The 55,182-nt window shown below is 40.3% G+C and carries 74 protein-coding genes and 1 tRNA gene (1 of these 75 only partly in view); 67 read left to right on the top strand and 8 right to left on the bottom strand.

All coding sequences use genetic code 11. The features are described from left to right. A protein-coding gene (gene comGA, locus EAF07_RS06115) for a competence type IV pilus ATPase ComGA (protein WP_121835694.1) crosses the window boundary here: on the top strand, window positions 1-680 show its 3' portion. 262 nt of this gene lie to the left of the window's left edge; the window shows 680 of its 942 coding nt (coding positions 263-942); its start codon lies beyond the left edge, outside the window; its stop codon occupies window positions 678-680. Continuing rightward, window positions 562-1,647: a competence type IV pilus assembly protein ComGB gene (gene comGB, locus EAF07_RS06110; RefSeq protein WP_281272442.1), complete on the top strand. Its 1,086-nt coding sequence runs from the start codon at window positions 562-564 to the stop codon at window positions 1,645-1,647. Before comGA ends, comGB begins: the two co-directional genes overlap by 119 nt. Window positions 1,648-1,726: 79 nt before the next feature. On the opposite strand, the gene EAF07_RS06105 is transcribed toward comGB, so the two are convergent. The 3 genes from EAF07_RS06105 to EAF07_RS06095 form a co-directional block, all read right to left on the bottom strand. Then, complete coding sequence (locus EAF07_RS06105; protein ID WP_121835690.1) at window positions 1,727-3,172, bottom strand: recombinase family protein; 1,446 nt, start codon at window positions 3,170-3,172, stop codon at window positions 1,727-1,729. A gap of 129 nt (window positions 3,173-3,301) precedes the next feature. Beyond that, window positions 3,302-4,114, bottom strand: a complete 813-nt coding sequence (locus EAF07_RS06100; RefSeq protein ID WP_121835688.1) for a hypothetical protein — start codon at window positions 4,112-4,114, stop codon at window positions 3,302-3,304. Window positions 4,115-4,126: 12 nt separating this feature from the next. After that, window positions 4,127-4,882 carry an XRE family transcriptional regulator gene (locus EAF07_RS06095; RefSeq protein ID WP_121835686.1) on the bottom strand — a complete coding sequence of 252 codons (756 nt, stop codon included), beginning with the start codon at window positions 4,880-4,882 and terminating at the stop codon, window positions 4,127-4,129. 173 nt (window positions 4,883-5,055) lie between these two features. Here EAF07_RS06095 and EAF07_RS06090 point away from each other — a divergent pair, with 173 nt between their 5' ends. The 62 genes from EAF07_RS06090 (at window position 5,056) to EAF07_RS05810 (ending at window position 45,849) form a co-directional block, all read left to right on the top strand. Beyond that, window positions 5,056-5,262, top strand: coding sequence for a helix-turn-helix transcriptional regulator (locus tag EAF07_RS06090; protein ID WP_121835684.1), 207 nt, complete (start codon window positions 5,056-5,058; stop codon window positions 5,260-5,262). Between the two features lie 25 nt (window positions 5,263-5,287). Next, window positions 5,288-6,013, top strand: coding sequence for a phage antirepressor KilAC domain-containing protein (locus EAF07_RS06085; protein WP_121835681.1), 726 nt, complete (start codon window positions 5,288-5,290; stop codon window positions 6,011-6,013). 74 nt (window positions 6,014-6,087) lie between these two features. Beyond that, window positions 6,088-6,264, top strand: coding sequence for a BOW99_gp33 family protein (locus tag EAF07_RS10630; protein WP_183121667.1), 177 nt, complete (start codon window positions 6,088-6,090; stop codon window positions 6,262-6,264). A gap of 61 nt (window positions 6,265-6,325) precedes the next feature. Then, window positions 6,326-6,652, top strand: coding sequence for an HTH domain-containing protein (locus EAF07_RS06080; RefSeq protein ID WP_245962702.1), 327 nt, complete (start codon window positions 6,326-6,328; stop codon window positions 6,650-6,652). Window positions 6,653-6,863: 211 nt separating this feature from the next. Then, window positions 6,864-7,127: a hypothetical protein gene (locus tag EAF07_RS06075; protein ID WP_121835677.1), complete on the top strand. Its 264-nt coding sequence runs from the start codon at window positions 6,864-6,866 to the stop codon at window positions 7,125-7,127. Further along, window positions 7,127-7,387, top strand: a complete 261-nt coding sequence (locus tag EAF07_RS06070; protein ID WP_121835675.1) for a hypothetical protein — start codon at window positions 7,127-7,129, stop codon at window positions 7,385-7,387. The genes EAF07_RS06075 and EAF07_RS06070 overlap by 1 nt, the downstream gene beginning before the upstream one ends. A 10-nt stretch (window positions 7,388-7,397) precedes the next feature. After that, a complete protein-coding gene (locus EAF07_RS10865; RefSeq protein ID WP_281272441.1) occupies window positions 7,398-7,520 on the top strand; it encodes a hypothetical protein in 123 nt (40 codons plus the stop codon). A 3-nt stretch (window positions 7,521-7,523) separates the two neighbouring features. Further along, entirely contained in the window at window positions 7,524-7,703 is a 180-nt protein-coding gene (locus EAF07_RS10775) for a hypothetical protein (RefSeq protein ID WP_000373551.1), read from the top strand. Continuing rightward, window positions 7,700-8,548, top strand: a complete 849-nt coding sequence (gene bet / locus EAF07_RS06060; protein WP_121835674.1) for a phage recombination protein Bet — start codon at window positions 7,700-7,702, stop codon at window positions 8,546-8,548. Before EAF07_RS10775 ends, bet begins: the two co-directional genes overlap by 4 nt. Window positions 8,549-8,557: 9 nt before the next feature. Beyond that, window positions 8,558-9,586 (top strand): DUF1351 domain-containing protein, encoded by a 1,029-nt coding sequence (locus EAF07_RS06055; protein WP_121835672.1) that lies wholly within the window; start codon window positions 8,558-8,560, stop codon window positions 9,584-9,586. Window positions 9,587-9,588: 2 nt separating this feature from the next. Then, a complete protein-coding gene (locus EAF07_RS06050; RefSeq protein ID WP_121835670.1) occupies window positions 9,589-9,906 on the top strand; it encodes a hypothetical protein in 318 nt (105 codons plus the stop codon). Next, entirely contained in the window at window positions 9,906-10,553 is a 648-nt protein-coding gene (locus EAF07_RS06045) for a Gabija anti-defense Gad2 family protein (RefSeq protein WP_121835668.1), read from the top strand. Before EAF07_RS06050 ends, EAF07_RS06045 begins: the two co-directional genes overlap by 1 nt. A 244-nt stretch (window positions 10,554-10,797) precedes the next feature. Continuing rightward, a complete protein-coding gene (locus EAF07_RS06040; RefSeq protein ID WP_121835666.1) occupies window positions 10,798-11,268 on the top strand; it encodes a Cas9 inhibitor AcrIIA9 family protein in 471 nt (156 codons plus the stop codon). Next, the gene (locus EAF07_RS06035; RefSeq protein ID WP_121835664.1) at window positions 11,258-12,646 is read left to right on the top strand and encodes a PcfJ domain-containing protein; all 1,389 of its coding nucleotides are present in this window, start codon (window positions 11,258-11,260) and stop codon (window positions 12,644-12,646) included. The genes EAF07_RS06040 and EAF07_RS06035 overlap by 11 nt, the downstream gene beginning before the upstream one ends. A gap of 12 nt (window positions 12,647-12,658) precedes the next feature. Further along, window positions 12,659-12,988 (top strand): hypothetical protein, encoded by a 330-nt coding sequence (locus EAF07_RS06030; RefSeq protein WP_121835662.1) that lies wholly within the window; start codon window positions 12,659-12,661, stop codon window positions 12,986-12,988. Then, window positions 12,985-13,413 carry a RusA family crossover junction endodeoxyribonuclease gene (locus tag EAF07_RS06025; protein WP_121835661.1) on the top strand — a complete coding sequence of 143 codons (429 nt, stop codon included), beginning with the start codon at window positions 12,985-12,987 and terminating at the stop codon, window positions 13,411-13,413. Before EAF07_RS06030 ends, EAF07_RS06025 begins: the two co-directional genes overlap by 4 nt. Beyond that, a complete protein-coding gene (locus EAF07_RS06020; RefSeq protein WP_121835659.1) occupies window positions 13,401-13,703 on the top strand; it encodes a DUF1372 family protein in 303 nt (100 codons plus the stop codon). The genes EAF07_RS06025 and EAF07_RS06020 overlap by 13 nt, the downstream gene beginning before the upstream one ends. A gap of 1 nt (window position 13,704) precedes the next feature. Then, complete coding sequence (locus EAF07_RS06015) at window positions 13,705-13,959, top strand: hypothetical protein (RefSeq protein WP_121835657.1); 255 nt, start codon at window positions 13,705-13,707, stop codon at window positions 13,957-13,959. A gap of 3 nt (window positions 13,960-13,962) precedes the next feature. Beyond that, entirely contained in the window at window positions 13,963-14,202 is a 240-nt protein-coding gene (locus tag EAF07_RS06010) for a hypothetical protein (RefSeq protein WP_121835655.1), read from the top strand. A gap of 33 nt (window positions 14,203-14,235) precedes the next feature. Further along, window positions 14,236-14,409: a hypothetical protein gene (locus tag EAF07_RS10625; protein WP_183121666.1), complete on the top strand. Its 174-nt coding sequence runs from the start codon at window positions 14,236-14,238 to the stop codon at window positions 14,407-14,409. Between the two features lies 1 nt (window position 14,410). Further along, window positions 14,411-14,890 carry a DUF1642 domain-containing protein gene (locus tag EAF07_RS06005; protein ID WP_121835653.1) on the top strand — a complete coding sequence of 160 codons (480 nt, stop codon included), beginning with the start codon at window positions 14,411-14,413 and terminating at the stop codon, window positions 14,888-14,890. Continuing rightward, window positions 14,890-15,144, top strand: coding sequence for a DUF551 domain-containing protein (locus EAF07_RS06000; protein WP_121835652.1), 255 nt, complete (start codon window positions 14,890-14,892; stop codon window positions 15,142-15,144). The genes EAF07_RS06005 and EAF07_RS06000 overlap by 1 nt, the downstream gene beginning before the upstream one ends. Next, window positions 15,128-15,541 (top strand): YopX family protein, encoded by a 414-nt coding sequence (locus EAF07_RS05995; protein WP_121835650.1) that lies wholly within the window; start codon window positions 15,128-15,130, stop codon window positions 15,539-15,541. The genes EAF07_RS06000 and EAF07_RS05995 overlap by 17 nt, the downstream gene beginning before the upstream one ends. Window positions 15,542-15,543: 2 nt before the next feature. Then, window positions 15,544-15,768, top strand: a complete 225-nt coding sequence (locus EAF07_RS05990; RefSeq protein WP_121835648.1) for a hypothetical protein — start codon at window positions 15,544-15,546, stop codon at window positions 15,766-15,768. A 307-nt stretch (window positions 15,769-16,075) separates the two neighbouring features. Beyond that, window positions 16,076-16,504, top strand: coding sequence for a DUF1492 domain-containing protein (locus tag EAF07_RS05985; protein ID WP_121835646.1), 429 nt, complete (start codon window positions 16,076-16,078; stop codon window positions 16,502-16,504). Between the two features lie 286 nt (window positions 16,505-16,790). After that, entirely contained in the window at window positions 16,791-17,279 is a 489-nt protein-coding gene (locus EAF07_RS05980) for a terminase small subunit (RefSeq protein WP_121835644.1), read from the top strand. Beyond that, window positions 17,276-18,667: a terminase large subunit domain-containing protein gene (locus tag EAF07_RS05975; protein WP_121835642.1), complete on the top strand. Its 1,392-nt coding sequence runs from the start codon at window positions 17,276-17,278 to the stop codon at window positions 18,665-18,667. Before EAF07_RS05980 ends, EAF07_RS05975 begins: the two co-directional genes overlap by 4 nt. Before the next feature lie 10 nt (window positions 18,668-18,677). Then, the gene (locus EAF07_RS05970) at window positions 18,678-20,213 is read left to right on the top strand and encodes a phage portal protein (protein ID WP_121835640.1); all 1,536 of its coding nucleotides are present in this window, start codon (window positions 18,678-18,680) and stop codon (window positions 20,211-20,213) included. Then, a complete protein-coding gene (locus EAF07_RS05965) occupies window positions 20,194-21,630 on the top strand; it encodes a minor capsid protein (protein ID WP_121835638.1) in 1,437 nt (478 codons plus the stop codon). Before EAF07_RS05970 ends, EAF07_RS05965 begins: the two co-directional genes overlap by 20 nt. Before the next feature lie 382 nt (window positions 21,631-22,012). Next, on the top strand, window positions 22,013-22,288 hold the full coding sequence (locus EAF07_RS05960; RefSeq protein WP_183121665.1) for a hypothetical protein: 276 nt from the start codon (window positions 22,013-22,015) through the stop codon (window positions 22,286-22,288). 11 nt (window positions 22,289-22,299) lie between these two features. Then, window positions 22,300-22,542, top strand: coding sequence for a hypothetical protein (locus tag EAF07_RS05955; RefSeq protein ID WP_121835636.1), 243 nt, complete (start codon window positions 22,300-22,302; stop codon window positions 22,540-22,542). Further along, a complete protein-coding gene (locus tag EAF07_RS10620) occupies window positions 22,539-22,709 on the top strand; it encodes a hypothetical protein (RefSeq protein WP_183121664.1) in 171 nt (56 codons plus the stop codon). Before EAF07_RS05955 ends, EAF07_RS10620 begins: the two co-directional genes overlap by 4 nt. 31 nt (window positions 22,710-22,740) lie before the next feature. Then, a complete protein-coding gene (locus EAF07_RS05950; RefSeq protein ID WP_121835635.1) occupies window positions 22,741-22,947 on the top strand; it encodes a hypothetical protein in 207 nt (68 codons plus the stop codon). 228 nt (window positions 22,948-23,175) lie between these two features. Then, on the top strand, window positions 23,176-23,790 hold the full coding sequence (locus EAF07_RS05945; RefSeq protein WP_121835633.1) for a DUF4355 domain-containing protein: 615 nt from the start codon (window positions 23,176-23,178) through the stop codon (window positions 23,788-23,790). Between the two features lie 17 nt (window positions 23,791-23,807). Next, window positions 23,808-24,173 (top strand): hypothetical protein, encoded by a 366-nt coding sequence (locus EAF07_RS05940; protein WP_121835631.1) that lies wholly within the window; start codon window positions 23,808-23,810, stop codon window positions 24,171-24,173. A 3-nt stretch (window positions 24,174-24,176) separates the two neighbouring features. After that, on the top strand, window positions 24,177-25,223 hold the full coding sequence (locus EAF07_RS05935; RefSeq protein ID WP_121835629.1) for a major capsid protein: 1,047 nt from the start codon (window positions 24,177-24,179) through the stop codon (window positions 25,221-25,223). 10 nt (window positions 25,224-25,233) lie between these two features. Next, complete coding sequence (locus EAF07_RS05930) at window positions 25,234-25,500, top strand: hypothetical protein (RefSeq protein ID WP_121835627.1); 267 nt, start codon at window positions 25,234-25,236, stop codon at window positions 25,498-25,500. A gap of 14 nt (window positions 25,501-25,514) precedes the next feature. After that, a complete protein-coding gene (locus EAF07_RS05925; RefSeq protein WP_121835625.1) occupies window positions 25,515-25,865 on the top strand; it encodes a phage head-tail connector protein in 351 nt (116 codons plus the stop codon). After that, window positions 25,862-26,167, top strand: a complete 306-nt coding sequence (locus EAF07_RS05920) for a hypothetical protein (RefSeq protein WP_121835623.1) — start codon at window positions 25,862-25,864, stop codon at window positions 26,165-26,167. The genes EAF07_RS05925 and EAF07_RS05920 overlap by 4 nt, the downstream gene beginning before the upstream one ends. Beyond that, a complete protein-coding gene (locus EAF07_RS05915; protein ID WP_220702229.1) occupies window positions 26,160-26,555 on the top strand; it encodes an HK97-gp10 family putative phage morphogenesis protein in 396 nt (131 codons plus the stop codon). The genes EAF07_RS05920 and EAF07_RS05915 overlap by 8 nt, the downstream gene beginning before the upstream one ends. Next, complete coding sequence (locus EAF07_RS05910) at window positions 26,552-26,938, top strand: phage capsid protein (RefSeq protein WP_121835619.1); 387 nt, start codon at window positions 26,552-26,554, stop codon at window positions 26,936-26,938. Before EAF07_RS05915 ends, EAF07_RS05910 begins: the two co-directional genes overlap by 4 nt. Window positions 26,939-26,952: 14 nt before the next feature. Beyond that, on the top strand, window positions 26,953-27,483 hold the full coding sequence (locus tag EAF07_RS05905; RefSeq protein ID WP_121835617.1) for a phage major tail protein, TP901-1 family: 531 nt from the start codon (window positions 26,953-26,955) through the stop codon (window positions 27,481-27,483). Between the two features lie 52 nt (window positions 27,484-27,535). Next, entirely contained in the window at window positions 27,536-27,880 is a 345-nt protein-coding gene (locus EAF07_RS05900; protein WP_121835615.1) for a tail assembly chaperone, read from the top strand. Window positions 27,881-27,945: 65 nt separating this feature from the next. Further along, window positions 27,946-28,209 carry a hypothetical protein gene (locus EAF07_RS05895; RefSeq protein ID WP_121835613.1) on the top strand — a complete coding sequence of 88 codons (264 nt, stop codon included), beginning with the start codon at window positions 27,946-27,948 and terminating at the stop codon, window positions 28,207-28,209. A gap of 18 nt (window positions 28,210-28,227) precedes the next feature. Then, window positions 28,228-31,605, top strand: a complete 3,378-nt coding sequence (locus EAF07_RS05890; RefSeq protein WP_121835611.1) for a phage tail tape measure protein — start codon at window positions 28,228-28,230, stop codon at window positions 31,603-31,605. A gap of 77 nt (window positions 31,606-31,682) precedes the next feature. Then, window positions 31,683-32,408, top strand: a complete 726-nt coding sequence (locus tag EAF07_RS05885; RefSeq protein WP_245962701.1) for a distal tail protein Dit — start codon at window positions 31,683-31,685, stop codon at window positions 32,406-32,408. After that, window positions 32,405-37,642 (top strand): phage tail spike protein, encoded by a 5,238-nt coding sequence (locus EAF07_RS05880; protein ID WP_121835607.1) that lies wholly within the window; start codon window positions 32,405-32,407, stop codon window positions 37,640-37,642. The genes EAF07_RS05885 and EAF07_RS05880 overlap by 4 nt, the downstream gene beginning before the upstream one ends. 9 nt (window positions 37,643-37,651) lie before the next feature. Then, window positions 37,652-37,837, top strand: coding sequence for a hypothetical protein (locus tag EAF07_RS05875; RefSeq protein ID WP_121835605.1), 186 nt, complete (start codon window positions 37,652-37,654; stop codon window positions 37,835-37,837). Beyond that, window positions 37,834-38,289, top strand: a complete 456-nt coding sequence (locus tag EAF07_RS05870; RefSeq protein WP_121835603.1) for a DUF1366 domain-containing protein — start codon at window positions 37,834-37,836, stop codon at window positions 38,287-38,289. The genes EAF07_RS05875 and EAF07_RS05870 overlap by 4 nt, the downstream gene beginning before the upstream one ends. Window positions 38,290-38,320: 31 nt before the next feature. Further along, entirely contained in the window at window positions 38,321-38,461 is a 141-nt protein-coding gene (locus EAF07_RS10615; RefSeq protein WP_183121663.1) for a hypothetical protein, read from the top strand. Window positions 38,462-38,464: 3 nt separating this feature from the next. Continuing rightward, window positions 38,465-38,770, top strand: a complete 306-nt coding sequence (locus EAF07_RS05860; RefSeq protein ID WP_121835599.1) for a hypothetical protein — start codon at window positions 38,465-38,467, stop codon at window positions 38,768-38,770. Further along, complete coding sequence (locus EAF07_RS05855; RefSeq protein WP_121835597.1) at window positions 38,767-38,994, top strand: phage holin; 228 nt, start codon at window positions 38,767-38,769, stop codon at window positions 38,992-38,994. Before EAF07_RS05860 ends, EAF07_RS05855 begins: the two co-directional genes overlap by 4 nt. A gap of 128 nt (window positions 38,995-39,122) precedes the next feature. Continuing rightward, a complete protein-coding gene (locus EAF07_RS05850) occupies window positions 39,123-40,538 on the top strand; it encodes a peptidoglycan amidohydrolase family protein (protein WP_121835595.1) in 1,416 nt (471 codons plus the stop codon). Between the two features lie 94 nt (window positions 40,539-40,632). Further along, window positions 40,633-40,872, top strand: coding sequence for a hypothetical protein (locus tag EAF07_RS05845; protein WP_121835593.1), 240 nt, complete (start codon window positions 40,633-40,635; stop codon window positions 40,870-40,872). Beyond that, the gene (comGD, locus tag EAF07_RS05840) at window positions 40,835-41,242 is read left to right on the top strand and encodes a competence type IV pilus minor pilin ComGD (protein ID WP_121835591.1); all 408 of its coding nucleotides are present in this window, start codon (window positions 40,835-40,837) and stop codon (window positions 41,240-41,242) included. The genes EAF07_RS05845 and comGD overlap by 38 nt, the downstream gene beginning before the upstream one ends. Beyond that, the gene (comGE, locus tag EAF07_RS05835) at window positions 41,214-41,420 is read left to right on the top strand and encodes a competence system putative prepilin ComGE (RefSeq protein WP_425452095.1); all 207 of its coding nucleotides are present in this window, start codon (window positions 41,214-41,216) and stop codon (window positions 41,418-41,420) included. Before comGD ends, comGE (EAF07_RS05835) begins: the two co-directional genes overlap by 29 nt. Further along, the gene (gene comGE / locus EAF07_RS10935) at window positions 41,353-41,508 is read left to right on the top strand and encodes a competence system putative prepilin ComGE (RefSeq protein ID WP_425452094.1); all 156 of its coding nucleotides are present in this window, start codon (window positions 41,353-41,355) and stop codon (window positions 41,506-41,508) included. Before comGE (EAF07_RS05835) ends, comGE (EAF07_RS10935) begins: the two co-directional genes overlap by 68 nt. Further along, window positions 41,474-41,929 carry a competence type IV pilus minor pilin ComGF gene (gene comGF, locus EAF07_RS05830; protein WP_121835590.1) on the top strand — a complete coding sequence of 152 codons (456 nt, stop codon included), beginning with the start codon at window positions 41,474-41,476 and terminating at the stop codon, window positions 41,927-41,929. The genes comGE (EAF07_RS10935) and comGF overlap by 35 nt, the downstream gene beginning before the upstream one ends. Then, entirely contained in the window at window positions 41,907-42,302 is a 396-nt protein-coding gene (gene comGG / locus EAF07_RS05825; protein ID WP_121835588.1) for a competence type IV pilus minor pilin ComGG, read from the top strand. Before comGF ends, comGG begins: the two co-directional genes overlap by 23 nt. Before the next feature lie 79 nt (window positions 42,303-42,381). Beyond that, window positions 42,382-43,323, top strand: a complete 942-nt coding sequence (locus EAF07_RS05820) for a class I SAM-dependent methyltransferase (protein ID WP_121835586.1) — start codon at window positions 42,382-42,384, stop codon at window positions 43,321-43,323. A 61-nt stretch (window positions 43,324-43,384) separates the two neighbouring features. Next, complete coding sequence (locus EAF07_RS05815) at window positions 43,385-44,578, top strand: acetate kinase (protein WP_121835584.1); 1,194 nt, start codon at window positions 43,385-43,387, stop codon at window positions 44,576-44,578. 80 nt (window positions 44,579-44,658) lie between these two features. After that, window positions 44,659-45,849, top strand: coding sequence for an acetate kinase (locus EAF07_RS05810; RefSeq protein WP_121835582.1), 1,191 nt, complete (start codon window positions 44,659-44,661; stop codon window positions 45,847-45,849). A 57-nt stretch (window positions 45,850-45,906) separates the two neighbouring features. Here EAF07_RS05810 and EAF07_RS05805 read toward each other — a convergent pair whose 3' ends face one another. The 3 genes from EAF07_RS05805 to EAF07_RS05795 form a co-directional block, all read right to left on the bottom strand. Then, window positions 45,907-46,863, bottom strand: a complete 957-nt coding sequence (locus EAF07_RS05805; protein ID WP_121835580.1) for a S66 family peptidase — start codon at window positions 46,861-46,863, stop codon at window positions 45,907-45,909. Window positions 46,864-47,198: 335 nt separating this feature from the next. Next, window positions 47,199-47,269: transfer RNA gene (locus EAF07_RS05800), tRNA-Cys, on the bottom strand. Window positions 47,270-47,323: 54 nt separating this feature from the next. Next, a complete protein-coding gene (locus EAF07_RS05795) occupies window positions 47,324-47,710 on the bottom strand; it encodes a ribosomal maturation YjgA family protein (protein WP_121835578.1) in 387 nt (128 codons plus the stop codon). Window positions 47,711-47,957: 247 nt separating this feature from the next. Here EAF07_RS05795 and rpsB point away from each other — a divergent pair, with 247 nt between their 5' ends. From rpsB to EAF07_RS05780, 3 genes are all read left to right on the top strand, one after another. Further along, window positions 47,958-48,722, top strand: coding sequence for a 30S ribosomal protein S2 (gene rpsB / locus EAF07_RS05790; RefSeq protein WP_121835576.1), 765 nt, complete (start codon window positions 47,958-47,960; stop codon window positions 48,720-48,722). A gap of 333 nt (window positions 48,723-49,055) precedes the next feature. Further along, window positions 49,056-50,096 (top strand): translation elongation factor Ts, encoded by a 1,041-nt coding sequence (tsf, locus tag EAF07_RS05785; RefSeq protein WP_121835574.1) that lies wholly within the window; start codon window positions 49,056-49,058, stop codon window positions 50,094-50,096. 135 nt (window positions 50,097-50,231) lie between these two features. Beyond that, window positions 50,232-51,383 (top strand): MFS transporter, encoded by a 1,152-nt coding sequence (locus EAF07_RS05780; RefSeq protein WP_121835572.1) that lies wholly within the window; start codon window positions 50,232-50,234, stop codon window positions 51,381-51,383. A gap of 264 nt (window positions 51,384-51,647) precedes the next feature. Here EAF07_RS05780 and EAF07_RS05775 read toward each other — a convergent pair whose 3' ends face one another. Both EAF07_RS05775 and mutY read right to left on the bottom strand, forming a co-directional pair. After that, window positions 51,648-52,118 carry a COG2426 family protein gene (locus EAF07_RS05775; RefSeq protein WP_121835570.1) on the bottom strand — a complete coding sequence of 157 codons (471 nt, stop codon included), beginning with the start codon at window positions 52,116-52,118 and terminating at the stop codon, window positions 51,648-51,650. 355 nt (window positions 52,119-52,473) lie between these two features. Continuing rightward, window positions 52,474-53,625: an A/G-specific adenine glycosylase gene (gene mutY, locus EAF07_RS05770; protein WP_121835568.1), complete on the bottom strand. Its 1,152-nt coding sequence runs from the start codon at window positions 53,623-53,625 to the stop codon at window positions 52,474-52,476. Between the last annotated feature and the right edge of the window lie 1,557 nt (window positions 53,626-55,182).

Genomic DNA, 55,182 nt, shown 5'->3' with positions numbered 1-55,182 from the left:
GCTTGCGCTTATCTAGCGTTAGGGATTATCGTGGCCAGGAAAGTCTAGTGATTCGGATTCTTTTCAGCGGGCGGATTGAGCTCAAATACTGGTTTGATGGGCTTAATAAGCTTAAGGAAAAATTATCTGGTCGAGGGCTCTATCTTTTTTCGGGGCCAGTTGGGAGTGGCAAAACAACCTTGATGCATCAATTGGTCGCTGAGCGCTTTGCAGGTCAGCAAGTCATTTCCATCGAAGATCCTGTAGAGATAAAAGACCCGTCCATGCTTCAGTTACAACTCAATGACAGTATTGGCATGACTTATGATGCTTTGATAAAGCTGTCGCTCCGCCATAGACCAGATGTTCTGATTATTGGTGAAATTCGTGACAGTGAGACGGCGCGTGCGGTGATTAGAGCCAGTCTAACAGGAACTGTTGTCTTTTCAACCATTCACGCTAAAAGTATCCCAGGAGTCTATGCTAGATTATTAGAATTAGGGGTATCTCCAGAAGAACTTCACAATAGTTTACGAGGGATTGCTTATCAGCGTCTTATCGGGAAAGGAGGAATTATTGATTATGCCCAAGACCATTTCCAAAACCACCAGCCGGACCAGTGGAATGCACAGATTGATCAGCTTGTTGCAGATGGACATCTCACTTTTGAAGAAGGAAAAATCGAAAAAATTACGTCTTAAAGATCAGCGTAAGGTCATTCAGCTCTTTGCCAATCTGATGAGTGCAGGCTTTAATCTGACAGAAATGGTTAGTTTTTTGGACCGAAGTCAGTTACTACCGACCAAACAAACTCAGCAGATGAGGCAAAGTTTACTAAATGGCTGCGGTATGGCGGATATGTTGGCAGAACTGGGTTTCTCAGATGAGGTAGTGACCCAACTTTCCTTGGCAGACATCCACGGTAACACCCTAGCCAGTTTGCAAAAAATTGACAGCTACCTCGCTAATCTCACTCAGGTTAAGAAAAAATTGATAGAAGTGGCTACCTATCCAGTGATTTTACTTAGTTTTCTCGTTTTGATTATGTTAGGTTTGAAAAACTACCTTCTACCTCAACTGGAAAATGGCAACTGGGCAACGACTCTTATTAGTAATTTCCCTGTCATTTTTCTAGGAACATTTTTGGCGGTGTTGATTATTGTTTTCGTGACTCTTTTCATAGCCAAAAGACAAAGTCACCTCAAGGTTTGGACACAGTTATCACGGCTTCCTTTTTTGGGAAAAGCGGTGCAGCTCTACTTGACTGCCTACTATGCCAGGGAATGGGGAAATCTTATAGGACAAGGTGTGGAGTTGGCACAGATTACCCAACTCATGCAAGAACAGAAGTCTCTGCTATTTCAAGAAATTGGAAAGGATATGGAAGATGCCCTCTTATCAGGACGGGACTTTCACAGTAAAGTTTTGGATTATCCCTTCTTCTTGAGAGAGCTGTCTCTCATCATCGAATACGGCGAGGTCAAGTCAAAACTAGGAAGTGAATTGGACATCTTTGCCGAGGAAACTTGGGCGAGATTTTTCAGCAAACTAAATAAAAGCACACAAATCATTCAACCGCTTATCTTTATTTTTGTGGCGCTGATGATCGTCATGATTTATGCAGCTATGCTATTACCAATGTATCAAAATATGGGAGGATATTTTTAATGAAAAACGTATTTCAAAAATTGAAACGCACGACTGTACAAGCTTTCACTCTGGCAGAAATGTAGGATAGTAAAATTCTTTATATCTTCCACTTGATAGAAATATTCTCAGCCGTGACCTGAACCTTGTTAATAAGGGCTCTAACCATTACCTTTTGGCGCTCATAGTCCATTGAAAAAATATCCTCAGCACTAAGTATGCTCCTCATGTCTTCTTTTCTTTCTTGTTGTTTGAGTGTTGGGTCGTTTTCTAGCTCAGCCTCAAGAAACGCTCTAATAGTGATGAACTCAGCAGACTTCTTTTGCAGATCCTCCAGTGTGATACGGTCATCTATGTAGAGGTCATTTAGTCTACTAAGTTTCTTAGTAATCTCCTCTATCTGTTTCTGATAGTTGTCACGGTCAATAGCATCAGTTTCTGGGTTAGAAAATAGCTCATCTAGGCAGTCATTGTCATTTTGTAGGTTACTAATTTCTTTTAGGACATAGGCTTCAATATCTTCTTTGTAATAATAACCAGAGTGACATTTTTCATTGTTATTATATACGGTCACGCCTTTAGTCTTTCGTGGTATTCTTTGGTAACACTCATATTTCATAAACCTGGTACCGTCTTTTCTTATCACGCCCAGTATCAATTTTAGAGGGGCGTGGCAGTAACCACATTGGGCAATGCCTGAAAGCATGTACTTAGCCTGAAACGGTCTAGGGTTACCTATTTCAGCTGCTTTATGCTGTCTTATTTTTAGTTCTTTTTGAGTCTTGTTAAAGACTTCATCAGAGATAATAGGTTCATGGTTTCCTGGGAATACCTGCCCCTTGTATTGGTTGTAACCACAGTAGACAGGATTAGCTAGAATACCTCTGATAATTCTGTAATGCCAGGCTGGAGTTTTAGGGTATTTTTCATTTATTTTATCTCTGAGTTTAGTAATAGACATCCCCTCAAGGTAGGACTGGAAAATGTCTTTGACTACAATAGCCTCAAGTTCATTTATGGTCATTTCTCCAGTTCCTTTGTGGTAATCATATCCGTAGGAAGTTTTTGCCCACATCATAGATTTTCCAGACTTTGCACGGCCTAGTTTGCCTAGTTGCATACGCTCTTTGATTTGCTCACGTTCTAACTGGGCGAATACGGACAAAATCCCCACCATGGCCTTACCAAAAGGAGTAGAGGTGTCAAAGTTTTCAAGCAGGCTTACAAAATCTATGTTATTTTCTAAAAAAATATCCTCAATCAAGTAGAGGGTATCCTTTTGGCTACGGCTCAGGCGGTCCAGTTTATAGACAAGAACGGTATCAAACTTTTTCTTTTTGGCGTCCTTGATGAGTTTTTCAAGAGCAGGTCTCTCAGTATTTGACCCTGAAAATCCACCATCCGTGTAGATGTTGTAAATGCTCCAGTCTTTAATATTGCAATAGCTGGAGAGCTTGTCTTTTTGCTCCTCAATAGAGTAACCCTCCTCTGCTTGCGAAGTAGTGGAGACCCTGATGTAAATTGCCACTTTGTTTGTTGTCATCATAGTAGTACCTCTTTCAAAATTTCCTAAAAAATGATAAAATGGGTACAAGAAAAAGGGCTTTTTAATGCCTGATTTCTTGTCACTTAGCCTTATGCTCCCCAGACGGCAATCTTGGAGCGTAAGGTTTTTTTATTTTATATGATTTGTTGCAAAGTTGATACGCTTAGTAAAATCTTCAATCCACATATCACCACCGTATAGAGGCTGAATATCATTCAAAAATTTTTGACATATATCAATTTCATTTTGATATTCTTTGAGTCCACGGTAATTTTTTGCAATCCGTTCATAAAGTGAAACGTAGAAGTCTACAGAGTCATTTTCTAATAGTGGTAGTAGGATTAAGTTAGACTCTATGTAATTTTTACTTTTACCTAACGTTTCTCCTTTTTGAAAGACTTGAAAAGACTCATCTCTTTTATTAGCATTCTCAAGATTTGCAAGTACTTTGTTTCCATTTTCTGACAAACCAATTTCTAGCAACCATTCAGCGTATTTTTTAGTGAACTGTTTATCACTTTCTTTGTTGTATTTTTTCTCCTCAGGCGTAGTCCAGCCGTTTTTATGGAGGTCAATATATTTACGGTTTTTACTGATAGCTTTAAGACCAAGTTCAGTGACTATAAAATTACGGTCAACTAAACCTAAGTTTATAAGTTTTTGAACTTGTTCCAGAGGTTTTGTAACGCCGTAGTTTCTGGAAAGATGAGTAGGATATGAGTGAAAGTCTTGACCAAATCTACTAATTACCCATAGAAATATTAAGTCAGATATACTAAGCTCTGTATTTGGTATTGTATCATTAGCCCAAGGTAACACATTATCAAATAAAAAACCATCCCAGTCGTCTAGTTGCCTACCAAAAATCAAAAAGGGTCTTTTCTGAGGTGGAGATTGTGGGGTCTTTTTGAAAAAGTTATAAATAGACTGTGTAAAGCTCATTGTACCTCCTATCTAATTTTCAAATGGCTGAAAATTGCCAACTATTTTACCAATAATTCTGGGTTCTTCGTCATAAGGAGCAAACTTATCCTTATACTTAGGGTTTAGCGACACTAAGCGGAGGCCGTCTTCTTCTCGGTACACCTTTTTGATATAGGTTTGACCGTCCCAGTCAACAGCATAGACAGCACCGTCATAGTCAAAACCAGTTTCTCTGATTAGCACGACTTCACCGTTTTTATATTTAGGCTCCATGGAATCTCCAAAAACCCAAGAAGCAAAATCATGTTCTAAATCTTTATCATAGAAAACAGTATCAAAATTACCGTCATTAAAATATGAAAAACCAGAACCAGCTGATAGCTTTTCATACACCTTATACTCGAATAGGTGTTCTTCTAAAGTAATAACTTTATTTGATTGTTCATTGAGTTGTTCATCAGCATATCGCAGCACTTTTTGTTTTCTTGGCGTTGTCAACTTAACAACTTTTTCAGTAATTTTTTGAACTAGTGGAGAAGTAGGTATTTTAAGCTCTTTAATATCTTGATGTTTATCCTCAATAAGGTCAGATTTATTGATACCAAAATAATCTGCTAGAAGCTCAATCTTACCAATTCTAGGATAAGTTATACCTTTTAACCAGTCTCTTACAGTAGTATATTTCAAATCTAGGTCAGAACACAGTTTATTTCTATCAACGCCTTTGCGTGTCATTTGAATTTCAAGATTTCTGGCAAAGATTTCTTTACTTTTGTCATTATTCATTTTATCGCTCCTTATATAGTATATATTACGGCAAAAACGCAAATAAGTAAAGAAAAAAATAAAAAAAAGCGTAAAAAACGCAAAAAATCCTTGACATTGCGGTTTAACCGCATTATACTATAAACATAGCTGAGCTAATCAACTATCAAAAATCTACAGAAAGGTAATAAACTATGTCAAAGATGACCTTGAAAACGTTGCGTACGTTAAAAAATTGGCGACAAGCAGATGCTGCCAGAGCTCTAGAAGTTTCTACAGATACTTGGGGAAATTGGGAACGAGGTAAAACAGAACCTACTGTTACTCAAGCCTATCAAATCGCTACTACTTTTAATGTGTCGATTGACGATATTATTTTTTTGCACAACGTTGCGGTTTAACCGCAAAAATGTAAAAGGAGACAATATGAATGAACTCATCAACGTAACGCTGAATGACAATCATGAGCCTGTAGTGTCAGGAAGACAACTACATGAGGCTTTAGGAGTCAAGACTCCATACTCAATGTGGTTTGACAGAATGATTGAGTACGGCTTTACCGAAAATCAAGATTTTTTGCTTAACAATTTTGTGAAGCAAACAGGACGAGGTGGACATAATAAAGTTGACCATATCATCAAGCTAGATATGGCTAAAGAAATTGCTATGATACAGCGTACCGACAAAGGCAAGCAAGTCAGAGCTTACTTTATCCAAATTGAGAAAGACTATAACAGCCCTGAGAAAATCATGGCAAGAGCCTTACTCATGGCAGATAAGAAAGTCCACAAGTTAGAGGCACAGATCAAAGCTGACCGTCCTAAGGTACTGTTTGCTGACGCTGTGAGTGCTAGCAAGTCATCTTGTCTGATTGGTGAGCTAGCTAAAATCCTGAAACAGAACGGTATTGACATTGGTCAAAATAAACTCTTTCAGTGGTTACGAGCTAATGGTTATCTGATCAGTCGTCGTGGCGAGTCTTGGAACCAACCGACACAAAAGAGCATGCAACTTGGTCTGTTTGAACTCAAGAAGACCAATATCAACCATGCTGACGGTCACACCACAGTCAATACAACCACTAAGGTTACTGGCAAAGGTCAGCAGTATTTTATCAACAAATTTCTCAATCAGGAGTACCTACCAGGCTGAGAACACAAAAAAGCCCCTCAGGAACGGCCATTCCATTGAGGGACAAATCAAAAAGATTATAAGGAAATTTTACCATGAAAACAGAAAAAAAGAAATGGACACCCAAAATTACTAACCTACGCAAGGTAATTGTGGACGGTGTGGAGCAATGGGTGGAATTTGAAACAGAGGGCTATGTCATTCCAGCTGGACATGCTTATTATGACATTATCCTAGGAATGAACAAGCAGGAACAACGGAAGGGAGCGTAATCAGTGGACTATATCTTTCAGAAATCCTCACGAAAATTATACAGCAATTAACAACGCCTTTTTGCAGGATAGAGAACTAGAGCCAGCCACGATAGGTATTCTAGCGGTTTTACTTAGTAATAAAAGCGATTGGGAAATATATCCTGAGGAAATTGCAAGGCGTATGAACATTAGTAGAACTACTGTAGATAGGCACTTTAAGCAGTTAGAGAAATTGGGATACATGAAAACATTTAAGTTTAGTCGTGGAAGAGGTAAGGGGTTCAAAATTTTGAGGTTTGTATCAGATGTAAGATTTACAGATTTTCAGTTATCCATCATTAGGCAGAGGATTGCTGAAAATGAGGAATTTTGGGATATACCTTTTGATAAGATTGCAAATCAATAGTTATCCACAGTTTCCACAAACTTTGTGTTTTACAGTTCCTAGAAAATGTGATGTGTAAAAATGTGATGTGTAAAAATGTGATGTGTAAATCTGTGCACTAACAAATATTAACCTACAACAAGTATTAACTACTAAACAAATATTAACTTAAAACAAGTCATACTTATTAAATAAAGAAAGGGATAACTAAAGTTATCCACAGGTAAAAATCATGATTAAAAAATTTTCAAAACAATATACTAACGATAACAGCAGTGTCATTGATGAACTTAAAAAATTTCAAGAAAAAATCCACATGTCAAGTGTCGCAGCAATAGCATTGATGGAAATTGGTATTGTTCCTAAAGATGATATGGTTAAGGAAAAAGCCTTACTGACACATGAAATTAGCCATGCTATCAAAAATATTCTAAGCGGTATGCCTGCACAAGAGGCTATTAACAAAATGACCGAAGACAATGAGGAGGAAGAATAATGCTAGACAAATTGAAATCATTTTTTGGGCTAGATGAATTTGAAACTACTCAACCACCCGTACAAGTAAATAACTTGATTGAAGTCAAGGCTTTAAAGGATGAAAACCGTGAGCTTAGGGAAATCATCAAGAAACAGCGTGCGCTACTGCAAGAACTCTCTGAGGAAAATATGGAACTTGGCCGTGACCGTAGACGCTATGCTGATACTGTAGCGACTCAAAAGCGTCTAATTGATGTCTATGAAAGTCAGGCAGGATAGGAGGTGCAACATGGACGGTACTTACCCATGGTTTGACTATGATATTTGGCTTAGCACGCCCCCTGAACCCTACTCAGAGCCTGAGGTTGATGAAGATGAGGCTTATGACAGGTGGAAAGATGAGCAGGTTTAGCCTATGGACAGAGAACGCTATGAAGATAATGCCTATTGGCGCAAACGATACCTAGAGCTTTGCTATGAACTAGGAGAGATTATCAACGAACAGCAAGACAAGATTATCTCACTCACAAATGAAAATAGACGCTTAAAGCGTGAAAATTGGAATATGAAACAAACCAAAAGGAGAAGAAGATGACTAATAATCAACTTGTAGAAACAAAAGGGGATTTTCTGACTAACCCTCAGCTACTTAATAGCGGTATCATCAGAAAATATCTTGACCCACAAGGAAAAGCTAGTGATGAGGAGCTTGCCTATTTTATAGCCCAAGCTAAAGCACAAAATCTAAACCCATTCACCAAGGAAATCTATTTTATCAAGTACGGAAACCAGCCAGCTCAGGTAGTTACTGCTAAATCAGCTTTTGAGAAAAAGGCTGATAGTCACCCTCAATTTGACGGAAAAGAGGCGAGTGTAATCTATCTGATGGACGGAGAGATTAAATACTCTAAGGGGGCATTCATTCCTAAAGGCGCTGAAATCCTTGGCGGTTGGGCTAAGGTGTACCGCAAAGACCGTACTTATCCGACAGAAACAGAAGTATCTTTTGAAGAGTACGACAATTCCAAAATCCGTGCAAGAGTTAAGGAACTGACACAGCAAGGGAAAGATGTTACTTATCCAGTGATGAACTCATACGGCAAGCCAATAGGTGAGAATAACTGGGATACTATGCCTTGTGTCATGATACGGAAAGTAGCTCTAGTGTCAGCTTACCGTGAGGCATTTCCTGCTGAGCTTGGAGCGAGTTATGAGGCTGATGAAATTCAGTTAGATAACACACCTAAAGATGTCACGCCACAAGAAACCCGTGAGGATGTTATGGCACGCAAAATGGCTCAGATTGAGCAGATGAAACAAGAACAACTGAATAAACCAGCTGAAAAAATCAACGCAGAGGAAGTGCCATTATACGGAACAAACAATGACGATAGCGAGGCTGTACAAGGTGAGCTACTTGATGAAGAACTAGAATACTAGGAGGACAACATGCAAGAATTACAAGTAAAGGTAACACAGGCACAAGTTGAAATCGTTGACCGTGAAAAATTTGAGCAGAATATCAATGATGTTGTAGCGAAATACAAAAATTATACAGTAACAGCTGCAACCATCAAAGAAGATAAGCAAGTTCTAGCTGACCTACGCAAACTCAAGAAACAGTTATCTGATGAGCGTATCAAAGTCAAAAAAGAACTCTCAAAGCCAGCTGATGAGATTGACGGATATATCAAACAAGCAAGCAAACCACTTGACGATACGATTGACAAGATTGCAGCTGATGTTAAGGAATTTGAAGACCATCAGAAAGCTGTCCGCTTGGACACTGTCAAGAGCTATCTAGCTAACAAAGCTGCTGAGTATATGCTAGACCCTCGTATTTTTGACGCTAAAGCCACAGAATATATCAAAGCCTCTGACTTTATGGCCGACGGTGTGACACTTAAAAAAGTTACTATGAAATCTCTTGAGGACATAGTCACATTTGAGTATCAAAAACAGGAGGAGTACAAAAAGGCCAAAGCTACAATCTCTGGACAATGTGCTGAGTATGGTATGACAGACCAGCCTTATATCCGCATGCTAGAAGTTATGACACTTGTAGAGGTTTTAGAGCAGATTAAGTCTGACTACCTCTTTGAAAAGCAAAAGCAGGAAATGAGGAAAGCCGAAGCTGAAAGAGAGCAACTTTTAGCAGCTCAGCGAGCTAAAGAACAAGAATTGGCTCAAAAATCAGTGGAAATGCCCCAAATTGACAAAGAAACAGGAGAGATTTTAGACGGAGGGCAATTATCCCACCCTGACCAAGAAACGCTCACAGGGGCTGAAAATGAACCTAAGAGATACACCCAAAAAATGACTTTGGAAGTTTATTTTACAGATACGGCTGAAAAAGACCGTTTCAAGAGTGGTCTGAGTCAACTTGGATTTGATTTCAAAAAGAATTATCAAGTTAGCGGCTATCAACGTATAGAGCCTCTGACACAGGCTGAACTAAATGAACAGAATGGGTGGTAATCATGGAAATTAGACAAGTATCAGAAAGTATTAGTATCTATTCAGACGGTCAACGCTTGCAGGTTATCCATAATTTGGGTGATGAGTTCATTTTAGACCTGAAAGTAGTAGCAGAGGACGCTTTTAACATTGATGGTCAGGTGCTAGAAGTAATAAATACCATTGAACCTGTATTCAAGATTAGTGGTTTTTGCTCAAGAAGTGGAGAGGATATGCACCGCCTACGGTGGGCTATCCTCCAATTTCAGGAGTTTGAGCAATACGTAAACGACTATCAGGCTGACTTGCTTGATTGGTGGCAAAATCCAGGAGGGGAGTAATGACATTCAAAATATGCGACTTGCTAAATTATAGGCAGTTATGGTGGCTTGATAAGTTTCTTATAGGCCACAAGGGTTTTATCGCCGGAGGGTGTTTTAAAAATATCTTTAACAATGAGCGTGTTAAAGACTTAGATATTTTCTTTGAAAGTGAAAATGATTTTTTAGAGGCAAAGAGCTACTACAAGCAACAAATGAAAGAAAATCCTGCTGAATGGAAATTTTCGTATGAGAACAAGAATTGTTGGTCAATCTATTCAATTAAAGAAAAAGTCCGCCTTGAACTGATTAGAAATACTTACGGCAAACCAAAACAGATTATTCAAAATTTTGATTTTACAATAACAAAGTTTGCTTATTACAAAAACTATGACAATGTAGACGAAGATAATTACATGGCGGTTTTTGAAATCATTTATCACGAAGATTTTTTTGAGCATTTACACACCAAAAGGTTAGTCGTAGACGCTGGCTTACCTTATCCAGTCAGCACTTTTAACAGGCTTATGAGATATGCAAAATATGGATACCAGCCTTGTAGAGAAACAAAGGTGAAGATAGTTACAAGTTTGGCCATGTTAGACCCAGATAATCAAGAGGATTTCGAGGAACAACTCGGCAAAAGTTTATATGAGGGGTTAGATTGAAATGATAATTTTTGAATTTATTTTATTAGCAGCATGGACTTTCTTGTGGCTATGTCTAGGTTTTCTGCTAGGAGAACGTGAAGCGAGAAAAGATAAATAAAAAATACGTGCCGTGAACCACGAAAAAAGCGAACTAGAAAGCGTGTCAACTGCAAACGATCAGAAGACAGTTGGACGAATGATAGCGACTGCCCGTATTTAGTCAAACTCACATCTTTGGCAGTCGCAGTTTTTTAGGTAAATCATGAACGAACTAAAAGAAAAAGCATTGTCCAAAATGCTTGAAGAGATGAATAAGGACCACAGTCCTGCTGAGGATGCTATTCACAATTGGCTATGCGAGCAGGATGATGACGAGTTATTCCAAGGTGTCCTCAAGGATGGCTACACTATCAAAATGGCTTTGAAGTATGCAAAAGACAAAGCTAGAGAATTTGCACAGAATGGAGTTGCTTGCATTGATGATGAGATAGTCTTTGGATGGGTTCGGGAATATTTCTTGGCCAATAGTAAACTGGAGAACATCAAACAAGTTCCTGTTGAACCAGTCAAGAAGACGGATAAGAAGGTTGATCGTGAAATCGATGTGGCCAAAATCAAAAAAGGTGTTGGTCCAAATGATGATTATACAAAACCGGCCAAAAAAACTAAAAAAGAGAAAGGAGTGGCGGACGGTCAGATTGACCTGTTTGCAGATTTGTTTGATGAAATCTGAAGAATTGAGAAAGCAAGCTGAACGTAGGTTGAAACCTCCCAAGTCATTTTGGGACTGGTGCTATTCTCAAATCACAACCTACAAATGGTCCAACAAAAAGCAAACAATTGTAGCGTCAGATTTGAAACTAGGCTACTGTGTTGAGAAAAAGCTGACTAAAGCATCACGACTGACCTTTTATGACAAGACCTATTTTTTCTCAATCATTCTTTGTACTTCTAGCCGGATTGAAATCCAGTCCTATGAGTTCAATTCACGAGTTGACAACGGTCATCAATCAATTAAGTACGCCTTGGCCAATATCGAGCGCTTCGAAAATGATAAGCATATCAAAATAGGTCGCTCTTACACAGACCAGTACTTCCCATATCTGATTGAGAATTTCTTTGGAGGTGGACCTTATTCAGGTAACAAATTTTATCCAAATAATTGGCAAGATAGACTGAAGACAGTCTCAGAACTCAAATATCTAAAATTCAACTACATTTATTTCTGGGAGATTGAGCGGTTTTACAAATACAAATTTGAGATTGAATTTGCTCAAAAAATAAATGCCTGGAAACTGGCCAATGATATCATGAGACCACGGTACGAAAGGGCTGGCTTAGGATACGGAAAGTCTGTTGATATGCGTACCCTGAACCGCAAATGGCTGCAGAAGAATAAGCAATTTTTTAAAAACTCAAATCGTAGTTTTTTGGAATTTGAGTTAGAGCGTCGATTGAAAGAAAGAAATGGGAAGTTAGTCCCAGGCATCGAAAGCTACCTACACTTTCAAGATATCAAAAAAATCCCTAAAGGTGTCGGGATTAACAAGTTTCAAAATTGGGTTATCAAGTACAAGATTGATTTCAGAGAATACCAGGACTATTTGAAGATGCTATCTGAAATGGGTATTGAACCTGAAGGAGATGCAATGATAGTTCCGAAAGATTTTCGAGGCATGCACAGACACACTGTAGAGCTCTACAATCAATTCCGAGAAGAAGAGCGACGATTAGCCAATGAAGCAAGAAATAGAGAAAAACGAGAGCGCGAAAAACAGCTGGAAGCTGAATTCAAAGCACGTCCTACTTTTGACAAGGTTGTTTCAGGTTACTCATTCCACGTCCCTACTAGAGTCGCAGAGCTGATTTACGAAGGCAAGAAGTTACATCACTGCGTTAGCTCTTACACAGAAAGGCATCTAAAAGGCGTGACTATGATTGTCTTCGTCAGGTTAGAAAATAAACCTAACACACCTCTCTATACACTTGAGGTTAAGAATGGAAAAATTTCCCAGTTCCGGGGCAAGTATAACCATGATGTACCTGAAGATGTTTGGGATGTAGCTAGGCAGTGGATGAAACAAGTAAAAATTTTGAAAGAAACAGCATAGGAGAAGAATTACATGATCAGCAAAATCAACGTGACAGAAAATATCGCTATTGTTATTACCAGGAAAAAGGTATCAGTCAATACCACTCTTGATTATGACATGAGTATCACTTTTGACAACAAGGATAGGCAGCCTACGCTTGACGAAAACGGAGACTTGTTTGAGCCAGTCTTTAAGTGCCGAGTTCAGGTCCAGCCTAAGCGAGAAGTCTTCTTTGGCTCTCTCTCAAAGGTTAAGGACAACATCAAGGACCTACAAGAAATCAAAAGGTTCTTTGAGTTTGTCAAAGAGAACAAGGAGAATATCTTTGAGATGGCAGGTATCAGGGGGGCGCTTGAATGAAATTAGTCCTGAATATCGAACCCAAACCCCAGTCACGGCCACGGTTTGCCAGGCGTGGGAATTTTACCACGACTTATGAAGACAAGAAAATGAAAGCTTGGCGCAATCAATGCAGGCTACTTATTGCTAATCAGTACATGGGGCAGCCTATCCTTGAGGGCGCTCTGAGGGCTAAGGTGAGGTTTTACATCAAGCCCCCTCAATATATCGCCAAAGTCAAAAAGAACCAGCAGGCACTCATTGATGAGATTATACCAGTAGGTAAAAAGCCTGATGTGGATAACTACGAAAAGGCGCTATATGATAGCATGTCTGGCTTAGTCTTCCAAGATGACGGCCAAATAGCTCTGCATGATGTCGGTAAGTTTTATAGTCTCAATCCACGTATTGAGGTAGAAACTGAGGTTATGGAATGGAACAGATAAAAGAAAGGTTATTTTTTATCTCTCTATGTGTTGTTTGCTTTATCGTTGGTGCTGTGCTAGGAAACGTGGCACCACTTAACCAACAGCCTAAAAAACACCCCATCATTATTTACACCGTTGATAATGCAGGCGGTGTGATGGTAGGGCAAATCACAGACAAGGAAATCATAGAGGGACGCTACATAGTCACAGCCCATGCGTACGGTAAGTTTTTGGTCACAAAAGAACAGTACGAGGCTATCAAGGTTGGTGACCCAATACCTGATTATCTTAAAAAGAGGGGGAACTGATATGAAGTTTCGAATTGTAAGTGCTCGTTATTTTTTAGATGATGTGAGAACATGGCAGATTTACGGCGAGAAATTAAAAAGGGTTGTTCATACCAGTTTCTATACAGACCTTGAACGGAATTGTAACCCAGTTTTAGAGATTGAGGTTAAGACTATTGAACAACTCAAAAATGTTGCTAAGTCGGTAGGATATGACCTAGTTTTTCCTAGAAGAGACAATGATGATATTTGGATAAAAGATGACTACATGGAGTAAAAAATGAACAAACGACAACGTAAGAAGATGCTTAGCAAAGCTTTTACTGAGGCTTTTTCCAAGGCATATGATGAGAGTTTTAAGTACAACAGAGCAGAACATGTAAACGTGTTTCTTTTTAGAGACGGTAATAGCGTTTGTATCAAATCTATGGTTGTTGGACCGTATGAATTTGAAGAGTATATGCCAGACTATGCAGAGCTAACAGTCGAAGGAGTTCTTGTATATAGTAGAAAGTTGTAGAGGTTTTGAACAAGTATAAATAAGGAGGGGAAAATGAGTAGTAATTTTTCAAATGATGAAATCAAAGAATTTTCTCAAGCTATGGATCTTGGTACTGGTATACTGAAGCTTTGCAGGTTTGTGATAAACAGTGACACACAGGACAAGGCTAGTAATTTTATACGGGTTGACGGGAAGAAATTCAAAGTGACAGTTTTGGAGGTTTAAGATGAACAAACAAGAAGCGATTGAAACTATTGAAAAAATGGGAGAGTACGAACCTTTTGTAGATGAACCTATCTCAAAAAAATCTGTACTTAATATCATCAACCAAATTGACGAACCGCAGAAAGTTGTGATACCGAAATTTGTGGCGGAGTGGATTGAAGGACTACGAGATAAAGCATTAAATTTATTTGATGCTTACCAGCACCCGTTCGAAGACAAAAGGGTGAGAAAATGGTTTATGGACTTTTCGAACTTTGATTTGTTCGCCCGAGCTTGGCTTGACGGCTACGAAATTGAGAAGGATAAGTTGTACACGGTTGAGATACCTAACAATGGCGGAACATTGGCGCTTACGTCAATTAACGGAAGGCTAAAACTTGACCACGGATATAAATGTTTTCCCGCTAAACTGACAGAAGAAAAAATAAGAGAAAAGTTCAACTGGGCTTGGCAGTGGGCTAAACCTGTGGAGGAGGAATGATGAAATGGAATAAATTTGCACTGCGGAAAACAGACGAAGAAGAAAAACAATATTTTGGTACAGATGAAATTTGGTCTGAACCAGTACCAGATAGCGAAGAAATGGTATTGGTAAGCGATGGCGTCACGATTTGGTTAGATGAATGGTATAGCGATACAGATGGAGCCAATCTCATGGATAGTGATGCTCTAGGTCTTTACTGGATGCCATTGCCAGAGTTACCAAAGGAGGTAAACAATGATTCCGAAGTTTAGAGCGTGGGACTCACGAAAAAAAGTTTGGATAGGGAATTTATTTGACAACATCTTTGTATCTTCTGGTGGACACGGTGGTGCTTTGCTCATAAGAAAATCTAACGAGATTGTTTTGAACAGAGAACTTGGACTATACACGAATGACACAGATTATCTAATAAAAGACCTCCCACTTAGCTATGTACATATCCAGATGTCAACAGGCATCAGGGACAAACATAACCAAGAAATTTTTGTAGGTGATATTGTCAAGATGTATTCTGGTGAGCTTTTACTTGTTGTACTTGATCATGGTATGTTTGTGCCAGTCTGTCTTTACGTCAGCGAAGTTTTTGAAAAAGTTGGGAATATCTTTGAAAACCCAGAACTGTTAGAACACCCAGATTTTAGAGGTTAAGAATGACAAAATTTAAAGTGACTTGGGAAATTTATGACAAAAACAGCAAAATAGTAAACGAAATTGGTAGTTTTGACACCTTAAAAGCGGCTCAAGAAGCAATAAGCAAACACATAAAATCAAGAGACACACATGCTAGTCCTTATTATCGTATGTGGTGTGTTAATGATACTTGGACTATCGACTATGGGAAGCATAATGCTTTTTATAAAATAGAGCGCAAATAAACCAACCTACCAGACTGTCAAAGGTCTGATAGGTATAACCGCTAAAAATAAAAAAAGAAAGAACTTTCCAAAGCGTAGTATCACACAGCAGTCTGATAGCGGTAAGATTGCGGGCTTAGTTGGGTTCGAATCCTAACTGAGTCGTTCCATCAAATATAAAAAGGAAAAACTCTCTTAAAAATGACAAAAAATAACCCTGATGACGGTAAAAGGGAACGAAAGGGTGATGGGTATGTAAAAAAGCTAGCTCACGCTAGCTCCTTGGTAAAAATGATAACATATATATTTTACCATAAAGGAGAAGCGTGTGGCTAGAAAGGAAATTACAGAAGCAGAAAAGTTACTGAAAGAATTGCAGACAATCCCGAAAATCATCACGGAATTAAAATTGGATATCGAGCGCACAGAGAGTTCTTTACTTTCTAGCCCTCAATGGTCCGATATGCGTGTGTCAAGTGGACTGAGGAAGTCGCAAGAGGATAAAAATATCAGCATTATTGATACCTCTGATTACAACCGAGAGCAAATTGATAAGCTCTTAAAGCGTAAGCAAGAGATTATTGAGGTGATTGATCAGTTAGATGCAGAGTATCGTTTGCTAATCATCAGAGCGTACATCTCTGCGGAATACCCAAGCGATTGTATTGGCAAGTACTACACGGAGCGCAAGTTTTACACAGTAAAACGATTAGCTATTAAGCAGTTAGATGCAGTTTTGTGCAGTAATTTGCAGTAAAAACGCAGTAAATCTGCAGTTCGTTGCAGTAACTATCGTGCTATTATAGTATCATCAAGAAATAAGGGTAAGGCACCTAGTAAGTGTCTTGCCTGTTATGGAGAGTTCTCAGAATTGGTAGATGGTCACCCAAGCAAATGGGGAGCGTAAAGCTTTGTGGGTTCGAATCCTACAGAGCCTGTTAGGTTAGGTCACACCTCAAGATGACAACATATTATTTTAAGGTCGCTAGACGACAACAATGGCCACTCATTGAGTGGCTTTTTTTGATTGGAGGTGATGGAAAATCAACGAGAGACAGAAACGCTTTGCAGATGAGTACATCATCTCAGGTAACGCAACAGAGTCCGCTAAAAAGGCAGGCTACTCAGAAAAGACAGCTAGAAGTATAGGACAACGATTGTTGACAAATGTTGACATCCGGGAATATTTGCAAAAGCGAATGGAGGAATTGCAAGATGAGAAAATCTTGACCCAAAAACAAATCCTCGTCATGTTGTCTGAAATTGCATCGGGTCAAGCTACAGAAACCGCAGTCGTGACTACAAAGGTTGGTGTTTTGAAGGAAGACCCGATTAGCGGAAAATCCGTCAAAGTTTATGACGAAATTCCCCAGTTAGTTGAATATCCTACTAAAAATAGCGATAGAAACAAAGCTCTTGAATTACTTGGTAAACGATACGCGATGTGGACAGACAAGCAAGAAGTTTCTGCTAATGTGTCAACAAACAAACTAGACAACATCCTAGCGCAGTTAGAAGGTGATAGCTTGTGAGCGACTTAATTTTATCAGAAAAATATAAAGAGTTTCTGAGGCACAACGCAGAGGCCGAGGCGCTCGAAGGGACGACCGCAGCAGGAAAGACAACAGTCGGTGCTTTTAAGTTTATGCTTAAAGTAGCTAAGTCTCCGAAAAAGCTCCATTTCATTGCTTCGAAATCAATCGGTGACGCAGAAAAAAACATTATCAATTCAGATTTAGGTATCGTTGATATTTTTGGGGACTTGGTCCAGTATCGAGGCAACGGTAGCATTGATTACAAGATTTCTCATTTGGTCTATCACGTTGACGATAACCCAGAGCACGACAAGATTATTTTTATTTTGGGTTACGAAGATAAGACAAAATGGAAAAAAGCTCTTGGTTCGCAGTTTGGTTGTGGATATATAGACGAGATAAACACAGCGGATACGGATTTTATCCAAGAATCCACTATGCGTTGTGATTACTGGATGTGTACCATGAATCCAGACGACCCTAATCTGCCCGTTTACGAGCAGTATATCAACCGTTTTCGAAGTCTTGACAAATATATCAATGACACGCCAAAAGAAATACAGGACGAATTAAATAAGCAACCAGCGCACCCAAATTGGACGTACTGGTTTTTTAATTTTGACCACAACGCAGGACTACCAGAGGAAAAGAAACAACAGATCATCGGCACGGTTGCGGTTGGGACCAAGATTTACAAAAACAAAATCTTAGGCTTACGTGGACGTGCTGAAGGTCTTATCTTTCCGATGTTTGAAAGACAAAGAAATGTTATCGCACGCAGTCAAGCTAAGAAATTTGATTACGTCAAGTATTCGTGCGGTGTTGATACGTCTTACTCAGAGCATTCGAACGATACAATTGCCTTTATGTTTCAAGGGATTACAAAAGACGGGAAGTTAGTCACACTTGCTGAAAAAGTCTACAACAACAAGGATTTAAACGGTGATAAGATAGCACCGTCTGATGTTGTGCGTTTTTTGCACAAGTTCCTTGATAATTGCAAGGACAGCTGGGGGTTTGCGAGAAAAATCTATGTTGATAGCGCGGACCAAGCGACAGTGATGGAATTACGCAAGTATGCCAGTAAATATGGTTTAATCTACGAGTTTATGAATGCTAATAAAAGTATTAAGATTATCGACCGTATCAATCTCATGGCAGGGTGGATGAAGCAAGGGTGTTATCTAGTTGTAGATGACTGTGTCGAACATATCCACGAGCTGGAAGTGTACAGTTGGAAAGAAAATAAAGATGAGCCAGAAGACCGAAACGACCATACGATAAACGCTGGTCAATACGGCTGGATACCACATCTAAAACAAATCGGAAATAAACAAGCTAATGCTAACCAGTTCGACACTTTGCGAGCTGGTTTTGGTTTGTAGAAAGGAAAATATGACATATATAGAAACGCTTGTGGACAGCACGGGAAAGAGCAAAACCTTAGAACTACGCTTCCACCGTGAAGCTAGATTGAGATACCAAGCTGAATCCGTCGAGGCTTTACTAGCTGATAATTACAAATTACTAAAAACAATTTTGGAACATCACCAAAACATACAACGTCCACGTATCCAAGAATTGCTTGATTATGCAGAAGGAAATAACCATGAAGTCAGCGAAGTAGGTAGACGACGTGAGGAGGACATGGCAGATGTTAGAGCGATACACAATTTTGGTAAGGCTATTGCGACATTTAAGCAAGGCTATCTTGTCGGCAAGCCTATCCAAGTTGAGTATAACAGCGGTAACAAGGAATCGGATAAAGCTGTTCAGGAAGCGCTGGACGAACTCGAAAACAAAGCGGGATTACACCAGCTTAACAGAACGCTTGTCCTTGATTTGTCTAAGACGGGACGAGCGTATGAGCTGACTTACCGCTCGACTGACGACGTTACAAAATCAGTTAAGCTAGACCCTTTAAGCACTTTTGTTATTTACGACACGACAACAGAAAAGCACTCAGTCGCTGGTGTGCGTTACTATAATCAAAATCAATTTGACGACAGCAAAAAAACAGTGGAAGTCTACACTGCTGATAAGATCATCAAATTCGATTGGTCGAAAGATTTAGCACAGACAAACGAAACGCCACACAGTTTTGGAATGGTACCGATTACGGAATACCTTAACAACAGCGACGGTCTCGGGGACTATGAAACTGAGCTTAGTTTAATTGATCTATACGATTCATCTCAATCAGACACAGCTAACTACATGCAAGACTTGTCAGACGCTATTTTAGCGATTGTTGGGCGTATCTCATTTCCAGAAGATTGTGATACAGCGGAAAAACAGATTGAGTTTATGCGAAAAATGCGCAAGGCTCGTTTGTTAAATCTTGAACCGCCTGTAGACGCAGATGGACGTGAGGGACATGTAGATGCTAAGTATTTGTATAAACAGTACGATGTTAGCGGAACAGAAGCCTACAAAAAGCGTGTGGTAGATGATATCCACAAGTTTACAATGTTTCCAGACATGTCAGACGAAAACTTCGGAGGAAATCAATCCGGTGTTGCTTTAGCTTGGAAGACCTTTGCGTTAGACCAAGCGAGGGTGGACATGCAGGCCTTGTTTGAGAAGTCGCTACGTCGCAGATATAAGTTGATTGCTGCTATTGGTACAGTTGCAAAAGAACTTACTAATTTTGATATTACAAAGCTGTCGTTTACATTTACACCTAACTTGCCAACAAATACAACAGATATTATCAACAACGCTAAAAATCTTTATGGAATGGTCAGCGATGAGACTGTTTTGGGAACGCTCGAAGCTGTTACAGGAGTTACCAAAGAGATTGAAATGGAGCGGATAGAAAGCGCTGAGGAAGCAGCAAGCAAATTGGCACGACAAATTGAGCAAAATCAGCGTTTTAGCGATAAAGATTTAAGTCAGGAAGTGGTAGCTGATGACAATAGATCTGAGTAAGTATTGGAAAGAACGTTACGAGGCAGAAGAAAAGCGTAGAGCAAAGTCTGACGAGGAACTAGAACGCCAGTTAGATGCTATCTACAAACAACACATCGCTGAAATCCAGAAAGAAATAGACGCTTTTTGGCAACGGTACGCTGATAAGAATGGCATTACTAAGTTAGAAGCTAAAAAACAGGCTGATAACCTTGATATGGACGTTGTTAGCTACAAAGCTAAGCAATTAGTTGCAAGAGCTGAAAAATGGCGCAAAGAAGGTCGTAAGGTCACACAGAAAGACTTTACTAAGGCTGAAAATGACTTGATGAAGCTTTATAACCTCAAGATGAAAACGAGCCGTTTAGAAGTCTTACAGGCTAATTTGAAGTTGCATCAGTATGAACTGGCTATGAATGAGTTAGAAGCCACAGAAAGGCACTTAATCGAGGCTGTACGGCAAGAGAACTTATATTCTAGTGGAATATTAAAGGACACGCTAGGAAGCTATCAGACGTCTAAAACAAGCGCTGAGACGATAGCTTACGCTAACTTCCACGGCTCTAACTGGTCAACTAAGATTTGGGAACGTCAACACATCCTTAGAGAGGTTGTAAGAAAAAGTGTTGCGGATACTATCTTACGTGGTAAGGGGACTCAATTACTTATCAAACAGCTAGAAAAAGAGTTCAAAGTATCTTATGGATACGCTAGACGTTTAGCGGTAACAGAGACAGCGAGGGTTTATTCCGAAGCACAGAAAGCGAACTATAAAGCTAATGATTTTGAGTATTACGAGATACTAGCCGAAAGCGGAGCTTGTAACATCTGTAAGCCATATGATAGCAAACATTACAAAGTTGACGACATGGCACCAGGTCATAACGCACCGCCGTTTCATCCAAATTGTAAATGTACGACAGTGCCTTATGTCGATAGAACAGCTTCTTATTCTGAATTTAAGGAAGATGTGTCAAACGCTTTCGACTTTCTTGGAAAGAAACCTAATGCTACCAAAAAAGAGATACAGAAATTGTTTAAGAATAGCTACAATGTTGGTAAATTATTTGAGCATAAGATTTTTGGAGAATATAGTGGTAAAAATGTTGTTATTCCAGACCATATGATAGCTTATGCACTGACTGCCCATCAAAATCAGATTGTTCTCGATGAATTTTTGAAGATAAAAGAAGTTGTAAAAAATCCAGATTTTATATCTGAAGATATAAGAGGACACAAGAATACATTTTTATTAAATAAGAAAATCTCAGATAATAGGTTTTTAGAGGCAGGCATTGAAGATAAAGGTGGTCAATTTGTATTTCACTTTATGCTACGTGGCGAAAAGAAAAACAATAAACGTTTAAGAAAAATCATAGATAAAGTAAAAAAATATGACATTGTTAATCAAAAAGTGTATAATATAGGTGAGGAATAGAAGTAGAAAAACATCGGGAACTACGCACCCATTAGGGTATCTGAAAAGTGGGGAAGTCCCGTCCCACCTATTCAAGCACTTAGATTATATCTAGGTGCTTTTTTTGTACCCAAAAACAGGAGGAGATATGATTTTAAGTCTGACTTGGCTAATACTGCAATTTGCAATTTTTGTGGTTGTAGGAGCACTTTCAATTATTTTATTGTTGTCAACAATCAAAGGACTAGCTGATTTTTTGATTATATTTTTCAAGGAGATGTAATTTTTAAATGAAAATCATTGAATATCTTAGAAATAAGCTGGCACCACCCAATCCTTCGATTGTTTTATATAACAAATTATCAGAAGCAACCTTTGAAGGTTTCAAGGAAGGAATTAAAAAATGAACAAAAGAATTAAAAAGAAATGGTCTCGTGTTGAGAGACTTGAAAGTGTAGTAGCGCAATTAATGGCTAGCAATGCTTTACTCACGGAAGCTGTGAGCAGGCAGAATAACCTTATCGAAGAGTTAAAAGATATCGGAGAACGCGATGTGCAGGCAACGAACGCACGCTTTGATGATTTAGAAGCTGAAAATAAGTCAATGCGAGTGGACTTAGATGAAGCGATTGTTGAATTTAGAAAAAACAAGAAAAAAGGCCTGTTTGGCCGTAAATAAGGAGAAAAGCAATGAAATATCGCAAGAAGCCAGTCGTGATTGAAGCGATTCAATGGACAGGCGATAATTTTGGAGAGCTTATCCAGTTTGCAAAATCTGATATTTGGTTTGACGATTTAGGCACACTCTGGATTGATACACTAGAAGGCGATATGGTAGCTAAAAAAGGAGATTATATCATTAAAGGTATTCGAGGTGAATTTTATCCTTGCAAACCAGATATTTTTGCCGAAACTTACGAGGTGGCAGAATGAAAGTAAAAGAACTCGCTAAAGTGTTTAACGAATACACACCGCTAAATGTAGTTTCTAATGGTAAGTACTTAGTCGGTGACTTCCCAAACGAATTTTTAAATTGCCAACTAGAGGTGGTAGCTGTGGACATCTCTGCAGATAACACTTTGATAATATATGCAAAATGACAAACAAAATCGCAGATTAGGAGAAATCAAAATGAATCATAAAATCGTTATTTTTTTGGCAAGCGGTAAAACTTTTGCTTTCGAGAATGTTGAGGATGTCATGTTCAGCCAAGAGCATGGTCAATTGCACTTTGAATATTTTGGATCAACCCATCAAGAAAAGAAACTTGCAACATTTGACCTCGCCAAATCTCTTGGTTGGTCAGTAACCAAAGGATTAAAAATCAAGCTTATCTAATATAAAAACTATTCAAAAATACTCAAAAACTGGTTGAAATCGACCAGTTTTTATTTTGTCCTGTCGCATGACGTAAAACTAGGCAAATAAACGTCACTAGCGTGGCTTGTTTGTGTTAGGTATAGATTTATATTCAGACGAGACTAGAAAGCGTTAGGCGCCTGTTTTCGTGGCTCTATGAACGTGATAGCTATATCTAATAGAACGGGACTAGCATGGGAGGAAAAAATGAACAAAGAACTTTTAGCAAAACTTTTTAAGATGGCACCAGACACAGGAAATGGTGGAGGTGCAGAAGTAGGAGCTGAGGAAAGCTCACAAGAACAAGCAGAGCAAGCACAAGCTGAGGAATCAAATGGTTTTAAAGCACCGCAATCACAGTCAGAATTAGACAGTCTTACCAATAAAGCTGTACAAAAAGCTTTAGAGAATTACAAAGCAGGCGAACAACAGCGTATCGCGGAAGCCATCAAAAAAGAAAAAGACTACGCTAATTTATCGGCTGCTGAGCGGGCTCAACAAGAATTTGAAGACCAGCAAGCTGCATTTGCCAAAGAAAAAGCAGAATTTGAGCATGAAAAACTTGTGGTACAGGTTGAAAAAGACCTTGTCGCTAAAGGGTTACCTGCTGGATTTGCTGAAATGCTTGCGGTTGGAGACGCTGAAACAGCTCTTGCGCAGGTTGGAAAGTTTGAAACGGCGTTTAATGCTGCTGTTAATGCAAAAGTTAAGGAATCACTACGTCAGCCAGCACCTCAAGAGGGTGGTAGCGGTTCTTCTCAAACGAACTACGGCGCTCGTCTTGCTGAGGGTTCGCTAGCAACTGGTGGAGAACTATTTTAATTTAAGGAGGGACTAACATGTCCAAAAAAACACTATTTGGCAATGCGGAGATTCTGCACAATATGCCTTATGAAGCTATTTCTGTGACTGTTGACAAGACAACAACAGGAACAGTTGATGAAAACGCACGTAAAATCTTGAAAGCTGGCGCTTTGCTTGCTGGTGACGGCGCTTCAATCTTTAAAGACCGTAGCAAGAAAGTGAAAGTCAATGCTGATGCACCAGACGGCGTGCTACTTTACGACGTTGATGTCACTGATGGTGACGCAGTTGCTACGCTGGTTTATCGTGGTACTCTTCGTGAGGACAAAGTAAACGGCGGTACTGTTTCAGAAGGCGCTAAAACAGCCTTGAAACACATTCAATTTGTGAAAGGAGCATAATCTATGCCATTAATTTATGATATCGTAACAGCGCCTAATGTGGCTGGTTACTGGAATACTAAACAATCAAAGGTAAACGCTACTGAGGGTGAAAAAATCTTCCCAGCACAGAAACAGCTTGGCTTAAAACTCGCTTTTGTAAAAGGTGCTTCTGGTCGTCCAGTTGTGCTTAAACCGTCAGCGTTCGACACAAAGGCTACACTTCGTGAACGCATGAATGTGACTCTATCAGAGGAAGAAATGCCATTCTTCAAGGAGTCAATGCTCGTAAAAGAATCGGATCGTCAGCAACTTAACCTTATCGCACAAACTGGTAATCAAGCCTTGATTGACACAATTACTCGTGGTCTTTTTGACGACGCAACAACGCTCTTGACAGGTGCTCGTGCTCAACTTGAAGCGATGCGCATGCAGGTTTTGGCAACTGGTAAGATTGCTGTAATCGGTAATGGCGTACCGCAAGACTTTGACTATGGTGTTGCCGAAGACCACAAAGGTAAAGTCAAGACAGCTTGGTCAGATGCTGAGACAGCGACACCACTTGCTGACTTGGATACTGCTTTTGCAGCGCTTGAAAATCTAGGCGGTAAAGCAGAAGTCGCTTATATGAACTCTGTGACATTTGCACAGCTTAAAAACGCTAAATCAACAGCAACAGTTATCAAACCTCTTGCGCCTAACGGTGTCGGCGTAACCGCCCAAGAATTGAAAGATTACATCGCTGATAATTATGGCGTGAAGATTGTTGTTAAATCTGGTACTTACAAGGACGCAGACGGCAAAGTTAAGAAATACTTCCCAGACGCGCGTGTAACGCTTGCACCTAACTCAGCTCTTGGTCGCACAGTCTTTGGTACAACACCAGAAGAAAGCGACTTGATGGGCGGTAATACTGGTGCATCTGTTAAGATTGTCGATGAAGGTATCGCAATCACTACAACTAAGCACACAGACCCAGTAAACGTTGAAACAAAAGTATCTATGATTGCATTGCCATCGTTTGAAAACTTGGATGATTGCTATATGTTTTCTACGACACCAGAAATCTAGGAGGTAGATCATGGCTAAAGTTATCGCAGGTTTCCGTGATAAGGAAACACAGGTTATTTATGTGATTGGTGACGAGTACGAAGGCGACCGAGAAACAGAATTAGTCGAAAAAGGCTTTTTGGAAGGCGAGAAGGTAGTTTCGAAATATGCAGGTTTGTCGGCAGATGAATTGAAAGAATTGCTAACTGAGCGTGGTATCGAATTTAAAGAAACTTCAAAACCAGCTACTTTTATCAAACTTCTTGAAAAAGCAGATGCAGCAGCTGACGCTGAATAGTCAGGAGGCGTTACATGACGCAACTGGACGAACGGGCAGTAATTGACAATGTTAAACTAGATTTAGATATCGACGATATATTGCAAGATGACTTATTAGATATGCTTTTACAGCGTGTAATCAAGCATTTCAAAGCAGAATACGGCGTGTCTGAAATAGATGACGCCTATTCTTTTATCTTTGAAGATTGCGTTATTAAACGCTTTAATAGACGTGGCTCAGAAGGTGCGTCATCAGAAAGTGTGGAAGGTCACTCTGTTTCTTATTACGAAAACAAGAATGAGTTTTTACCTTATGACGACATGCTCCAAAAGGCTTTTGGTCAATCTGGGCAATCTCAGAAAGGCAGGATTTTTGTCTTATGAGATTTGCAGACAGAGTTGACTTGGTCGCAGTCACAAAAGAGCGTTACGACCCCGATTTGGGCGAGTATGTAGGCAAAGATGAACAATCTTTGAGAGTGCCGGCTTATGTAATGGATATGAGTTTAGATCGGCAAAAACTTGTTTACGGCGAATTTAAAAAAGATACAAAGACGGTATTTCTGAAAAGAAAGCCGTCTTTTGTTTTTTCGAAAATCTTGTACAAAGGCAAACCTTACAAAGTCACCGCTGAAAAGCAGTCTGATACAGTCTTTTATCTGGAAGGGGATGATAGCCTTGGTTAACAGAATAAAGGTTGAGTTCAACGGACTGGATAAATTACAAGCTAAGTTACTAAAAGCTATCCAACTCAAGGAAGTTGAAAGAATCATTGAAGATAACGGTGTGGCTATGCAGAAAAAAGCAATTAGAAACGCTGAAAACTTTCGTGGGCACTATGAAGGCTGGGGCAAAAAGAAGCGGTTTGTCAAACCAACTGGAGCGACAAAACGGTCTATCTCGTTTTCAAGTGGTAAGTTGGGCAGATTTAAATATCGTGTTATGCCAGGCACAGAATACGCTGCTTACGTTGAGTTAGGAACTCGTAAGATGTCAGCGCAACCGTTTATAGGGCCTGCTTACATGGACCAAGTAAATCAATTTAAGAAAGATATGAGCGACCTAGTGAAATGAAAACTAGAGAACAAGCAATATTTGATGAGGTTTTCAAGCGCACACTAGCTTTGGGTTATACCGTTTATGATTATAAACCAGACGACAATGCACCTTATCCATTTGTTGAATTTGAAGATACAACAACGTCTTTTAAAACAAATAAGACAGATATTAAAGGGGATATTGAACTCGTTTTATCGATTTGGGGATTGCAAAAGAAAAGAAAGCAGGTGTCAGATATGGCATCTGCTATTTTTTCACAGGCAATGACTATCAACGAAGCGAGTGGATATCGTTTAATGCTTAAACCTAATCAATCAAATATATCACTATTTGACGATAATACCGCAGTTATTCCTCTCAAGCGTGGGCGGATTCGATTGGTATTTACATTACTTTAAAAAGGAGGGCAACCATGCCAACAGCAAAAAAAGGGATTGATTCAATCCTGTTATTCCGTGTATTAAAGACTGCTGCAAGTAAAGCAGCTGCTAAGTTAGCTTTTCAAACTGAACATTCAACAGAAAAAAGCCGTGATACAAATACCCAACAAACAAAAGATGGACTTCTGCAATCTCTTGGAGGTCTAGAAGTAACCTTATCAGCAACTTCAATTATGGCTGAATCTGATCCATTAGTTGAAGAACTTGAAAAGGCTATGGATAACGGTGACCTTGTAGAAATCTGGGAAATCGAAAAAGGCGCTAAACAGAAAAACGGCAAATTCTCAGCAACCTATTACCAAGGGTATCTCACTTCGTTCAACAAAACTAAAAACTCAGAAGATTTAGTTGAGCTTGAAATGGAATTCGGTATCAACGGTGTTGGCGCTAAAGGTGAAGCTACATTGACAGAGGGCCAAGCGGAAGTGGTTCAATATAAATTTGCTGATACTACAGCGGGTTCAGTCACCACAGAAACTACTGACGTAAGTTCACAACGTTAACACTAAGGGCTATTAAGCCCTTTTTATTTTTTGAGATTTAAGGAGTAAAACAATGCAATTAACAATTAAAGATAAAGATTATAACGTTAAATTCGGCGTGGACTTTGTTCGTGCTTTGGACGAAATGCATCCAGTAGAACAAAATGGGTTGAAATTCGGTTTTTCTCTATCTGCAAAAATCCCAGAATTACTTGGTTACAATATCGCTTCTTTGACAGATGTTTTGTATATGGGAACAATCAAACAAAGTCCAAGACCGTCGTTTAACGATGTGAAAGAATTTGTTGAAGATCATGAAGATATTGAAGCGCTGTTTGATGAAACAATTGCAGAATTGAGGAAATCAAACGCGGGTAAGTTAGCAATGAAAGACCTGGACAGCAAGCTGGAGGCATAGAAGATAATCTATCATCTATTGAAACGTATGAAAGGATTGTTGTTGACTGTGTTCGTTATCTCAATATGACAAATATTGATGAAATTGGTCAATTGACACTTTATGAATATGAATTGTTGATGACTGGAGTATTGCTGAGAAAAGAAGACGAAAACGAGCAAATACACCGCTTAGCTTGGTTGAATCGTCAAGTTGAGTCCGTTAAGAGAGATGGTAAAACTCCGCAATATAGACAGTATAACGACTTTTATAAATCGAAAGAGAAAAAAGTTAAAAAACATCAGCTTTCAAAAGAAGATATTGAACTCCTTAAAATAGCAAATCTTTAAAGGAAAGGAGGTAAATAGATGGCAGAAAGTTACTCAGTTGAAGCGATATTGACAGCGGTCGACAGGTCGATGACAAGCGTTTTGAAAGATGTTCAAAGGCAGTTGCAGGCTACGGAAAACCAAGGGAAAACCTTTGGACAGAAAGTTACTGGAGCTATGGAAGCGGTCGGGAAGCCGATGGCGGTAGCTGGTGCAGCAATTACAGCAGTAGGTGTAAAAACTTTAAACAGTTACGGTGATTTTGAATCAGCAATAAACAAGGCTGCAGTAGTAGCAGGATCAAGCGGACAATCACTAAAAGGTGACATGGAAGGTTTATCAGCAGTTGCTATGAAAATGGGTAGAGATTTGCCTATTTCTGCTAACGATGCAGCCTATGCCATGATTGAGATGGCTCAGAATGGTGCAAGTGTGGGAGATTTAAAGAAAATTTTCCCAGCGGTTGCTCAAGCTTCGGTTGCAGCAGGTTCTGATTTGCGGACAACAGCAGGGGTGGTTCAACAAGCTATGACAGTTTGGGGTTCTAGTCTAGAAAGCCCTCAACAAGCGGCGGGTATCCTTACTAAGTCGGCCAACCTGTCTAACGCTTCGATAGAGTCAATGCAACAAGCCTTAGCGACAATTGGTCCTACTGCATCAGCTTCCGGAATTGGTTTAGCAGATACTTCTACCGCTATAGGTCTTTTGACTAATACCGGTATGAGTTCTGCACAGGCTGCCCAAGACTTGAATCATGCTCTTTTGATGATGCAAGCTCCAACTAAAAAAGCGGCAAAGATGGCTGATAGATTAGGTATTAGTTTTACTGATGCACAAGGGAACATGAAGCCTTTTCCGCAAATCCTTGAAGAAGTGGCTAAAGCTACTGATGGGATGAGTGAATCGCAGAAAACCGCAGCTTTAAAAGCGATGTTTAATACAGCAGGTTTGCAAGCTATGCGACCGTTGTTGGATTCAATTGGAAAAGGTACTGATGATGCAAGTTCTAAGTGGGCTAAATATAGCGCAGAATTAGATAAAGCATCGGGCTCTCATGACAAAGCAGTGGGATTCCTCAAAAATTCAGCTAATGACATGCAACAAAACGTAGGCTCTAAAATTGAACAATTAGGAGGTTCTTGGGAATCACTGAGTTACAAAGCTAGTCAAAGCCAATCTAAGATAACTGGAGGGCTTCTTGATAGCGGTTCTGGTATTTTAGAATGGGCTACAGAATCAGATAGCGCTTTGGCTAAAGTGACTAGAGGCTTTGTTGGGCTAACGCCAGTTGTGGGGCCAGCTCTTACTGGAGTAGGTGGCGCAATGATGAACGCTGGTCATATTGCTAAGGGTGTCAAAGGTTCGTTTGATTTAGCTAAAAAAGGTATATCTGGCTTGAAAAACGCTAAAAATGTCGGTAGTGCGTTGATCGGGATGGCTAAAGGTTCTAAATCGGCAGCATCGGCTCTCACTTTTATGGCTGATAGCTCTATAATTGCTAAAGGGGCTTTAGGTGGATTAAACATTTTCAGTAAAATCGGAGGCTGGGCTTCGACTGCAGGAACTGCAATTTCTGGATTCTTTACTTCTACCGCAGCAGGTTCTGCGATAGCTAGTGCTTTCTCTGGAGCTTGGACTGCGCTTAGTGCTGCTTTTACAGCAACCCCTATCGGATGGATAGTTTTGGGTATTGCTGGGGTAGTTGCTGCGTTAGTTCTTTTGTGGAACAAGTCAGAAGCATTTAGAAGCGCCTGCATTTCAATTTGGAATGGTATCAAAGATGTAGCCTCTCAAGCTTGGGAAGGTATAAAAGCGGCTTGGAATAGTGCGGTAGAATGGTTTGGTACGCTTTGGGAGTCCATTAAGTCAACGGCAAGCACGGCGTGGAATGGATTTTTAGAGTTTATCTCGCCAGTTGTCGAAGGAATTAAGACGATTTGGAATACACTCGTTGAATGGTTTACAACTTTATGGACAAACATAAAAACGACTGCTACAAACTCATGGAACGGTTTCACAGAAGGACTAATACCCATTATCGAAGGTGTGAAAAATGTTTGGAATGCTTTAGTAGAATTCTTTACAACTCTCTGGGAAGGTATTAAGAGTACCGCAATTACTGCGTGGAATGGGCTCACAGAAGGAATCGCCCCAATCGTTGAGGCTTTAAAATCTATTTGGAATTCATTCAAGGAGTTCATGTCAGCGCTATGGAATGGCATTATTCAAGTTGCTACTGTGGCTTGGAATACATTAGCCCCAGTTATTTCGGTGGCTTGGGAAGCTATTAAAGCGGTGATTTCTGGAGCTATCAGCGTAGTTACGACTATAATTCAGACAGGTATGTCGGTATTGCAAAGTATCTGGAACGTTGCTTGGGCTGTATTGCAACCAATTATGTCAACTACTTGGGAGAATATTAAGGTTGTTATCTCAACGATTTTAGCAAATATCAAAACCGTCATTTCAACAGGCTTAACCGTTATTCAAACGGTATGGAGTACGATATGGAACGTCATTAAGACTATTGTTTCTACTGTGTGGAATGTCATTTCCACGGTTATATCAACTGCATTAAATGTCATTGCAGGTATCATCAAGACAGCTACAGCTTTGATAAAAGGCGACTGGCAAGGCGCTTGGGAAGCTATCAAAGGAGTAGCTCAAACTGTCTGGAATGGAATCAAGTCTGTTATAACTACATTGATTAACGGTATCAAGACAGTTATCACAACAGTGATGAACACTATCAAATCTGTAATCACAAGCGTCTGGAATGGAATCAAGTCTGTTATTACAAATAACATCAATGCAGCCAAAAACATTGTTACAAATGTCGGAAATGCTATGAAGTCAGCTTTTGTTAACGCAATGAACGCCATGAAATCTGGTGTTAGTAGCGCCATTTCTGGAGTTAAAAATATTTTAAATGGCCTTGGAAACATTGATTTATCAGGAGCTGGTAGAGCAATCATGGACGGATTTTTAGGCGGTTTGAAAGCTGCATGGGGAGCTGTTCAAAATTTTGTAGGTGGTATTGCTGGTTGGATTAAAGCGCACAAAGGTCCTATCTCTTACGATAAAAAACTCTTGATTCCAGCTGGTAAAGCTATCATGGGTGGTTTAAACGGTGGTTTAGAGACTGGTTTTGGAAATGTTCAAGACACAGTTTCAGGCATGGCTGGCTCTATCAGAGCAGGCTTTGAAGATGCTAGTAGCCGTGTAGCTAGTATGTCCAACGCACTCCAAAGCAGATTCACCAACAACGTTTCTGGTAGCTTGTCGGCAACTTACGAGCTAAACCAAACTAAGGAAGCGGCTCACTTTAATTTAACGCTTGGTAATCATAGCTTTAGAACATTTACCGAAGACATCACAGAAATGCAAGATTTGGAATTAATTTTAAGTGATTATTAGAAAGGATTCTTATGTATACATTTGTAGATACAACAGTTTCACAGGGTATTCGTGCTCCTGTTGAACCTGTAGATAATATGTCGATTAACGGTACACCTCTTAACCACTTGGTTGAGGGGTACCGCCATTTGACGGTGACGGGTAGAGGCATTGTTGGGCAGAGTGTCAAGACCACCTCTGTACCTGGTCGTCGTGGTGTTTGGGTGGAAGATATTTCAGATGATGAGCGCACTTTAGAAATCAAGTACCAACTTGAAGCAAAAAACAGTGCTGAAATGCGGGATAAATTTGCAAAACTGAACAAGATTTTGCGGACTCATGCTAGTAGTGGTTATCTTGAAATCACATTTAAGGATGAACCTGGTTACACCTATTACGGTTATTTCAGTGGCGCTGATGATATTGAGGAAAAATCACTTTCCATTGTCAGCAAGTTCACCCTGCTAGTACCAGACGGATATAAGAAAAAATCAGCCCAGAACTCAACTGGGCTTGTTTCTTTATCAGATGCCTCGGAAGTCTTACCTGAATCAATCACAGTCACACCGACTGGGACGGTTAGCCAGGTACAGATTATCAACAGCACAAAGATTTTATCTTTTTCAGGATCATATACAGCAGGAAAAGACATTGTGGTGACTTTTGGAGTCGAAGAAGTGACCGCTACCTACAACGGCAGGAATATTCTCAGCGAGCTAGAGCGATTCAGTCCGCTGGAACAATTCACTGTCCGAAATGGTGATACTATTACAGCCAAAAACGCCACGGTAAAAAAAGTAGTTTGGAGGGACGAACGAGCGTGATTTATTTATTTGATAAAGACGAGAAACTCTTTAAAATTGTCAATAAACCTGCTATCAAGACAGCTCTCCAGAAGTATACTCTAACCAGTGAGCGCTATGTTTCTGACAGGTTGACTGTCGAGATGAAAGCTTTAAACGCTGACGAACTGGAAAAAGTGGAGTACATGGCCATACAGACCATAGAAGATGCTCACACTTTTCATTATTTTTACGTTGCTCAGAAGACTTCTGATAATCTGACATCATTAATCGGTGTCCAGTCTGGTATCGAGGAGCTTAGAAAAACGGTTGTTTATGACAAACGACCTCAAAATGCTTTTGCCAGAGAGGTCATCAATGATTTGCTAAAAGATACAAATTGGCAAGTTCGATTTATTGGCGAAACAACTCCACACAGCACCAATTTTTATTATGTTTCAACCTTTGACGCACTGAAAAAGGTATGCGAAGTCTGGGACCTGGAAATGCAATTTTTCGTTGAGATGAACGGCAACCAAATCGGTGCCCGTTACATTGATTTTAAGAAAAAAATCGGTCAAGCCATCGGTAAGCGAGTGGTTTACGGCCATAACGCTCTACAAATCATCCAAGAAATTGAAAGAACAAACATTTTTACAGCTCTTGTAGGACGTGGTAAAGGTGTGCAAGTCAGCTCTGCGGGGGATATAGCAGAACGTTCATCGAGCGAAAACAAAACAACACAAGCGATGCAACAATCAGACGGTTACGGACGTAAAATCACTTTTGAGGATGTAGTCTGGTCAACAGCTAAAGGAAAACCAGTCAATAAACCAAAGGGGCAGAAGTATCTTGAACTACCTGCAATGACGAAGTTGTACGGTATCAAAAACGCTGACGGTTCAATGCGTCCCAAAATCGGATTTGTGGAATTTCCTGAAGAGGAAGACCCAGAGATTTTAGCAGAACGAACCTATAAGACCCTGATTGATACAGCACGGCCACAACTGACCTTGAAGACATCAAGTGTCTATCTACGAGGCGTGAAGGTCGGAGACACTATCCGAGTGGTTCGCCACGACAAAAAACTGGACTATGACACCCGTATTTTTGAAATTACATTCAACCGCCTCAACAATCAGTCAAGCGACATCAAGCTTGGGGACAGAGTAGGAGAAAGCAATGAGGCAAAAGCTCAGATCATTGCTGACAAGGCTATTGATAACTTTGTGGCCAACGAGTTCTCGAACTTTGTGCAAAACCTCCCAGACTTTCTGCCAAGTGCTGATGGTTTTAACAATAACTGGTATGGCGCTGAAGACCCTAGCAAGAAATACCCAGGGAAGGTCATTATCAATGACATTTGGTACAAGCCCGACTCTGAGCACGAAGGTCATAAGATTATGCTCAGATGGACAGGAGAAGTCTGGGAAGAAATCTTGAGGACCTATGACAGCGAAGCCTTGCGTGATAGAATTGCGAAAGAAATTGCTCAAGTCACTGCCCAAATCGAAGCAAGCAGCGCTGAGCATGACCGACAAGTCTCCGACATCCGTGCACAAGCGACAGACGCAAAGACGCTAGCCCAGCAAGCGCAACAAATTGGCACGCAAGCTAAATCGGACGCAGCTAATGCCTTGACTAAAGCTTTGCAGTACAAGTCTGAGGCAATAGCAGAGGCGCAACGCTTAGATATAGCTGAGAGACAGGCGACAGAAGGTAAACTGGCCACAGCTAAAAGTCAAGCAGTGGCAGAGGCTAACAGGTTAATCGAGTTGACCAAAAGTCTCTTAGCAGGTCAGATTGATGGGGTATCAACAGAGCTTACGCAGACAAAGGAAAACATCAAGCTACTTGCCACAAGAGCAACAGTTGACACACTGACCGGTCGTGTCTCATCCGCTGAATCCACCTTGCAAGTCCAGGCTGGGGAAATCGCAAGCCGTGTCAAAACAAGTGATTTTGACCAAGCAAAACAACGCTTGACGACTGCTGAAAGCTCAATTACTCAGTTAGGTAATCGTATCACGACTGAGATTAGCGAGACAAAAGGCTTAATACCAAAGGAATTTGGTGGAGTTAACTTATTGCTTAATAGCTCGTTTGAGCAGACAGCAACAACTACTGCGTTTGTTGTTGGCGGTCAGGCTTACGATAAAAGCGCAAAAAACTGGAATACATACAATGGTGGTATCTCTAATCCTGCAACAAGCTATCATGCTTATGTTGGAGATGGAGCAGAGCGACAATCTGTAGGAGTTTTCAATGAAAGTAATGGCCAACGAAATTGGAAAGGTTTTTCTCAGAATATAACTAGTCGAATACCTCAAACGACTGATAATTTTATGTTTTCGGTCGATGTTTTTGCAACTGGTGCAGGCACAAAAATCTTCGGTGGATTATACTACTATGACAAATCAGGAACAAGAAAATTCCACGCAGGGCAATTTAATCTAATTGTAGACTCGTTTAACAAATGGCAACGTGTTAATGTTAAAGTACCATTTGATAAATTTACATGCGACTTTGGCAAAAGTGTCCTTTTTTATGTTTATGGATACAATTTCACGACAAACAGTATCTTGTATATTGATAAATTAAAGCTGGAAATAGGAGAGATTGCCACAGCGCACAGCGTAGCGCCAGAAGAGCTACAGGACAAACTGATAAATGCTAAGACGCTCATCACCCAAACAGCACAAGGCCAAGAGCAACTATCAACACGTTTATCTCAGACTGAGGGTAAAGTAACGACTGCTGAGACTAGCATCAGACAACTGATAAACGATGTGTCAAGCAAAGTCTCTCAACGTGATTTTGATACTGCGACGGGTCGTTTGACAAATGCCGAAACGCTGATTGCTCAGCACACAGGACAGATTGCACTCAAAGCAGAAAAAACGCTAGTAGATAACGTCAAATCAACAGCTAGTGACGCATTGGCAAAAGCACAGGCTAACGCTCAATCAATTACTCAAGCGAAAGCAGAGTTAAAAGTTGCGACTGACAAGATTGCCAGTCTTGTGACTAAGACAGACTTTAACACTGCGACAGGACGACTATCAACGCTAGAAACATCAGTAGAGCAACATGCTGACGAAATTTCCAAACGATTGACTAGCACGCAGGTTGAGCAGGCCATATCTGGCAAGGGCTATCAGACCAAAGCGCAAGTCGACAGTAACATCACAGGTCGTGGCTATATCACATCATCAGCGTTACAGCCTTATGTGACCTCAACAGTGCTTGAAAATAAGGTCACAGAGACAGCAGGCAGTTTTGAGCGCTCTATCACCGAGACAAAAGCACTGATACCAACGTCAACAAGCGTCAATCTCGTAGACGGGACAAAGGATTTTAGCGGGTCTCACTTTTGGATTGATGGCAATTGGCGACTAGACGGTCGTACTGTCGCAGGAGCGGATGTGTTGACTTGGCAAAGTGGTAACAAAGCATCACCGACGTTAACCTGGCAAGTCGAGGCTGGTAAAGAGTACATTTTTAGCGCGTATGTCGCCAAAGAGACAACAGGGACTGTTTACTTTTACCTCTATAATTTTGGTGGTGACGATATCACAAGTACAACTCGTCGTAACCACCATATTGATGATGTTGGTACTGATTTTAAACGGTTTACATTGCATTTTGTACCAACGCGCTCAGGCAAAATCAGAGCGAGATTTGCGATTCTGGCTAGTGACGTCGGAGGTTTTAGCGTTGCAGGTTATCAATTACTTGAGGGTCGTCTTGAGCAACCTTGGAGCCCATCGGTAAAAGAGCTATCGGTAGTCACTGCTTTTAACACAGTCAAAGACACCGTAGATGCTCACAAGCGTGTGATTGGTGATGGGAGTGCGATTTCACAGGCTATTCAGTCGGCTAGTAAGTTTGAGCGGTCGATTGTGGCTGGTGGTGACATTTATCAAGCGATTGAGACGGCCAAAGGCCTTGTAAGTCGTGTATCAAGTCTGTCAGACGGTCAAAATTTAGTTTACGACCCGACAAATTTTTCGAAATATAAAGCTAGAACATCTAATTCAACTCTTGCACTAACAGGTACAAGCAGTTATAAACTCTTGCGTATTACGCAGACAGGTTTGTCTTCGCCAAAATGGAAAGGATTCCAGGTACCGCTACACACCCAAAGCTTTACAGCAGGCGAAAAATTAAGTTATCGAGTTAATCTTTGGGTGGACGTTTTACCAGACGACATCGTGGGAATTGAGATAAAAAACGGTACTGATAAGATTGCAGTTTTTCCTATCAGGTTGACCCAAACAGGGTCATCGCAAATATTTACTGGTACTGTTACTGTCTCTAAAACAACCACAACGACAGACGACTATGGCTTGCACGTTTGGATACGTAAAAACGGGACAGTAGCTATTGGTCAAATATCTATCGTAAGAGGCGACGTGCCACCGACTAGTTTTGTGGACAGCACGTCTGCCATGCAGTTAGCGGCGGAAACCCAAATGAGCCAACTTGCAGGCTCTTGGGCGGTTAAAAATCTGACTAGCGCTGGTACTGTGCTTAATCAGCTAAATCTCAATAAAGATGGCTCAGTCAAGATTGACGGTAAACTAGTGCAAATCACTGGTACGACGTACATACAAGACGGTGTTATCACCTCTGCTAAGATTGCTAGCTTAGATGCTGCTAAGATTACAGCAGGTACGCTTGATGCAAGCAGAGTCAATGTTATCAATCTTAACGCAAGCAAGATTGTCGGTTTAGACGCAAACTTTATTAAAGCAAAAATTGAGACTGCGATGATCGATTGGATGAAAGGTAAAGTGATTACTGCTAAAAACGAAGCGATGCAAATCAATCTTAATGAAGCTAATATAACTTTCAAAGCAAATGCGTCTATCGCTTTTAATTCTGTTTATAATACAATTCATCGTACAAGAGGTGCAAATACTGGATTTTTAAAAATCGAAGACTCTACAGGTGGCGGTGTCAATGTAATAGTAGGTGCGACGTCTGGAAATGCATCGCAAACAATTGATACTGCTAGATTTGCTGGTATAGTTGCTAATCGAGATAATGACATGTCAGATTATGTCGAGATTTATGGAGATTATATCTATTTTAAACACGCAAAAAACTCCAAAAAAATGGTATTCCAAGCAGCTGCTATGACGAGAGATTATAACCTTTTAGGGATACTTGACAAACTTATCCACAACATGAATAAACTGCACAGAGCAGGAGCATTCGGCAGAGAAACTCACTTTACTGATGATGTTTCTGGAGTAGGCTTTTTTGATTAAGGAGACACTATGGACGAACAAATTAAATCAAACTTAGCGCTTGAGATAGCGCAATTAAGCTTGGATAAAGCGACGTTAACAGCGCAACTAGCGCAACAACAGCAAGTCAATCAAGAGCTTGCTCAGAAAGCCGCAGAGTTGGAAGCTCTGCTTGACCAACAAACACAACCAAAAAACGAGGAGGTAACAGAATGAGAGCGTGGAACGTCGTAGGGAAATACCCGGTCTATGACGACGAAGGTAAAGTGTCGCATACGGACATTACGATTGCGTCAACGACTGGCTCATATGCTACATACACAGAGCGCACGATTGGTGACCAACGGGATAAATCAGAGCAAGAGCTTGTCGAGTTGGCTCGTGAGGCGCACTTTAAAAGCGAGTATGCAGAGCGTGCTATGGCTGAATCAGTCGTTAAAATTGATGAGATTGAGTTAAATATCAAAGAAGGCCAGAAGCTACGTCAAGCAATGCAGGAGCAACTTGAGTTTACCGCTGCTAAATTAGCACAAATTGATGATGCCATTGAGCGCTCGGAGACTCAATTTACAAAAGTCGAAGAGCTTATCAAGGTCACAACAGGCACTATTAACGAACTCATCGTTGGTATGATGGGGGATGTCGAAGATGAAGAAACTATTGAATAAAATTAAAAATTTTTATATTGGAGGAACAACAATGATGATTAATTATTTTGCAATGCAAGTAGAGCTTGGATGGATTACACTTGAGCAAGTACCTAAAAAATTCCGCGAGAAAGTGCGTGCGCTCGTAGAAGTATCAAGCGTAGGAACTGAAACGACTGACAAAGAGGAGTAGCCTATGCCGTTTGACGAAGCAAGAAAAATCGCTGAAAGTCAATTCACTTGGGAAATCCTTTTTATTATCCTCTTTGTAGTCGCCGCTGGGTATCTTGTCCGAACGTCTGACAAGCGAGAAAAGAAGCTGATGGATTTCCACGAGCAATCTAAAGCTGACAGTAATAAGCGAGAAGAACGTTTGATGACACATCTGGAAAAAACAACCGAGGAGCTAAGTACAATTACTCACACGGTAGGTGACATCCAGAAAGAAATGGTACGAATGAACAACCGAATTGATGAATTTGAGAAAGGAGACCAATCATGAAAATTAACTGGAAACTACGCTTTAAGAACAAGGCTACGCTTGCTGCAATTATTGCTACAGTTATCTTGTTAGCTCAACAGATGGGGTTTAAATTGCCTGACAACATCAATGATGTAGCTAACACAGCTCTTACCTTGCTTGTTTTGCTTGGGATTGTTTCAGACCCTACAACAGCAGGGGTATCAGATAGTGAGCAAGCACTAGGCTATCACGAGCCTAAATAGGAGATATAGCATGAGGAAATTAGGAAAAATCATTTTGATAATTACAGGGGTATTATCATTAGTGCCTCTTTCTTTTTTGCTCCTCATGCTTTCCCCTTTTATTGAATTATTCCTAAAGGAGGAAGACAATGACAGTAAATATTGAGGCAGCTATTGCCTGGATGTCAGCACGAGCTGGCAAAGTGACCTACTCAATGGACTACCGCAACGGTCCAGGGTCTTATGACTGCTCTAGCTCTGTTTACTATGCTCTGATGTCAACAGGGGCTATCTCTGCTGGTTGGGCAGTCAATACTGAGTATGAGCACGACTGGCTGATCAAAAATGGTTATGAATTAATTGCTGAAAATACTGCTTGGGATGCAAAACGTGGTGATGTCTTTATATGGGGGCGCCGTGGCCAGTCTAGCGGTGCTGGTGGCCATACTGGTATCTTTATTGATCCTGATAACATTATTCACTGCAATTATGCTAACAACGGCATTACAATAAATGACTATAACCAAACGGCAGCCGCAAGCGGTTGGATGTATTGGTATGCTTATAGGTTAAAAAGCGGAGCTTCTACCCAAGGAAAAAACCTTGATACTTTGGTTAAAGAAACCTTGGCAGGTAAATACGGCAATGGAGAGGCACGCAAGGCAGCTCTTGGTAATCAATATGAGGCTGTCATGGCAGTCATCAATGGCAAAGCTACGGCATCTAAAAAGACTGTTGACCAACTGGCTCAAGAAGTGATCCAGGGGAAACATGGCAACGGTGAAGACCGTAAAAAATCCCTTGGTCCTGACTATGACGCAGTCCAAAAACGTGTAACTGAAATCCTGAAAGCTAGCACATCAGGAAATACCCCTAAAACACCCTCAGACGCTCCAAAAAGTGAGGTGGTAAATTCCACCACGGAACCCAAGAAAGCGACAGATACCAAAATCACTAAAGAAGATGGTGACTTGTCCTTTAACGGTGCAATCCTGAAAAAATCTGTCCTTGATGTTATCCTTGCTAAGTGTAAGGAACACAATATCCTACCTAGCTACGCTATTACCGTTCTACACTTTGAGGGGCTTTGGGGTACCTCAGCCGTAGGTAAGGCAGATAACAACTGGGGAGGCATGACATGGACTGGCAAAAGAGAGCGTCCAAGTGGTGTGACTGTCACCCAAGGAACAGCAAGACCAGCTAATGAGGGTGGACATTATATGCACTATGCCTCTGTAGATGACTTTCTTACAGATTGGTTCTACCTGCTACGCTCAGGAGGTAGCTACAAGGTTTCAGGAGCCAAAACCTTTAGCGAGGCTATCAAAGGCATGTTTAAGACAGGCGGTGCAGTCTATGACTACGCTGCTACAGGCTATGATAATTACCTGGTAGGTATGTCAAGCCGTCTGAAAGCCATTGAGGCTGAAAATGGATCACTAGCCAAGTATGATACTGCTACCGTCACAGATGTCGGTAGCACAGACAAGATTGAGGTCAACATTGAGGGGATTGAAATTTCTATCAATGGAGTTACCTACACACTTTCAAAAAAACCAGTTTAAGATAAGACACAGAAAGCCCTTAGGTGTAACAACCTAGGGGCTTTTTTGCATTTTTTGTGACTTTTTACGAATATCTAGGTAAGGAGGAAATAAAATGACAAAAATCAAACGTATCAAACTTGACCGCATTGAGTACTCTAGCTATGGCGTAGAGCACTGGTGCAGAGTCTACATCAAGTACAGAGGGCAGTTTTACAAGCTATGGCAGTTAGTCCTGGCAGATGAGGAACTAGATAACTACCAGCTATCCTGTGAGTTGCTAAAGCGTAGCAAGGAGATTGAGGCTCATGTAAGGTCTGTGTCAGAAACTAGGAATTTTAGTATCCTTAATTGAAAGCCTTATTAGCCTTTTTATTATCAGTTTTTTAGCCATCTCTCTTTCGGGTTCTGTGCAAGGCATTTTTCAAGATGTGGAAGAAAAGCTTTTCTTCCTCTCTTTTGAAAATATCTATCGTGATAGTCAACAGTTAGCTGCGGCGCAAAAAAGTGACTTGCAGTTGACTGTTACCTCACAAGAGATTAGTAATGGTATAACCAAACTCTCTCTGCCTAAAAGCGTCAGCCTTTTAGAAGAAAAAATTCTAGAGTTTGATACCAAAGGCGGCAATAATAGCTTAGCCAAGATAAATTTTGTAACTGAGGATGAGACAATCACCTATCAGTTGTATCTAGGGAGTGGTAAATATCAAAAATCAACAACTTAAAGCCTATATTTTACTTGAAAGTTTGATTGCTTTGGGAGTGCTTGTTACCATTGTGGCTTTGGTTCTCAATCAGATTAACCGCAATCATGAGCACCTCGTTAAGAGACTTCATGAGCAAGAGGTTTTTAATGGTAGCGACAATGGCGGTGCAGGCCAAACAGTCTCATTTAACCCTTAATGGGGTATCTGTAGACGTGACAAGAACAGAGGCAGGGATTTTGGTGACAGAAAATGGAAAAGAGGTTATTTGTCTTGAGAAACATTAAGTTACCTGCTTTTACGCTCCTAGAATGCTTGGTTTCCTTATTAGTCATTATTGGGTCTGTGCAAGTTTATCAAGGCTTGACGCAGGTGTTGTCTAGTCAGGTGCATTATTTGTCAGATAATCGACAAGAAGATTGGTTGCTCTTTTGCCAGCAATTACAGGCAGAATTTGAAGGGACAAAACTTATCAAACTTGAAAACAACAAACTCTACCTATTTAAAGGAGGGCAAAAATTAGCATTCGGGCTATCTCAAAAAGGGGATTTCAGGAAAACCAATGCAGATGGTCGAGGGTATCAGCCCATGATTTTTGGCATTGAAAGCTCTGCTATGTCCCAAAATGGTAATCTGGTAACGATTGATATGACATTCACAGATGGCTTAGAGAGGAGTTTTGTCTATGCTTTTGAAAAAGAAAGTTAGGGCAGGGGTACTCCTCTACGCCCTGTTAATGTCAGCTATCTTTGCTCTACTTTTGCAGTTTTATCTTGGCCGAGTGCAGGCAGCAGAACGCCAGAATCATGTTCAACTATCGGCTGCCAAAGCCTACCTCATCGCTCAATTGACCGTGGATGATGCTGATGAGAAAAGCGGTGCATTAACCTTTAATCAAGGACGTAGTACCTGGAAGCGTAGAGGAGAAAAACTGACCATCTCTGTGACACTACCAGACGGCTACGTTTACCAATACGATTTTGTAAAAACAGAAGATGAGAGAAGGAGAAAATCTGAAGAGAGTGCCACAAAAGATATCTCAATAGAAGAAAGTAGCGCTTCAGAACATAAATCCGAGTGACCAGCAGAAAAAGCTGATACCGTGGAGAAATAAAGCGAGAGATTTTGTCAATCTCTGGCTTTTTTGGTATCATAGAACCATGAATTTTGAAAAGATTGAAACAGCCTATGAGCTGATTTTAGAAAACATCCAACTGATTGAGAATGACCTTAGAACCAATATCTATGACGCTTTGATTGAGCAAAATAGTTTTTATCTTGGTGCTGAAGGGGCAACTGAGACGGTTGCTCAAAATAATGAGACGTTAAAAGCACTTGACCTCACACAGGAAGAATGGCGCCGTGCCTTCCAATTTATCTTTATCAAGGCTGGGCAAACTGAAGTGTTGCAGGCAAATCATCAATTTACACCAGACAGCATCGGTTTTATCCTACTCTTTTTAATGGAGACCCTGACAGATAAGGAACAACTTGATGTCATTGAGATTGGTTCGGGAACGGGTAACCTTGCCCATACGTTAGTGACTAATAGCCGTAAACACCTAGATTATATGGGGATTGAACTGGATGATTTACTGATTGACCTTTCTGCCTCAATTGCAGATGTCATGGGGTCTAGCGTCAGCTTTGTCCAAGAAGATGCCGTTCGCCCTCAAATTCTAAAAGAGAGTGATGTCATCATCAGTGACCTCCCTGTTGGCTATTATCCCAATGATGAGATTGCGCGCCGCTATACAGTAGCTGCCACGGATGAGCACACCTACGCCCACCACCTGCTGATGGAACAGTCGCTTAAGTATCTAAAAGCCGACGGCTTAGCATTGTTTTTAGCTCCAACTGACCTTCTAACCAGTCCTCAGTCTCCTCTTTTGAAAAAATGGCTGAGCGGCTATGCTAGTGTCCTTGCTGTTATCACATTACCTGAGACCCTCTTTGGACGAAAAGATAAGTCTAAAGCTATCTTTATTTTGCAAAAGCAGAGCAGTCAACCGAGAGAAACTTTCGTCTATCCTATAACAGATTTACAAAATCAAGATGTTATAGTAGAGTTTATGACCAAATTCAAAAAATGGTCGGAGTGACTATGTGAAATTTGAACAAGAATGTGATAGAATAAAAGCAAATTTAGTAAAGAGGTAAATCATGTCTAAAACAATTGCAATCAATGCAGGAAGTTCCAGCCTAAAATGGCAACTTTATAACATGCCAGAAGAGGAAGTCTTGGCATCAGGACTAATTGAACGTATTGGATTAAAGGATTCAGTTTCAACAGTTAAATTTGCTGGTAACAAAGAAAGTGAAACACTTGATATTCACGATCATCACCAAGCTGTAAAAATCCTTCTAGATGATCTTATCCGCTTTGAAATCATTGCTAACTATGATGAAATCACTGGTGTTGGTCACCGTGTTGTTGCTGGTGGTGAGATTTTTAAAGAATCAACAATCATTGGTGAAAAAGAAATCTTAGAGATTGAAGCACTGAGTGCACTTGCGCCTCTTCACAACCCAGCTCACGTTGCAGCGATTCGTGCTTTTGAAGAAGTCTTGCCAGAAGTGCTTAACGTTGCTGTTTTTGACACGGCTTTCCACACAACGATGCCAGCAAAAGCTTACCGCTACCCTGTGCCAAAAGCCTACTATACTGAAAATCAAGTGCGTAAATACGGTGCACATGGTACAAGTCACTTCTATGTATCACAAGAAGCGGCTAAGTACCTTGGCAAACCTGTTGAAGAGTTGAAAGTGATTACGGCTCACATCGGAAATGGTGTCTCAATCACGGCTGTTGACGGTGGAAAATCTGTTGATACCTCAATGGGCTTCACGCCACTTGCAGGCCCTATGATGGGAACACGTTCAGGTGATATTGACCCTGCTTTGATCCCTTACTTAGTGGCTGAACGTCCTGAATTGGCAGATGCAGCAGCTGTTGTTAATGCTCTAAACAAAGAATCTGGTTTGCTTGGTATTTCTGGAAAATCAAGTGACATGCGTGACATTATTGCTGGCTACGAAGCAGGTGATGAAGATGCGACGCTTGCCTTTGACATGTACATTGACCGTTTGAAAAAATACATTTCACAATACTTCGGTGTTTTAAATGGTGCAGATGCCCTTGTTTTCACAGCAGGTGTTGGTGAAAATTCTGCCCCAGTTCGTCAAGCAGTTGTTGAAGGATTGACATGGTTTGGTATGGAACTTGATCCAGAAAAAAATGTCTTTGGAGCAGTTGGTGAGATTTCGACCGTAGACTCTAAAGTCAAAGTTTTGGTTATTCCAACCGATGAAGAACTTGTTATTGCGCGTGATGTTGAACGCTTGAAAGCTAAATAAGCCCTAAATGCTCAGTTGTCAGGACTGGGCATTTTTGATATAATGAAAACAAAAGAAAACGTTTACGAAGAGGTGGATGAATGTCAAAAACAATTGCAATTAACGCAGGAAGTTCAAGCCTTAAATGGCAACTCTACCAGATGCCTGAAGAACAGGTTCTGGCTGCTGGTATTATTGAACGTATCGGTTTAAATGACTCTGTGGTTACGGTGAAGTTTGACGGTAAAAAAGAGACGCAGACGTTGAATATTGCAGATCATATTCAAGCGGTTAAAATCTTACTTGATGACCTGATTCAATTTAATATTATTACGAGTTATGACGAGATTACAGGCGTTGGTCACCGTGTTGTTGCAGGGGGCGAAGAGTTCAAAGAATCTGTTCTTATTGATGAAGAAGCTCTTTTGAAAATCGAAGCATTGTCAGCACTAGCACCGCTTCATAATCCAGCCAATGCAGCAGGTATTCGAGCTTTTAAAGAAATCTTACCAGATATTACTTCTGTGGCAGTATTTGACACGGCTTTCCATACGACCATGCAGCCACACACCTATCTCTATCCAATTCCACAAAAGTATTACACAGACTACAAAGTGCGTAAGTATGGGGCACATGGGACTAGTCACTACTATGTTGCGCATGAAGCTGCAAAATATCTTGGACGACCATTAGAAGAATTAAAACTCATCACAGCTCATATCGGTAATGGTGTTTCTATCACAGCTAACTACCATGGTCAATCTGTTGATACTTCGATGGGCTTCACACCGCTTGCTGGACCAATGATGGGAACACGTTCTGGAGATATTGACCCTGCCATTATCCCTTACTTGGTTGAGCATGACCCAGAGCTTAAAGATGCGGCAGCAGTAGTGAATATGCTCAATAAACAATCAGGTCTTTTAGGTGTCTCTGGCATTTCCAGTGACATGCGTGATATTGAAGCAGGTCTTCAACGTAAGGACAAGGATGCTGTTTTGGCTTATAATGTCTTTGTGGACCGTATCAAGAAATTCATCGGTCAATACCTAGCTGTGTTGAACGGTGCAGATGCCATTGTCTTTACAGCAGGTATGGGAGAGAATGGACCTTTGATGCGTCAAGATGTTATCGAAGGATTGTCTTGGTTTGGCATGCATATTGATCCAGAGAAAAACGAAACTCGTGGTATCTCAGGCGATATTTCAACGCCAGACTCAAAAGTGAAAGTTCTTGTGATTCCTACTGACGAAGAATTAGTGATTGCGCGTGATGTAGAACGTTTGAAATAATGGAAAAGAAAAAGGCTAGCTATGGTTCATTGCTGAACTAGCTAGTCTTTTCTTATGTCAATGAGTTTTAAACTGGATTGATTGTTTTTGAGTATCAATAGTAACCTCTCCACCAATAGTGATGGTAAAAAGTGGTTGGGTGTGTGCGAAATCCAAGTCATACATCACAGGTACCTGTTTCAAGATAGGGTGTTTGTCAAAAATGGCCATTAAAATCTCATGTGTCATCTCAGTTTCTTTAGGGAAACGGCCAAAGATGACCGCTTGAGGATTTGGATAAGCCTGTAAAATGGCTGTGAGGTGACGGAGGATGATGAGGTAGTTATCGTCTTCTGCTTCTTCGAGAAAGAGAACGTATTTTTCAGGTTTGGGAGCATAGTCAGTCCCTGTGAGAAGGTTTAAGGTAGAGATATTGCCACCGATAGCAGTTCCAGAAGCTTTGCCATGGTTATAAACCTTCCATTCAGTTGGGAAAAAGCTGCGCGGTAAACTTGGGTCGTACCAAGCATCGCTAGACCACTCAGGACTTGGAACAAGCTCATAGGCATTTTGAGTAACAGCATTAAGCCACATCTTACTTTGATATTCCTGGCCTTGAATCATTTTAAAGCTTGAATAGCTCGGCCCCATATAAGTTGGCATCCCAGTCTTAGCATAAATCCCATTAAGTAGGGCAGTCGTATCAGAATAACCACAAAAGATTTTAGGATGACGAGCGATGAGGTCATAGTTGAGGTAGGGTAACAGTTCGTTACAATTGAAGCCACCAATGGTGGTCATAACAGCATCAACAGATTGATCAGCAAAGGCTGCTTCCAAATCAGCCACGCGACTTTCAATTGATGATGAAAAGAAGATATCATTTTCAAAATAATGTTCTGAGAATGAGAGATTAAATCCCAGTTCTTCTAGTTTTTCTTTGGCGGCTAAATTAGCCTCAAAGCCACCTAAACGCTCAATAGAAGACGATGGGCTAACGATGCGGATATGATTTCCTTTGACTAATGGTTTCATAGCAACCTCCAAAAAGTTTTTAGATTATTGTAACAGAATTATTCTAGATTACAATAGAAAAATGAAGGTATTAAGAGAGTTGTTTTCTCTTTGCCACCAGTAACCCAAAGGAAAAACAATAAGACCATGCCCAAAGGCGTTGATTTGTCGGGGAGATATTTACGGATCCCTTGATTTTGCTGTTTTTTGATATAAACCTTTTTAAAAATTGGCCTATGAAAATTGTCCGCTCAAAATTATTTTTAAAGTTAACCTAATTTAACCCAACAGAAAATCAAAAAGCCCGATTTTACGGGCTTTTCTTTGGGTTAAATCCTGTTAAATCAGGTACTGAAAGGCGGTAGACGGATTTGAACCGACGATCAAGCTTTTGCAGAGCCGTGCCTTACCACTTGGCTATACCGCCATAACAAAGAATATTCTACCCTAAAATCGCTTTCTCGTCAAGAGGGAAAATTGGTTAAAAATCCTTAATTCCTTTTCGATGAGCCATTTTATCAAGTAAAAAGATTAGAAAAATACCAAAAGTATAGGCGATAAGGTCACTAATTAAAAATCCTTGCCCCAAGAAAAGATGTCCTAGAGTAGTGGCACGAATAGTATCTAGCGGAGCCCAGCTCACAAGTTGTGAGAATTCCACTATAAAAGAGATCCCAAGAGAGATAAGGGCGGTAGCCTCTGGCTTTATTTTTATGAAAAAAAGGCGAAAACCAAGGTAGACAGCCACAGCCCAAAGAGAGTCGCCAATCCAAAGAGGAAGGCTGCTGATTTTACGGCAGAGCAGTCCCAAGAAAATAATCGCTACGAGAGCTATGAGGTAGAAAAAACGAGTTTTAAAAGTTGTCATAAGATTATCTTAACGAAGTTTTGAGAAAAAGACAATTTTAAACTGGAAAAAGTTGTGAGAAATTACGCTAAATTACTGGAGAAATTAGCGAGTCTTGGCTTGCATTTTAAAGATACTTTTGCTAAAATATAATGGTTGTCTAACAACAAATACTCATCTTAGACCAATTGTGGTCTTGTTGCCGAAAGGTTGGGCTGCAAGTCGAAGTCTGAGAGAGGAAAAAACATTATAAAAGGAGAAACTACTCATGGCAGTAATTTCAATGAAACAATTGCTCGAAGCTGGTGTTCACTTTGGTCACCAAACTCGTCGCTGGAACCCTAAGATGGCTAAATACATCTTCACAGAGCGTAACGGAATCCACGTTATTGACTTGCAACAAACTGTAAAATTGGCTGATCAAGCTTACGATTTCATTCGTGATGCAGCAGCAAACGATGCAGTTGTTCTTTTCGTAGGTACTAAAAAGCAAGCTGCTGAAGCAGTTGCTGAAGAAGCTGCACGTTCAGGTCAATACTTCATCAACCACCGTTGGTTGGGTGGAACTCTTACTAACTGGGGAACAATCCAAAAACGTATTGCTCGTTTGAAAGAAATCAAACGTATGGAAGAAGAAGGTGTCTTCGAAGTTCTTCCTAAGAAAGAAGTTGCACTTCTTAACAAACAACGTGCACGTCTTGAAAAATTCTTGGGCGGTATCGAAGATATGCCACGTATCCCAGACGTAATGTACGTTGTTGACCCACATAAAGAGCAAATCGCTGTTAAAGAAGCTAAAAAACTTGGTATCCCTGTAGTAGCGATGGTTGATACTAACGCTGATCCAGATGATATCGATGTTATCATCCCAGCTAACGATGACGCTATCCGCGCTGTTAAATTGATCACTGCGAAAATGGCTGACGCTATTATTGAAGGTCGTCAAGGTGAAGATGCAGAAGTATCATTCGAAGAAGAAGTAGCATCAACTGAATCAATCGAAGAATTGGTAGAAGTTGTAGAAGGTAAATAAGTAACAAAGGACTTTCGTCCATGAACAATTTAGCTAGTATGCTGAATTGTAAAACTTGAACCAACCCAAGAGGGCAGAGCGTTCCTGCTCTGCCCTCTGTTTTATTAAACATGTTAAGGGCAACTTTGTCGCCCAAGAGCTGACGTTTGAATATGGAAGCGTCAGCAGGTCGGGCAATTGCTGCTCTGTGGTCAAAGTAAGATTAGCTTGGCTAGCCTTGCAGGCAAATCTGGAGACTTTAAGAGCTAGATTTAGCCATGAAACCGCAGATTTGCTGGCATGCCGGACCATTAACAGCAAATTGCAAAAAATAAAATTTATAGGAGAAAAACCATGGCAGAAATTACTGCAAAACTCGTTAAAGAATTGCGTGAAAAATCAGGTGCCGGCGTTATGGACGCTAAAAAAGCACTTGTAGAAACTGACGGTGACATCGAAAAAGCAATTGAGTTGCTCCGTGAAAAAGGTATGGCAAAAGCAGCTAAAAAAGCTGACCGTGTTGCCGCTGAAGGTTTGACTGGTGTTTATGTTAACGGTAACGTTGCAGCGGTTATCGAAGTTAACGCTGAAACTGACTTCGTTGCGAAAAACGCTCAATTCGTTGAATTGGTAAACGAAACAGCTAAAGTTATCGCAGAAGGTAAACCAGCTAACAACGAAGAAGCACTTGCTTTGACAACTGCAACTGGTGAAACACTTGAAGCAGCTTACATCAATGCAACTGCAACAATCGGTGAGAAAATCTCATTCCGTCGTTTCGCTCTTCTTGAAAAAACTGACGAGCAAGCATTCGGTGCTTACCAACATAACGGTGGACGTATCGGTGTTATCTCAGTTATCGAAGGTGGCGACGAAGCGCTTGCTAAACAAGTATCAATGCACATCGCTGCAATGAAACCAACTGTATTGTCATACACCGAACTTGACGAGCAATTCGTTAAAGATGAGTTGGCACAATTGAACCACAAAATTGAGCAAGACAATGAATCACGTGCTATGGTTGACAAACCAGCACTTCCACTCTTGCAATACGGTTCAAAAGCTCAATTGACTGACGAAGTGATTGCAGCTGCAGAAGAAGCAATCAAAGCTGAACTTGCTGCTGAAGGCAAACCAGAAAAAATCTGGGACAAAATCATCCCAGGTAAAATGGACCGTTTCATGCTTGACAACACTCAAGTTGACCAAGCTTACACACTTCTTGCTCAAGTTTACATCATGGACGACAGCAAAACAGTTGAAGCGTACCTTGACAGCGTCAACGCAAAAGCAGTTGCATTTGCACGTTTTGAAGTTGGTGAAGGTATCGAAAAAGCTTCAAATGACTTTGAAGCGGAAGTTGCAGCTACAATGGCAGCAGCTCTTGGAAACTAATTTCATTAGAGTTTACAAATTGAAAAAAGCAGGGGAACCTGCTTTTTTCATTGTGATTGATGAGTGTTATCAAGTTGTGCTCGCTTGACATAGGTTAAATAGCTACTAGAGCACAGGTAGTAGCTTAATGGTGTTATGAAAGAAAACGTTTGGTTAAAAATTTCCTTGTTGTCTGTATCACTCTTTATCATGTCTCATTTGGCCATAGCGCCAGCAATTCCCAAGCTCTATGCTTTTTATCAGGCTAAGGGGGCTGGGGTTAGCTTGGCGTCTGTGGAAACATTGGTGACCATCCCTGCTATGATGATTATGGTAACCGTTGTTTTGGGAAATGTTATTGTTGCCAAAATTGGTAAAAAGAAAACAGTTGAAATAGGATTGGTTCTCATTTTTTTATCGGGGCTTTTATCGTTTCTAGCAAGCGATTTTAACATAGCCTTACTTGGTCGTTTGCTTCTAGGTGTAGGAATAGGACTTTATAATCCTTTATCAATTACCATGATTAGTGATTATTTCCAAGGGAGCCAGCGAGCTTGTCTCATAGGGCTACGGACAGCTACGATGAACGTCGGAAAGACTCTGACTACCTTCATCGTAGGTTATGCCATGCTAATGGGAGCGTCCTATATTTATTTAGTCTATTTTCTTGTGATTCCCGTCTTTCTCCTGTTTCATCATTTTGTGGAAGAAGTGCCGCTTACAGAGCAACAATTGTCTAAACTTGTCGTCTTTGATAGGCGTGTTATCCTGTGGATGTTGATTACCTTCTTCATCGGAGTGGCTTACATTGGCGCAACCATCAAAATTCCAACCTTATTGGTGACGCATTATGGTTACGATGAGCTAGTTTCAAGCCATATTTTGACGCTTTTAGCCTTTAGTGGGATTTTAGCGGGACTCTCCTTTGGTTTTTTAGCGAAAAAAATGGCAGAGCAGACCTTGAGTTTTATGCTTGTTATGATGTTAGTAGGTAATCTCTTCTTTACTGTTAGCAATCATATGATTTTCTTCTATGTCGGTGCAGTTCTGATTGGTTTTAGTTTTGTCGGTGGTATGTCAGCTATCTTTGACGCCATCGCTAAAAGTTACCCAGCAGAGAAAATCAATTTCGTGACCAGTATGGCAATTACAGCTGGAAATGTCGGTGTCATCCTGACCCCTGTTTTGTTAACGAAAATGGTGTCCGCCCTTTCTCTTGAAAGCTATATTACCCCATTTTACATTACCTCAGCGATGATGGTGATTGGTTTATTGTGCTATAAACTGTTAAGAGGAAACAAGAGATAAAATGATAGGAGCAAGATGTTCCGTGTCGGTATAATACCTTGGATTGAGGCTGAGTAAAAAGTCTTAAAAATAGTAAATGGCTTAGAGTAACGTCGTCAAAAAACGTTGATTCTAAGCTATTTTATTTTGTTCAAATTTCAACAGCAAGGCTGAAATTTAAGTTTTTATCCAGCTTTTTTTATAACAAAAAAATGGAAAGGTTTGCCTTTCCATGTGGATTGTCAGTAATGAGATATTTTCTGCTTTGCTATGTTCCAAAAAATCTTAATGGCTGAAGGTGTTTAGTCCAAAGATAAGAGATAGGCTGCCCATGATGAGGCCAGCCAAGATAACGCCTAGCATGACAGCAAAAACGCTGCGCTTGAAATCCCAGTCAAGGATAGAGGCAGCAAGGGTTCCTGTCCATGCTCCAGTTCCTGGAAGTGGGATACCTACAAATAGAAGGAGCGCCCAAAAAATCCCTTTACTACCAGCAACTTTTGATAGTTTTTCGCCACCGCTGTGCCCTTTTTTAAGACACCAAGTAAAAAAGTTACCAATGTAAGGTTTATCAGTTCCCCATTCTAAGACTTTACGAGCAAAGAAGAAGATAATAGGGACAGGTATCATATTACCAATAACTGAAATCGCCAATGCCTGAGTGAAGGGAATGCCAGAAGCAATACCAAATGGAACAGCTCCTCGGAGTTCAATGAGAGGAATCATTGAAATAAGAAACGTCAATAGATAATTCATAAAAATAGGAATAACCTTTCTGAGTAATACCTACCTATTGTAACTTATCAGAGGATTGTGAGCAAGTATTTAGTCGTGGGGAGACAGTTGAAAGTAGCTTAAATAAAGTTTCTACTCGTCAAACTCTGACGTTGTTACTCAGCTTGATAAACTGAGTTCTATCTGTGATTTCGTTGTCTAATAGTTTTTGATTGCTATAAAGTATTTAATGGTGAAGCTATAATTGTGTGTAATGCAAATCAAAATGCTTGTCTAGTGTCAGTAGTGGTTATTCAAAAAATGATGAGTGCAGTGAGTTTAAACTATTTTTTATCTAGGAGAGAGTATTGGAAGTTACAAATTGTCTTTCCGTCACTCATCTTCTCTGTTGCTTCATCACCTCTGCCACCATCTTCTTCTGTGGGGTTGCCATGGGATAGTTATCGAAATTGTCTGGTGATACCCATTGTAATTCTTTTTGGCTAGTTAGCTCTGCTTTTTCCACAAAGCCTTCTAAAAGTTCTATCGTCCATTTTTGGTGGCTAAAGGTATGTTTGATGGGGCTGAAAGTCCTCTCTGACCAAATTGGCTTGAGTTGATAGTCCTCTTCAAATAATGTCTTTTGAGATACGGTCTCTAAAACGTCGTTTTCTTTTTCAAAGAGATTTAATTGCTGAGCGATAAAGTTAGTCTCCATAATGGGGAAAGACCAAAAGCTACCTAGTAAGCGACCGTCATTATTTTTTTCAAGCAAGAATTCTCCCTTTTTATTTTGGATGACGAATGCCTGAATTTGCAGAGGTTTGGGCTTTTTCTTTGGAGCCTTGATAGGGTATTTGTCGTAAGTGCCATGTAAATAAGCTGCGCAGAAAAATCGAATAGGGCTTTCATCAGGTCTTGGCGTTTTAGCTGATTCAATATCTGTTCCCAGGTCCATCAAAGCCTGGTTGAAATCCCCTGGTCGGTCAGGATCAATCAATATTTCCATGACAGCTTGAAAAATTTTACGATTTTTGGGGTCGCCAATATCGTAATTGATTTCAAATAAGCGTGCCATGACTCGCATCACATTACCATCTACAGCTGGCTCAGGTAGGCCAAAGGCAATGCTGGCAATGGCGCCAGCAGTATAAGGACCAATCCCTTTTAAGCTAGAAATTCCTTCATAGGTTTCCGGAAATTTACCATTAAAATCTGTCATGATTTGCTGAGCGGCAGCCTGCATGTTACGAACGCGCGAATAATAGCCCAAGCCCTCCCAAGCCTTAAGCAGTTTTTCTTCTGGAGCGTCAGCTAATGCTTTTACAGTGGGAAACCAGTCCAAAAACCTCTCATAGTAAGGAATAACAGTTACCACTTGTGTCTGCTGGAGCATAATCTCAGAAATCCAAATCTTATAAGGGTCAAAGGTGCGACGCCAAGGCAAATCACGCTTTTCACGGTCATACCAAGCCAGCAAGGTACGACGGAAATCAGCAATTTTCTCCTCGTTCCACATCTCAATTCCATAATCAGTCAAATTTATCATAGGTTTATTGTACCAAAGCTTTTTTCTTTTGGGAAATAGCAGAGCTTTAAAAGAAAGTGTTTTTATTTTCTTTCTGAAAAGTTTTTGAAACTTTTTTAGGTTAAGAGTTAGCCCGTAAAAAAGATTATAGTTCGTCCGATTGGAACGATTTTCAGATAAATCAGCGCCAGCTATTTTTTTCAGAAAAAATGTTCGACAAACACGAACAACAGCTAAAAGTTGACAAAAGAAAGCGCTTACGGTATACTTAAACCATAAAGAAAGAAGAGAAGAAAGGAGGTCACTCTAATACTAATCTTCAATCGCAACAGGTATAAAAATGGAGACTAAAGGTCTTCAAACAATCGTTTTTCAATTATAGGAGGTGGCGCTATGTTAACCTTTGACATTGGACGCTATAAGAACGGAGACAAGCCTCGATAGACAGTAGGCAAGAAAACTTTACAATCTAGATGTCAGAGAGGTGATCTTATGGCATTTAATCTCAATCGGTATAAAAACGGAGACACTATCCTTGTTGCATAAAATAGCGACGAGGGAGTGATACCAATGCAACTTTAGATTTATCGTTAATGTAACTCAGTGTGTAAGTTTCTCAAATAGGAGGGTCTTATGTGCGTAGCAAGATATAAAAATGGAGATAATTTCCTTGTTGCATAAAATAGCGACGAGGGAGTGATACCAATGCAAACCTAGATTTATTGTTAATGTAACTTAGTGTGTAAGTTTCTCAAATAGGAGGGTCTTATGTGCGTAGCAAGATATAAAAATGGAGATAATTTCCTTGTTGCATAAAATAGCGACAAGGGAGTGATACCAATGCAAACCTAGATTTATTGTTAAAGTAACTCAGTGTGTAAGTTTCTCAAATAGGAGGGTCTCATGTGCATAGCAAGATATAAAAACGGTGACAATTAAGCTTAAATTATTTTTCGGATAAAGCTCTATAAAGATAAAATGATGATATTTTCTTTAGGGAAATCAAAAGGAGATTAATAGAGAAATATTAACGTATATTGAAAATGATTTGATATATCTTGATTTCCTAAAGAGGTAAGAGACTATCACGGTCTTCCAGGAGTAAATGGCCTGCTATCATCTCTGCCTTGAAACGTAGGGTGGGAGAATGAAGCATCTCAGAAGACTGAAAAGACAAGAATAAGATAATCGTAAATTGGTAGAGACCCTGTAGAGCTTTATAAGTTTGTCTTTAATCTAATCAATTGTATGATCGTTTAGTGATGAGCACTTGAAGCTCGACGAACAAAAACTTGGTAGGAGGTATCCTTATGCTAAGATATAATTGTTCTCGGTACAGAAACGGAGATTGCTAACCTCAGTTGATGATTCTTATAACAAAACAAATACACGAATTTAATAAAGAAAGGGCACCTGTCAGAACGGCAGGTGTTTGTGTGTGCTTATATCAACACGACAAACGCATGAAGAAAATATGGCTTACAGAAAAGACTTTCATGGATGAATTCAAAATCCTTCGCTATAATAAAAGTGGAGGATTTTGTTATGGAAGACCTTTTAAATTTCTTGATTACTGTT

Source organism: Streptococcus hillyeri (assembly GCF_003686955.1).
GTDB classification, from domain to species: Bacteria; Bacillota; Bacilli; order Lactobacillales; family Streptococcaceae; genus Streptococcus; species Streptococcus hillyeri.
Note: the sequence above shows the minus strand (reverse complement) of the source record. Positions and strands in the feature narration are given on the sequence as shown.

Bases quoted from the DNA above. Each gene is read 5' to 3' on its own strand.
- comGB (WP_281272442.1), top strand. From the start codon at position 562: ATGCCCAAGACCATTTCCAAAACCACCAGCCGGACCAGTGGAATGCAC.
- EAF07_RS06105 (WP_121835690.1), bottom strand. From the start codon at position 3,172: ATGATGACAACAAACAAAGTGGCAATTTACATCAGGGTCTCCACTACT.
- EAF07_RS06100 (WP_121835688.1), bottom strand. From the start codon at position 4,114: ATGAGCTTTACACAGTCTATTTATAACTTTTTCAAAAAGACCCCACAA.
- EAF07_RS06095 (WP_121835686.1), bottom strand. From the start codon at position 4,882: ATGAATAATGACAAAAGTAAAGAAATCTTTGCCAGAAATCTTGAAATT.
- EAF07_RS06090 (WP_121835684.1), top strand. From the start codon at position 5,056: ATGTCAAAGATGACCTTGAAAACGTTGCGTACGTTAAAAAATTGGCGA.
- EAF07_RS06085 (WP_121835681.1), top strand. From the start codon at position 5,288: ATGAATGAACTCATCAACGTAACGCTGAATGACAATCATGAGCCTGTA.
- EAF07_RS10630 (WP_183121667.1), top strand. From the start codon at position 6,088: ATGAAAACAGAAAAAAAGAAATGGACACCCAAAATTACTAACCTACGC.
- EAF07_RS06075 (WP_121835677.1), top strand. From the start codon at position 6,864: ATGATTAAAAAATTTTCAAAACAATATACTAACGATAACAGCAGTGTC.
- EAF07_RS06070 (WP_121835675.1), top strand. From the start codon at position 7,127: ATGCTAGACAAATTGAAATCATTTTTTGGGCTAGATGAATTTGAAACT.
- EAF07_RS10865 (WP_281272441.1), top strand. From the start codon at position 7,398: ATGGACGGTACTTACCCATGGTTTGACTATGATATTTGGCTTAGCACG.
- EAF07_RS10775 (WP_000373551.1), top strand. From the start codon at position 7,524: ATGGACAGAGAACGCTATGAAGATAATGCCTATTGGCGCAAACGATAC.
- bet (WP_121835674.1), top strand. From the start codon at position 7,700: ATGACTAATAATCAACTTGTAGAAACAAAAGGGGATTTTCTGACTAAC.
- EAF07_RS06055 (WP_121835672.1), top strand. From the start codon at position 8,558: ATGCAAGAATTACAAGTAAAGGTAACACAGGCACAAGTTGAAATCGTT.
- EAF07_RS06050 (WP_121835670.1), top strand. From the start codon at position 9,589: ATGGAAATTAGACAAGTATCAGAAAGTATTAGTATCTATTCAGACGGT.
- EAF07_RS06045 (WP_121835668.1), top strand. From the start codon at position 9,906: ATGACATTCAAAATATGCGACTTGCTAAATTATAGGCAGTTATGGTGG.
- EAF07_RS06040 (WP_121835666.1), top strand. From the start codon at position 10,798: ATGAACGAACTAAAAGAAAAAGCATTGTCCAAAATGCTTGAAGAGATG.
- EAF07_RS06035 (WP_121835664.1), top strand. From the start codon at position 11,258: ATGAAATCTGAAGAATTGAGAAAGCAAGCTGAACGTAGGTTGAAACCT.
- EAF07_RS06030 (WP_121835662.1), top strand. From the start codon at position 12,659: ATGATCAGCAAAATCAACGTGACAGAAAATATCGCTATTGTTATTACC.
- EAF07_RS06025 (WP_121835661.1), top strand. From the start codon at position 12,985: ATGAAATTAGTCCTGAATATCGAACCCAAACCCCAGTCACGGCCACGG.
- EAF07_RS06020 (WP_121835659.1), top strand. From the start codon at position 13,401: ATGGAACAGATAAAAGAAAGGTTATTTTTTATCTCTCTATGTGTTGTT.
- EAF07_RS06015 (WP_121835657.1), top strand. From the start codon at position 13,705: ATGAAGTTTCGAATTGTAAGTGCTCGTTATTTTTTAGATGATGTGAGA.
- EAF07_RS06010 (WP_121835655.1), top strand. From the start codon at position 13,963: ATGAACAAACGACAACGTAAGAAGATGCTTAGCAAAGCTTTTACTGAG.
- EAF07_RS10625 (WP_183121666.1), top strand. From the start codon at position 14,236: ATGAGTAGTAATTTTTCAAATGATGAAATCAAAGAATTTTCTCAAGCT.
- EAF07_RS06005 (WP_121835653.1), top strand. From the start codon at position 14,411: ATGAACAAACAAGAAGCGATTGAAACTATTGAAAAAATGGGAGAGTAC.
- EAF07_RS06000 (WP_121835652.1), top strand. From the start codon at position 14,890: ATGAAATGGAATAAATTTGCACTGCGGAAAACAGACGAAGAAGAAAAA.
- EAF07_RS05995 (WP_121835650.1), top strand. From the start codon at position 15,128: ATGATTCCGAAGTTTAGAGCGTGGGACTCACGAAAAAAAGTTTGGATA.
- EAF07_RS05990 (WP_121835648.1), top strand. From the start codon at position 15,544: ATGACAAAATTTAAAGTGACTTGGGAAATTTATGACAAAAACAGCAAA.
- EAF07_RS05970 (WP_121835640.1), top strand. From the start codon at position 18,678: ATGACATATATAGAAACGCTTGTGGACAGCACGGGAAAGAGCAAAACC.
- EAF07_RS05965 (WP_121835638.1), top strand. From the start codon at position 20,194: ATGACAATAGATCTGAGTAAGTATTGGAAAGAACGTTACGAGGCAGAA.
- EAF07_RS05960 (WP_183121665.1), top strand. From the start codon at position 22,013: ATGAACAAAAGAATTAAAAAGAAATGGTCTCGTGTTGAGAGACTTGAA.
- EAF07_RS05955 (WP_121835636.1), top strand. From the start codon at position 22,300: ATGAAATATCGCAAGAAGCCAGTCGTGATTGAAGCGATTCAATGGACA.
- EAF07_RS10620 (WP_183121664.1), top strand. From the start codon at position 22,539: ATGAAAGTAAAAGAACTCGCTAAAGTGTTTAACGAATACACACCGCTA.
- EAF07_RS05950 (WP_121835635.1), top strand. From the start codon at position 22,741: ATGAATCATAAAATCGTTATTTTTTTGGCAAGCGGTAAAACTTTTGCT.
- EAF07_RS05945 (WP_121835633.1), top strand. From the start codon at position 23,176: ATGAACAAAGAACTTTTAGCAAAACTTTTTAAGATGGCACCAGACACA.
- EAF07_RS05940 (WP_121835631.1), top strand. From the start codon at position 23,808: ATGTCCAAAAAAACACTATTTGGCAATGCGGAGATTCTGCACAATATG.
- EAF07_RS05935 (WP_121835629.1), top strand. From the start codon at position 24,177: ATGCCATTAATTTATGATATCGTAACAGCGCCTAATGTGGCTGGTTAC.
- EAF07_RS05930 (WP_121835627.1), top strand. From the start codon at position 25,234: ATGGCTAAAGTTATCGCAGGTTTCCGTGATAAGGAAACACAGGTTATT.
- EAF07_RS05925 (WP_121835625.1), top strand. From the start codon at position 25,515: ATGACGCAACTGGACGAACGGGCAGTAATTGACAATGTTAAACTAGAT.
- EAF07_RS05920 (WP_121835623.1), top strand. From the start codon at position 25,862: ATGAGATTTGCAGACAGAGTTGACTTGGTCGCAGTCACAAAAGAGCGT.
- EAF07_RS05910 (WP_121835619.1), top strand. From the start codon at position 26,552: ATGAAAACTAGAGAACAAGCAATATTTGATGAGGTTTTCAAGCGCACA.
- EAF07_RS05905 (WP_121835617.1), top strand. From the start codon at position 26,953: ATGCCAACAGCAAAAAAAGGGATTGATTCAATCCTGTTATTCCGTGTA.
- EAF07_RS05900 (WP_121835615.1), top strand. From the start codon at position 27,536: ATGCAATTAACAATTAAAGATAAAGATTATAACGTTAAATTCGGCGTG.
- EAF07_RS05895 (WP_121835613.1), top strand. From the start codon at position 27,946: ATGACAAATATTGATGAAATTGGTCAATTGACACTTTATGAATATGAA.
- EAF07_RS05890 (WP_121835611.1), top strand. From the start codon at position 28,228: ATGGCAGAAAGTTACTCAGTTGAAGCGATATTGACAGCGGTCGACAGG.
- EAF07_RS05885 (WP_245962701.1), top strand. From the start codon at position 31,683: ATGTCGATTAACGGTACACCTCTTAACCACTTGGTTGAGGGGTACCGC.
- EAF07_RS05875 (WP_121835605.1), top strand. From the start codon at position 37,652: ATGGACGAACAAATTAAATCAAACTTAGCGCTTGAGATAGCGCAATTA.
- EAF07_RS05870 (WP_121835603.1), top strand. From the start codon at position 37,834: ATGAGAGCGTGGAACGTCGTAGGGAAATACCCGGTCTATGACGACGAA.
- EAF07_RS10615 (WP_183121663.1), top strand. From the start codon at position 38,321: ATGATGATTAATTATTTTGCAATGCAAGTAGAGCTTGGATGGATTACA.
- EAF07_RS05860 (WP_121835599.1), top strand. From the start codon at position 38,465: ATGCCGTTTGACGAAGCAAGAAAAATCGCTGAAAGTCAATTCACTTGG.
- EAF07_RS05855 (WP_121835597.1), top strand. From the start codon at position 38,767: ATGAAAATTAACTGGAAACTACGCTTTAAGAACAAGGCTACGCTTGCT.
- EAF07_RS05850 (WP_121835595.1), top strand. From the start codon at position 39,123: ATGACAGTAAATATTGAGGCAGCTATTGCCTGGATGTCAGCACGAGCT.
- EAF07_RS05845 (WP_121835593.1), top strand. From the start codon at position 40,633: ATGACAAAAATCAAACGTATCAAACTTGACCGCATTGAGTACTCTAGC.
- comGE (WP_425452094.1), top strand. From the start codon at position 41,353: ATGAGCAAGAGGTTTTTAATGGTAGCGACAATGGCGGTGCAGGCCAAA.
- comGF (WP_121835590.1), top strand. From the start codon at position 41,474: ATGGAAAAGAGGTTATTTGTCTTGAGAAACATTAAGTTACCTGCTTTT.
- comGG (WP_121835588.1), top strand. From the start codon at position 41,907: ATGCTTTTGAAAAAGAAAGTTAGGGCAGGGGTACTCCTCTACGCCCTG.
- EAF07_RS05820 (WP_121835586.1), top strand. From the start codon at position 42,382: ATGAATTTTGAAAAGATTGAAACAGCCTATGAGCTGATTTTAGAAAAC.
- EAF07_RS05815 (WP_121835584.1), top strand. From the start codon at position 43,385: ATGTCTAAAACAATTGCAATCAATGCAGGAAGTTCCAGCCTAAAATGG.
- EAF07_RS05810 (WP_121835582.1), top strand. From the start codon at position 44,659: ATGTCAAAAACAATTGCAATTAACGCAGGAAGTTCAAGCCTTAAATGG.
- EAF07_RS05805 (WP_121835580.1), bottom strand. From the start codon at position 46,863: ATGAAACCATTAGTCAAAGGAAATCATATCCGCATCGTTAGCCCATCG.
- EAF07_RS05795 (WP_121835578.1), bottom strand. From the start codon at position 47,710: ATGACAACTTTTAAAACTCGTTTTTTCTACCTCATAGCTCTCGTAGCG.
- rpsB (WP_121835576.1), top strand. From the start codon at position 47,958: ATGGCAGTAATTTCAATGAAACAATTGCTCGAAGCTGGTGTTCACTTT.
- tsf (WP_121835574.1), top strand. From the start codon at position 49,056: ATGGCAGAAATTACTGCAAAACTCGTTAAAGAATTGCGTGAAAAATCA.
- EAF07_RS05780 (WP_121835572.1), top strand. From the start codon at position 50,232: ATGAAAGAAAACGTTTGGTTAAAAATTTCCTTGTTGTCTGTATCACTC.
- EAF07_RS05775 (WP_121835570.1), bottom strand. From the start codon at position 52,118: ATGAATTATCTATTGACGTTTCTTATTTCAATGATTCCTCTCATTGAA.
- mutY (WP_121835568.1), bottom strand. From the start codon at position 53,625: ATGATAAATTTGACTGATTATGGAATTGAGATGTGGAACGAGGAGAAA.